The sequence below is a fragment of the Kitasatospora sp. SC0581 genome (assembly GCF_048159585.1).
GTDB lineage: Bacteria > Actinomycetota > Actinomycetes > Streptomycetales > Streptomycetaceae > Kitasatospora.
Map to the genome: position 1 here is coordinate 1 of NZ_JBLRWA010000028.1, position 56,860 is coordinate 56,860.

At 75.2% G+C, this 56,860-nt stretch carries 49 protein-coding genes (1 of these 49 cut by a window edge); 30 read left to right on the top strand and 19 right to left on the bottom strand.

Translation table 11 applies throughout. The features are described 5' to 3' along the window. The first annotated feature begins 199 nt into the window (after positions 1–199). Positions 200–2,311, top strand: a complete 2,112-nt coding sequence (locus ACLWS4_RS29915) for a phosphocholine-specific phospholipase C (RefSeq protein ID WP_416875749.1) — start codon at positions 200–202, stop codon at positions 2,309–2,311. Between the two features lie 80 nt (positions 2,312–2,391). Here ACLWS4_RS29915 and pcp read toward each other — a convergent pair whose 3' ends face one another. From pcp to ACLWS4_RS29935, 4 genes are all read right to left on the bottom strand, one after another. After that, positions 2,392–3,075: a pyroglutamyl-peptidase I gene (gene pcp / locus ACLWS4_RS29920; protein ID WP_079272827.1), complete on the bottom strand. Its 684-nt coding sequence runs from the start codon at positions 3,073–3,075 to the stop codon at positions 2,392–2,394. A gap of 130 nt (positions 3,076–3,205) precedes the next feature. Beyond that, positions 3,206–4,399, bottom strand: coding sequence for an alpha-hydroxy-acid oxidizing protein (locus ACLWS4_RS29925; RefSeq protein ID WP_416875750.1), 1,194 nt, complete (start codon positions 4,397–4,399; stop codon positions 3,206–3,208). 146 nt (positions 4,400–4,545) lie between these two features. Further along, entirely contained in the window at positions 4,546–5,778 is a 1,233-nt protein-coding gene (locus ACLWS4_RS29930; protein WP_380776122.1) for an MFS transporter, read from the bottom strand. A 210-nt stretch (positions 5,779–5,988) separates the two neighbouring features. Beyond that, on the bottom strand, positions 5,989–6,981 hold the full coding sequence (locus tag ACLWS4_RS29935) for a GlxA family transcriptional regulator (protein ID WP_416875751.1): 993 nt from the start codon (positions 6,979–6,981) through the stop codon (positions 5,989–5,991). Between the two features lie 112 nt (positions 6,982–7,093). Between ACLWS4_RS29935 and ACLWS4_RS29940 the strand changes: the two genes are divergently transcribed. The 8 genes from ACLWS4_RS29940 to ACLWS4_RS29975 all read left to right on the top strand — a co-directional run bounded on the left by ACLWS4_RS29940 (position 7,094) and on the right by ACLWS4_RS29975 (position 20,243). Continuing rightward, positions 7,094–7,735, top strand: a complete 642-nt coding sequence (locus ACLWS4_RS29940) for an HD domain-containing protein (protein ID WP_387974137.1) — start codon at positions 7,094–7,096, stop codon at positions 7,733–7,735. Between the two features lie 200 nt (positions 7,736–7,935). Continuing rightward, positions 7,936–9,417: a DUF2079 domain-containing protein gene (locus tag ACLWS4_RS29945; protein ID WP_416875752.1), complete on the top strand. Its 1,482-nt coding sequence runs from the start codon at positions 7,936–7,938 to the stop codon at positions 9,415–9,417. 145 nt (positions 9,418–9,562) lie between these two features. Then, complete coding sequence (locus tag ACLWS4_RS29950; protein WP_049651617.1) at positions 9,563–9,988, top strand: GntR family transcriptional regulator; 426 nt, start codon at positions 9,563–9,565, stop codon at positions 9,986–9,988. A 113-nt stretch (positions 9,989–10,101) separates the two neighbouring features. Further along, positions 10,102–11,034: an ABC transporter ATP-binding protein gene (locus ACLWS4_RS29955; protein ID WP_416875753.1), complete on the top strand. Its 933-nt coding sequence runs from the start codon at positions 10,102–10,104 to the stop codon at positions 11,032–11,034. Further along, positions 11,031–12,029, top strand: coding sequence for a hypothetical protein (locus ACLWS4_RS29960; protein ID WP_416875754.1), 999 nt, complete (start codon positions 11,031–11,033; stop codon positions 12,027–12,029). The genes ACLWS4_RS29955 and ACLWS4_RS29960 overlap by 4 nt, the downstream gene beginning before the upstream one ends. 293 nt (positions 12,030–12,322) lie before the next feature. Next, positions 12,323–16,939, top strand: coding sequence for an AAA domain-containing protein (locus tag ACLWS4_RS29965; protein WP_416875755.1), 4,617 nt, complete (start codon positions 12,323–12,325; stop codon positions 16,937–16,939). Next, positions 16,936–17,787: a hypothetical protein gene (locus ACLWS4_RS29970; protein WP_375875755.1), complete on the top strand. Its 852-nt coding sequence runs from the start codon at positions 16,936–16,938 to the stop codon at positions 17,785–17,787. The genes ACLWS4_RS29965 and ACLWS4_RS29970 overlap by 4 nt, the downstream gene beginning before the upstream one ends. Positions 17,788–18,110: 323 nt before the next feature. Then, on the top strand, positions 18,111–20,243 hold the full coding sequence (locus tag ACLWS4_RS29975) for a DEAD/DEAH box helicase (RefSeq protein WP_416875756.1): 2,133 nt from the start codon (positions 18,111–18,113) through the stop codon (positions 20,241–20,243). A 5-nt stretch (positions 20,244–20,248) separates the two neighbouring features. On the opposite strand, the gene ACLWS4_RS29980 is transcribed toward ACLWS4_RS29975, so the two are convergent. Together ACLWS4_RS29980 and ACLWS4_RS29985 are read right to left on the bottom strand one after the other, a co-directional pair. Then, on the bottom strand, positions 20,249–20,902 hold the full coding sequence (locus ACLWS4_RS29980) for a response regulator (RefSeq protein ID WP_380741524.1): 654 nt from the start codon (positions 20,900–20,902) through the stop codon (positions 20,249–20,251). Then, positions 20,890–22,206 (bottom strand): sensor domain-containing protein, encoded by a 1,317-nt coding sequence (locus ACLWS4_RS29985; RefSeq protein WP_416875757.1) that lies wholly within the window; start codon positions 22,204–22,206, stop codon positions 20,890–20,892. Before ACLWS4_RS29985 ends, ACLWS4_RS29980 begins: the two co-directional genes overlap by 13 nt. 168 nt (positions 22,207–22,374) lie before the next feature. Between ACLWS4_RS29985 and ACLWS4_RS29990 the strand changes: the two genes are divergently transcribed. Then, positions 22,375–23,400, top strand: coding sequence for a hypothetical protein (locus ACLWS4_RS29990; protein WP_416875758.1), 1,026 nt, complete (start codon positions 22,375–22,377; stop codon positions 23,398–23,400). 83 nt (positions 23,401–23,483) lie between these two features. Here the strand turns inward: ACLWS4_RS29990 and ACLWS4_RS29995 are convergent, their stop codons facing one another. From ACLWS4_RS29995 to ACLWS4_RS30005, 3 genes are all read right to left on the bottom strand, one after another. Next, positions 23,484–24,236: an FAD:protein FMN transferase gene (locus ACLWS4_RS29995; protein ID WP_387829685.1), complete on the bottom strand. Its 753-nt coding sequence runs from the start codon at positions 24,234–24,236 to the stop codon at positions 23,484–23,486. Positions 24,237–24,268: 32 nt separating this feature from the next. Then, complete coding sequence (locus tag ACLWS4_RS30000; protein WP_388052154.1) at positions 24,269–24,739, bottom strand: FMN-binding protein; 471 nt, start codon at positions 24,737–24,739, stop codon at positions 24,269–24,271. A 92-nt stretch (positions 24,740–24,831) separates the two neighbouring features. Then, entirely contained in the window at positions 24,832–26,211 is a 1,380-nt protein-coding gene (locus tag ACLWS4_RS30005; RefSeq protein ID WP_416875759.1) for a ferric reductase-like transmembrane domain-containing protein, read from the bottom strand. A 227-nt stretch (positions 26,212–26,438) separates the two neighbouring features. On the opposite strand from ACLWS4_RS30005, the gene ACLWS4_RS30010 reads away from it, so the two are divergent. Both ACLWS4_RS30010 and ACLWS4_RS30015 read left to right on the top strand, forming a co-directional pair. Further along, positions 26,439–27,155, top strand: a complete 717-nt coding sequence (locus tag ACLWS4_RS30010) for a response regulator transcription factor (RefSeq protein ID WP_380741528.1) — start codon at positions 26,439–26,441, stop codon at positions 27,153–27,155. A gap of 53 nt (positions 27,156–27,208) precedes the next feature. Next, positions 27,209–28,663, top strand: a complete 1,455-nt coding sequence (locus tag ACLWS4_RS30015; RefSeq protein ID WP_416875792.1) for a sensor histidine kinase — start codon at positions 27,209–27,211, stop codon at positions 28,661–28,663. Here ACLWS4_RS30015 and ACLWS4_RS30020 read toward each other — a convergent pair. Continuing rightward, a complete protein-coding gene (locus ACLWS4_RS30020) occupies positions 28,644–29,693 on the bottom strand; it encodes a GlxA family transcriptional regulator (RefSeq protein ID WP_380741530.1) in 1,050 nt (349 codons plus the stop codon). The genes ACLWS4_RS30015 and ACLWS4_RS30020 overlap by 20 nt on opposite strands. Positions 29,694–29,858: 165 nt before the next feature. On the opposite strand from ACLWS4_RS30020, the gene ACLWS4_RS30025 reads away from it, so the two are divergent. Continuing rightward, on the top strand, positions 29,859–30,449 hold the full coding sequence (locus ACLWS4_RS30025) for a cysteine hydrolase family protein (protein ID WP_380741531.1): 591 nt from the start codon (positions 29,859–29,861) through the stop codon (positions 30,447–30,449). Positions 30,450–30,620: 171 nt separating this feature from the next. Next, complete coding sequence (uppS, locus tag ACLWS4_RS30030; protein ID WP_416875760.1) at positions 30,621–32,366, top strand: polyprenyl diphosphate synthase; 1,746 nt, start codon at positions 30,621–30,623, stop codon at positions 32,364–32,366. Here the strand turns inward: uppS and ACLWS4_RS30035 are convergent. Continuing rightward, the gene (locus ACLWS4_RS30035) at positions 32,311–32,991 is read right to left on the bottom strand and encodes a hypothetical protein (protein WP_181970893.1); all 681 of its coding nucleotides are present in this window, start codon (positions 32,989–32,991) and stop codon (positions 32,311–32,313) included. The genes uppS and ACLWS4_RS30035 overlap by 56 nt on opposite strands. Positions 32,992–33,342: 351 nt before the next feature. Here ACLWS4_RS30035 and ACLWS4_RS30040 point away from each other — a divergent pair, with 351 nt between their 5' ends. The 5 genes from ACLWS4_RS30040 to ACLWS4_RS30060 all read left to right on the top strand — a co-directional run bounded on the left by ACLWS4_RS30040 (position 33,343) and on the right by ACLWS4_RS30060 (position 37,309). Continuing rightward, complete coding sequence (locus ACLWS4_RS30040; protein WP_387974098.1) at positions 33,343–34,338, top strand: hypothetical protein; 996 nt, start codon at positions 33,343–33,345, stop codon at positions 34,336–34,338. A 348-nt stretch (positions 34,339–34,686) separates the two neighbouring features. Next, positions 34,687–35,466 (top strand): DUF2071 domain-containing protein, encoded by a 780-nt coding sequence (locus ACLWS4_RS30045; RefSeq protein ID WP_416875761.1) that lies wholly within the window; start codon positions 34,687–34,689, stop codon positions 35,464–35,466. After that, positions 35,463–36,272 carry a class I SAM-dependent methyltransferase gene (locus ACLWS4_RS30050; protein ID WP_416875762.1) on the top strand — a complete coding sequence of 270 codons (810 nt, stop codon included), beginning with the start codon at positions 35,463–35,465 and terminating at the stop codon, positions 36,270–36,272. Before ACLWS4_RS30045 ends, ACLWS4_RS30050 begins: the two co-directional genes overlap by 4 nt. After that, on the top strand, positions 36,269–36,754 hold the full coding sequence (locus ACLWS4_RS30055; RefSeq protein WP_416875763.1) for a hypothetical protein: 486 nt from the start codon (positions 36,269–36,271) through the stop codon (positions 36,752–36,754). Before ACLWS4_RS30050 ends, ACLWS4_RS30055 begins: the two co-directional genes overlap by 4 nt. Before the next feature lie 48 nt (positions 36,755–36,802). Continuing rightward, positions 36,803–37,309: a hypothetical protein gene (locus tag ACLWS4_RS30060; protein ID WP_147409341.1), complete on the top strand. Its 507-nt coding sequence runs from the start codon at positions 36,803–36,805 to the stop codon at positions 37,307–37,309. 25 nt (positions 37,310–37,334) lie between these two features. On the opposite strand, the gene ACLWS4_RS30065 is transcribed toward ACLWS4_RS30060, so the two are convergent. Further along, positions 37,335–37,982, bottom strand: coding sequence for a response regulator (locus tag ACLWS4_RS30065; RefSeq protein WP_387829590.1), 648 nt, complete (start codon positions 37,980–37,982; stop codon positions 37,335–37,337). Next, a complete protein-coding gene (locus ACLWS4_RS30070) occupies positions 37,967–39,187 on the bottom strand; it encodes a sensor histidine kinase (protein WP_416875764.1) in 1,221 nt (406 codons plus the stop codon). The genes ACLWS4_RS30065 and ACLWS4_RS30070 overlap by 16 nt, the downstream gene beginning before the upstream one ends. A gap of 109 nt (positions 39,188–39,296) precedes the next feature. On the opposite strand from ACLWS4_RS30070, the gene ACLWS4_RS30075 reads away from it, so the two are divergent. Together ACLWS4_RS30075 and ACLWS4_RS30080 are read left to right on the top strand one after the other, a co-directional pair. Beyond that, positions 39,297–40,094, top strand: a complete 798-nt coding sequence (locus ACLWS4_RS30075; RefSeq protein WP_416875765.1) for an ABC transporter ATP-binding protein — start codon at positions 39,297–39,299, stop codon at positions 40,092–40,094. Continuing rightward, positions 40,094–42,469 (top strand): FtsX-like permease family protein, encoded by a 2,376-nt coding sequence (locus ACLWS4_RS30080; RefSeq protein ID WP_416875766.1) that lies wholly within the window; start codon positions 40,094–40,096, stop codon positions 42,467–42,469. The genes ACLWS4_RS30075 and ACLWS4_RS30080 overlap by 1 nt, the downstream gene beginning before the upstream one ends. A gap of 28 nt (positions 42,470–42,497) precedes the next feature. Here the strand turns inward: ACLWS4_RS30080 and ACLWS4_RS30085 are convergent, their stop codons facing one another. Further along, entirely contained in the window at positions 42,498–43,262 is a 765-nt protein-coding gene (locus ACLWS4_RS30085; protein WP_369808358.1) for an alpha/beta hydrolase, read from the bottom strand. A gap of 201 nt (positions 43,263–43,463) precedes the next feature. Between ACLWS4_RS30085 and ACLWS4_RS30090 the strand changes: the two genes are divergently transcribed. After that, positions 43,464–44,270 (top strand): mechanosensitive ion channel family protein, encoded by an 807-nt coding sequence (locus tag ACLWS4_RS30090; RefSeq protein WP_049659068.1) that lies wholly within the window; start codon positions 43,464–43,466, stop codon positions 44,268–44,270. Between the two features lie 38 nt (positions 44,271–44,308). On the opposite strand, the gene ACLWS4_RS30095 is transcribed toward ACLWS4_RS30090, so the two are convergent. Continuing rightward, positions 44,309–44,662: a DUF6401 family natural product biosynthesis protein gene (locus tag ACLWS4_RS30095; RefSeq protein WP_049659067.1), complete on the bottom strand. Its 354-nt coding sequence runs from the start codon at positions 44,660–44,662 to the stop codon at positions 44,309–44,311. Positions 44,663–44,826: 164 nt separating this feature from the next. On the opposite strand from ACLWS4_RS30095, the gene ACLWS4_RS30100 reads away from it, so the two are divergent. The 3 genes from ACLWS4_RS30100 to ACLWS4_RS30110 all read left to right on the top strand — a co-directional run bounded on the left by ACLWS4_RS30100 (position 44,827) and on the right by ACLWS4_RS30110 (position 47,676). Further along, positions 44,827–45,753, top strand: coding sequence for an LLM class F420-dependent oxidoreductase (locus ACLWS4_RS30100; RefSeq protein ID WP_049659071.1), 927 nt, complete (start codon positions 44,827–44,829; stop codon positions 45,751–45,753). A gap of 135 nt (positions 45,754–45,888) precedes the next feature. After that, positions 45,889–46,584, top strand: a complete 696-nt coding sequence (locus ACLWS4_RS30105; RefSeq protein WP_416875767.1) for an AAA family ATPase — start codon at positions 45,889–45,891, stop codon at positions 46,582–46,584. 93 nt (positions 46,585–46,677) lie between these two features. Next, a complete protein-coding gene (locus ACLWS4_RS30110; RefSeq protein ID WP_117492875.1) occupies positions 46,678–47,676 on the top strand; it encodes a zinc metalloprotease in 999 nt (332 codons plus the stop codon). A gap of 13 nt (positions 47,677–47,689) precedes the next feature. On the opposite strand, the gene ACLWS4_RS30115 is transcribed toward ACLWS4_RS30110, so the two are convergent. Next, on the bottom strand, positions 47,690–48,073 hold the full coding sequence (locus ACLWS4_RS30115) for a hypothetical protein (protein WP_416875768.1): 384 nt from the start codon (positions 48,071–48,073) through the stop codon (positions 47,690–47,692). Positions 48,074–48,221: 148 nt separating this feature from the next. On the opposite strand from ACLWS4_RS30115, the gene ACLWS4_RS30120 reads away from it, so the two are divergent. Then, on the top strand, positions 48,222–48,683 hold the full coding sequence (locus tag ACLWS4_RS30120; RefSeq protein ID WP_049659205.1) for a universal stress protein: 462 nt from the start codon (positions 48,222–48,224) through the stop codon (positions 48,681–48,683). Between the two features lie 52 nt (positions 48,684–48,735). Beyond that, entirely contained in the window at positions 48,736–49,584 is an 849-nt protein-coding gene (locus tag ACLWS4_RS30125; RefSeq protein ID WP_416875769.1) for a DNA-formamidopyrimidine glycosylase family protein, read from the top strand. Here ACLWS4_RS30125 and ACLWS4_RS30130 read toward each other — a convergent pair. From ACLWS4_RS30130 to ACLWS4_RS30140, 3 genes are all read right to left on the bottom strand, one after another. Beyond that, a complete protein-coding gene (locus ACLWS4_RS30130; RefSeq protein ID WP_416875770.1) occupies positions 49,532–50,167 on the bottom strand; it encodes a uridine kinase in 636 nt (211 codons plus the stop codon). The genes ACLWS4_RS30125 and ACLWS4_RS30130 overlap by 53 nt on opposite strands. Positions 50,168–50,197: 30 nt before the next feature. Beyond that, entirely contained in the window at positions 50,198–51,535 is a 1,338-nt protein-coding gene (locus tag ACLWS4_RS30135; protein WP_416875771.1) for a PQQ-binding-like beta-propeller repeat protein, read from the bottom strand. Between the two features lie 104 nt (positions 51,536–51,639). Beyond that, a complete protein-coding gene (locus ACLWS4_RS30140; protein WP_117493083.1) occupies positions 51,640–51,966 on the bottom strand; it encodes a DUF4326 domain-containing protein in 327 nt (108 codons plus the stop codon). Between the two features lie 94 nt (positions 51,967–52,060). Here ACLWS4_RS30140 and ACLWS4_RS30145 point away from each other — a divergent pair, with 94 nt between their 5' ends. The 3 genes from ACLWS4_RS30145 to ACLWS4_RS30155 form a co-directional block, all read left to right on the top strand. Beyond that, on the top strand, positions 52,061–54,592 hold the full coding sequence (locus ACLWS4_RS30145) for a SpoIIE family protein phosphatase (protein WP_416875772.1): 2,532 nt from the start codon (positions 52,061–52,063) through the stop codon (positions 54,590–54,592). A 147-nt stretch (positions 54,593–54,739) separates the two neighbouring features. Then, complete coding sequence (locus tag ACLWS4_RS30150; RefSeq protein ID WP_416875773.1) at positions 54,740–56,440, top strand: sensor histidine kinase; 1,701 nt, start codon at positions 54,740–54,742, stop codon at positions 56,438–56,440. A 150-nt stretch (positions 56,441–56,590) separates the two neighbouring features. Beyond that, on the top strand, positions 56,591–56,860 hold the start of the coding sequence (locus ACLWS4_RS30155; protein WP_049652130.1) for a response regulator transcription factor. Its footprint extends 399 nt past the window's final position; the window shows 270 of its 669 coding nt (coding positions 1–270); its start codon is at positions 56,591–56,593; its stop codon lies off the right edge, out of view.

Sequence of the window (56,860 nt, forward strand, 5' to 3'; positions counted from 1 at the left end):
TGTGGGAGAGTAGGACGCCGCCGAACAATTCTTCAGAAGAACCCCCATCCGGGTCCCGGATGGGGGTTCTTCGCGTTGTCGGGGTGTTGGTCGAATGATCATGCGGCGTTCGCTGGAGGACCGTGTACATGACGGTTCGTGGGCCCCTATGGTCGAGCCTTCTCGTCCGACCATGCACTCACGACGCGAAGGACACCACGTGGCCTCCATCGACCGGCGCCGTTTCCTCCAACTGGGCGGCGCCTCCGCGGCCGCCGCCGGCCTCGCCGCCTTTCCGCCCGCGGTTGCCAAGGCCATGGCGCTGCCCGCGATCGGCAGGACCCGTTCGATCGAGGACGTCGAGCACGTCGTCATCCTGATGCAGGAGAACCGTTCCTTCGACCACTACTTCGGCACCCTGCGCGGCGTCCGCGGGTTCGACGACCCCCGGCCCACGCTGCTGCCGAACGGCCGGCCGAACTGGCACCAGCCCGCCGCCGCCGTGAAGACCGGCCGCTACCACGACCGCGGCCTGCCGGCCTCCGAGCAGGAGGTGCTGCCCTGGTACATCGACCCCCGGAACACCACCGAGTACCAGGCCGGTACCGACCACGGCTGGAGCAGCGGCCACCTCGCCTGGAACGAGGGGCGCCACGACCAGTGGGTGAACCAGAAGCAGGACGTCATGACGATGGGCCACCTCAAGCGCCAGGACCTGCCGTACCACTTCGCGCTGGCCGAGGCCTTCACCGTCTGCGACGCGTACTTCTGCTCCGTCCACGCCGACACCGCCCCCAACCGGATCTACCTCTGGACCGGCACCAGCGACCCGCGCAACGCGTACGGCCGCCGGCCCAACGGGCCCGGCCTGTGGGAGCGCAACGACACCAACGGCTACACCTGGACGACGTACCCCGAGCGCCTGGAGTCGGCCGGGGTCAGCTGGAAGCTCTACCAGGGCGGTTCGGGCGAGCCGGGCACGCCGACGGACAACTACACCGACAACTCGCTGATGTTCTTCGAGCGGTACCAGGTGGCCGAGGGCGCGTCGGGCCCGCTGGTGGAGAAGGGTGCCACCGACCACACGCTCAAGGAGTTCCGGGCCGACGTCGAGCAGGGCCGGCTGCCGCAGGTCTCCTGGATCGTCCCGCCGTACAAGTACAGCGAGCACCCCTCCGCGACGCCCACCGACGGCGCGTACTACATCAACCTCGTGCTGGACGCGCTCACCGCGAACCCCGAGGTCTGGGGGCGGACCGTCTTCCTCATCAACTACGACGAGAACGATGGCCTGTTCGACCACGTCGTCCCGCCGATGCCGCCGGTCGCCAGCCGTCCGGGCGGCCCGGGCATGGTCTCCGCCGACCTGGAGGCGAGCCTCGGCGACGAGCTGCTGGACCTCTCGAAGTACCCGGGCGAGATGAGCCCGCTGGTCCCCGGCGCCGACCCGGGCGGACTCCAGCCGATCGGCCTCGGACCGCGGGTGCCGCTGATGGTCATCTCCCCGTGGTCGCGCGGTGGTTGGGTCTGCTCGGAGACCTTCGACCACACCTCGGTGCTGCGGTTCCTGGAGGCCCGGTTCGGCATCGAGGAGCCCAACATCAGCGCCTGGCGCCGGTCGGTCTGCGGCGACCTCACCTCGGCGCTCGACTTCCGGGGCACCGACGCGCGGCGCGTCCGGATCCCGGTGCCCGCGCCGATCGCCTCGCAGGGCAAGCCCTACCAGGTGCCGCTGCCGCAGCGGATGCCCACCCAGGAGCCGGGCACCCGGCCCGCCCGCGCCCTCCCGTACGACCTGCGGGTCAACGAGGAGGAGACGGACACCGCCGGGCAGTTCCGGCTCGAACTGGAGAACCGGGGCTCGGTCGGCGCGTGGCTCTACGTCTACGACCGGACGGCGCCGACGGCCGCCCCGCGCCGCTACACCGTCTCGGCCGGCGACACCTTCGCCGACTTCTGGCCGCTGACCGGCGCCGGCGACTACCACCTGGCCGCCCACGGCCCGAACGGCTCGGTGCAGGAGTTCGAGGGCACGGCCCGGGCCGGGCTGGTGGCGCGCTTCGACCCGTCGAAGAACCAGGTGCGCGTCACGGTCGCCAACCACGGGCCGGTGGCCCGGACGGTCACCGCCGAGAACGCCTACGCGAAGGGCTCGAAGCAGAGCCGCTCCCTCCGCCCCGGCGCCTCGGCCCGGTTCACCTTCGACCTGCCCGCCGACCGCCGCTGGTACGACGTCACGGTCGCGGCCGTGGACGGTCCGGCCTTCCGCCGCCGCTGGGCCGGACACCTGGAGAACGGCCGCCCCGGCACCAGCGACCCCGGCCCGCGCTGACCGGACGGGCCTCCGTGGACGGAACCGGCCCGCGCTGACGGGCCCTCGTCGACCGGTCCGGTCGACGGGGGCCCGGGCGGTCAGCCGCCCCGGCGGGGCAGCCAGGTCCGTCGGCGCGGGCCGGCCACCGTGCCGACGGGCGGCGAGTGGAGGGCGGCCACGGCGCTGCGGATCAGGATGCGCACCCCCTCGGCCGCCGTCTCCGCCGACATCGACGCGCTCGTGTCCCGGCCGGACACCTGGCTCGGCAGGTACGGCAGACGCGCGAACCCTCCGCGCAGCTCCGGGCGTTCGGTGGCGATCAGGTGCGCCAGCCCGTAGAAGACGTGGTTGCAGAGGTGGGTGCCGGCGGTGTGCGAGACGGTGGCCGGGATCCCGGCCAGCTGGACCGCCGCCACGCAGGCCTTGACCGGCAGCGAGGAGAAGTAGGCGGCCGGGCCCTCCGGCACGACCGGCTGGTCGACCGGCTGGTTGCCCTTCCGGTCGGGAGCGCGGACGGCGTCGTCGAGGTTGACCGCCACCCGCTCGACCGTGAGGTCCGGGCGGTTGCCGCCCTGGCCGGTGGCGATGACCAGGTCCGGCTCGAACCGGGCCACCGCCCGGCGCAGTTCGGCGATCGAGTCGCCGTACACCCAGGGCAGCCCGGCGAACTCCAGGGCCACTCCGGCCGGCGGACCGGCGGCGACCAGCCGGCCCGCCTCCAGGGACGAACTCAGGGGATCGCGGCCGAACGGTTCGAAGGCGGTCAGCAGGACGCGGATGATGGCGGACCTCCCAGCGTACGGGAACGTACGGACCCGATTTGTGCCTTCGAGCGTAGGGCCGTCCCGAATGTCCCGGCAAGCCCCGCAGGTCGCGGTCGGACACCGTTGGACACCGGGACTTCACCCGGCGTCAGGTCCGGCGCAGCGCGCCGTCCGCACGGAGCGAGTCGAGGGTGGGGTAGCCGTCGACGGCCATCAGGAGGTCGGCCTCGGCGAGCAGCGAGCGCAGCACGTGGACGATGCCGTCGGTGCCCTCCAGCGCCAGGCCGTAGGCGTACGGGCGGCCCACGCCGACGGCGGTGGCGCCGAGGGCGAGCGCCTTGACGACGTCGGTGCCCGAGCGGACACCCGAGTCGAAGAGGACGGGCAGTCCGTCGGCGGCCGCGACCACGTCGGGGAGCACGTCGAGGGCGGCCAGGCCGCCGTTGGCCTGGCGGCCGCCGTGGTTGGAGCAGTAGACGCCGTCGACGCCGCCGTCCCTGGCGCGGCGGACGTCCTCGGGGTGGCAGATGCCCTTGAGGAGGATCGGCAGGTCGGTGAGCGAGCGCAGCCAGGGAAGGTCGTCCCAGGTCAGCGGGTTGCCGAAGACGCCGGCCCACTCCAGGACGGCCGCCCGGACGTCCTCCTCCGGCGCCTTGGCGAGGCGGGCGCGGAACACCGGGTCGGAGGTGTAGTTGGCCAGGCAGTGGCCGCGCAGCTGCGGGAAGTTGGCGGTGGCCAGGTCGCGCGGGCGCCAGCCGGTGACCCAGGTGTCCAGGGTGACGACGATGCCCCGGTAGCCCGCGGCCTCCGCCCGGTGGACCAGGCTCTCCGCCAGTGCCCGGTCGGTGGGGGTGTAGAGCTGGAAGAAGCCGGGGGTGTCGCCGAACTCGGCGGCCACCTGCTCCAGCGGATCGACCGTCAGGGTGGAGGCGACCATCGGGACGCCGGTCCGGGCGGCGGCCCGGGCGGTGGCCAGGTCCCCGTGGCCGTCCTGCGCGCACAGGCCGATCACCCCGATCGGCGCCATGAACAGCGGGGTCGGCAGCCGCAGGCCGAACAGCTCCACCGACAGGTCCCGCGTGCTCGCGCCGACCATCATCCGCGGCACCAGGCCCCACCGCCCGAAGGCGGCCACGTTCGCGCGCTGGGTGGACTCGTCGCCCGCGCCGCCCGCGACGTAGGAGAGCACCGAGGGCGGCAGTGCCGCGCCCGCCCGCGCCTCCAGCTCGGCGAAGGCCATCGGCATCGTCGGCAGGACGCCGCCGAGCCCGCGCAGGTAGATCTCGGTCTGGTAGTCGCCGAACCGCCCCTGGAACGCGGGGTCACTCTGCTGGTCGACCATCCGCCGGCCGTCCTTCCGTCCGCACCCGCCCGGGACCGTCCCGGCCGGCGCCGCCCGCCCACCCCGCAGGACGGGCGGGCGGGTCGACGGCACCCCGGCATTCTCGCCACGAACCGTGCCGACGGCCAGGGTCGGGGCGCGGGTGTTCAGGGTGTCGGCTCGGGACGCACCCGGTGGCCGTACCGCCACACGGTGGCCGCGGCGAGCAGGGCGACCGCCCCGCCGAGCAGCATGACCGTGGCGGGGGAGGAGTGGTCCACCACCAGCCCGCCGGTCAGCGCGCCGATCGAGAAGCCGGCCTGGAACGCCGAGGTGAAGACCACCCCGGCACCCTCCGGGGCGTGCGGGGCCGCGGCGAGGAACCAGCTGAGCGAACAGACCGGGACGGCGCCGTACGCCACGCCCCAGAGGGCCAGCAGGACGGCGGCGCCCGGACCGCCGGTGCCCAGCAGCGGCAGCAGCAGGGCCGCGGCGGCGAGCAGGACGGCCGCCGTGCCGAACACCGGACGCAGTGCCCCGGCCGCCCGGCCGCCGGCCAGGACGTTGCCGAGCAGTCCGGCGGCGCCGTAGCCGAGCAGCAGGGCGGTGACCAGGCCGGGGCCGGCGTGGGTGGTGCCGGTGAGGAACGGGGTGACGTAGGTGTAGCTGCCGAAGTGGGCCGGCACGATCAGGAAGGTCACCGCGATCCCGGTCCGGGTGCCCCGGCCGGCCAGCAGTCCGCGCAGCACGCCCAGCCCGGTGGCGGTCAGCGGGGGCAGCGGCGGCAGCGACCGCAGGAGGGCGGCCAGCGCGAGCACGGTCAGCGCCGCCATCGCCAGGAAGGCCGCCCGCCAGCCGGCCACGGAGCCGAGGAACACCCCCGCCGGCACGCCGAGCACCGAGCCGAGCGGGACGGCGGAGAAGATCAGCGTGTTGGCGCGGGCCTGCCGGTGCTCCGGGACGAGGCGAGGGGCGAGCCCGGAACCGATCGACCAGAACGCCCCGATGACCAGACCGAGGGCGACCCGGGCGGCCAGCACCGCCCAGTAGGCGGGGGCCAGGGCGCTGAGCAGGTCCGCCAGGGTCAGGACCAGCAGCAGCGCGCAGAGCATCGTCCGCCGGTCCGCACGCCTGGTCGCGACGGTCACCACGGGGGCGGCCACCGCGGCGACGATGCCCGGCAGGGTCATCATCAGCCCGGCCGTGCCGTCGGAGATCCGGAAGGTGGCGCCGATCGGGGTCAGCAGGCCGATCGGGAGGATCTCGGTGGTGACGATGGAGAAGACGCCGGTCGTCACGGCGAGGACGGCGAGGGTGCCGCCGCCGTTGCGGGGGCGGGACTTCGGGGTGGGCGGCTTCGGGGTGGGCTGGGTCGAGCTGAGGGTGGTGCCGGTCGGCATGCCGGAGGTCCCGTCGGTGGGTGGTGGGTGTGTCACCCGAAGTCCACCAATCCGACCGGGGGTTGGGCTGGCGTGAATCCGACGTCAACGCTTCCGCGCGGGGCCGGCCGTCCGGCGCGTCGCCCTGCGGTTCGGCGCGGCCCGGCGTGGTCCGGCGTCCGGTCGCGGGACTTCCCCGGGAGGGGTCGGGCCGCCGGTGCGGGGGGCCCGTCAGGGGCTCGGGGCGTTCGGGGCGGCCGTGGTGGTGAAGCGGTTGCGGAACTCGGTGGGCGTGGTGCCCAGCCGGCGGGCGAAGGCGCGGCGCAGGGTCTCGTCGCTGCCCAGGCCGCTGAGCCGGGCGGCGGCGGTGATGCCGTGGCCGTCGAGGAGCAGCTGTTGGGCGCGGTCGAGGCGGACGCGCTCGACCCAGCGGGCCGGGGTGGTGTTCAGCTCGGCCTGGAAGAGCCGGGTCAGGTGGCGGGTGCTGACGGCGGCCGCGGCGGCCATCGCGGGCAGGCTGTGGTCGGCGCCCGGGTCGGCGAGGACGGCGTCGGTGAGCGTGCGCAGCAGGCCGCTGCGGGCGGGCGGGGTGGCCAGGGCGGTGGAGAACTGCGACTGGCCGCCCGGGCGCTGCACGAAGACGACCAGCTCGCGGGCGATGGCGCGGGCGGCCTCGGCGCCGTGGTCGTGCTCGACCAGGGCGAGGGCGAGGTCGATGCCCGCGCTGATGCCGGCGCTGGTGTGGTAGCGGCCGTCCCGGACGTGCAGGGCGTCGGGTTCGACCCGCACCCCGGGGTGGCGGAGCGCGAGGGCGGTGGCGTGGCGCCAGTGGGTGGTGGCCCGGCGGCCGTCCAGCAGCCCCAGCGCGGCGAGCACGAAGGCGCCGCTGCACACCGAGGCGACCCGCCGCGCCCGCCCGGCGAGGCCCTCCGCGGCGGCGAGCAGGGGCGCGTCCGGGCCCCGGGCGGCCAGGTGGTCGGCGCCGGCGACGACCAGGGTGTCGAGGGGTTCCCGGGGGCCGAGTGCTCCCTGGACGTCGTCCGGTGCGGCGGTGTCCGCCAGGGCCACGCCGTTGGAGGCGGTGACGGTGCCGCCGCCCGGGGAGACCAGGACGGTCCGGTACGGGTGGCCGAGCCGGCCGGCCTGGTGGAACACCTCCAGCGGACCGCTGACGTCGAGCAGCGTCACCCCGTCGAACACGAGGAAGGCGACCAGGCGCGTCATGTCCGAATCCGAGGTCCGGCTGTCCGTACCGACATGGCGGCAGCGTACGCCACCGGGCGAGGGTGGAGGAGTCGACCGAACAGCCCCCGAAACGAATGAACGCGGAGGAACCATGACGAACGAGACGATCGCAGGCGTGCGCGTCCCGGACAGCGCCCTGGCCCGGGAGGCGACCGAACTGGTGCGGGAGGCGGCCTCGCCCCTGCTGTTCGACCACTCGCGCCGGGTGTTCCTGTTCGGGGCGCTGCGCGGCGCCGAACAGGGGCTGGAGTTCGACCCGGAGCTGCTGTACGTGGGCGCGATGTTCCACGACCTCGGCCTCACCGGCCGCTTCGCCCGGACCGACCAGCGGTTCGAGATCGACGGTGCCGACGAGGCCCGCCGCTTCCTGGCGGCCCACGGCATCACCGGCGAGCCGGCGCAGCGGGTCTGGACCGCCATCGCCCTGCACACCACTCCGGAGATCCCGCTGCACATGGCACCGGAGATCGCCCTGGTCACCCGCGGCGTGGAACTGGACGTGCTGGGGATCGGCTACCACGCGATCTCCGCGGAGCAGCGGGCCGCCGTGGTCGCGGCCCATCCGCGGCCCGACTTCAAGAACCGCATCCTGGCCGCGTTCACCGACGGCATCAAGGGCCGCCCGGACACGACCTTCGGCAACGTCAAGGCGGACGTGCTCGCGCACTTCGTGCCCGGCTTCGAGCGCGGCGACTTCGTGGAGGTGATCAAGGGCTCCGAGTGGGGGGAGTGAGCCGGGGCGGGCCTTCGGCCGAGGGGTTCTGGTCGCGGGCGTTGGACGCGGGCGCTGGTCGGGGGCGTTGGTCGGGGGTGTTGGACGCGGGCTTCTGAGGGCAGCCCGGGGGCCCGGTCGGCGTCGCCCGGCCGGGTTTGACGGGGGCTCGGGGTTCCACCACCCTTCCACTAATCGAATAGTGAAAGGGTACTTTGCCGATGCCCGCTCCCTCCTCCGTGTCCCGGGCCGTTCCGAGCACGGCCGCTCTTCCGTCCGTACCGCCCCGCGCCCGCCGCCCCGCCCCGCTCGCGTGGGGCCTGGCGGCCGGGTTCGCCGCGCTGTACGCCTGCGTCGCCGTCAACCGGCACCGGCGCGGCCTCACCAAGGCCTACGACCTGGGCATCTTCGAGCAGGCCGTCCGGGCGTACGCCCACGGGCAGGCGCCGATCGTGCCGCTCAAGGGCCCCGGCTACCACCTGCTCGGGGACCACTTCCATCCGCTGATCGCGGTCCTCGCCCCCGCCTACCGGGCCTTCCCGAGCCCGCTCACCCTCGTCGTCGCCCAGGCGCTGCTGATGGCGCTGGCCGTCGTCCCGCTGACCCGCTGGGCCCATGAGGTGGCTGGGCCGCGGGTGGCGCTGCTCGTCGGCTGCGCCACCGGGGCCTCCTGGGGGATCGTCCGGGCGGCGGCCGACGACTTCCACGAGATCGCCTTCGCCGTCCCGCTGATCGCCTTCGCCGCCACCGCACTCGGCCGGCGCCGGCCGCTCGCCGCCGCGCTCTGGTCGCTGCCGCTGCTGCTGGTCAAGGAGGACCTCGGGCTGACGGTGGCCGCCGTCGGGGCCCTGATCGCCTGGCAGGCCCGGCGGGAGCGGCACAGCAGCCCACTGCCCGGACTCGCCCTCGCCGCCGTCGGGCTCGCCGCGACCGTGCTCACCGTGCTCGTCGTGCTCCCGGCGTTCAACCCGAGCGGGGGCTTCGACTACTGGCAGCAGCTGGACGGCGGCGGGCAGGGCGGGCAGGCCTCGCTCTGGGAACTGCCACTGCGGCTCGGCTGGCCGCCGGTCAAGTGGCTGCTGCTGTTCCTGCTCGCCGCCACCGCCGGCTTCATCGGTGTGCGCTCACCGCTCCTGCTGCTCTGCGTGCCCACCCTCGCCTGGCGGCTGTTCTCCTCCAACTCGCACTACTGGGGCGTCAGTTACCACTACAGCGCGGTGCTGATGCCGATCGCGTTCGCGGCCCTGGTGGACGTCCTGCGCCGGGTTGACGCGGGTCGCCGGGGTGACGCGCGCCGTCGTGTCGAGGTGCGCCGGGCCAGGCGCGGGCTCGCCGTCAGCGCCCTGGTGGCCGCTGTGACGCTGCCGCTCTACCCGCTGCACGAGGTGGTGATGCCCGAGGCCTGGCGCACCTCGCCCCGGCTCACCGAGACCCGGGCGCTGCTCCACCGGATACCCGACGACGCCACCGTGGCCGCCTCCAACCGGCTGGCGGCCCAGCTCACCCGCCGGACGGAGGTCACCCTGGTGTGCCGGACGCCGGAGGGCCCTGGCCCGCAGTGGGTGGCCGTCGACCTGCGCGACCCGAGCGTGCAGGCCCCGTGCGCCACCGCCGACACCGCCCGGATGCTGGCCGTCTACCGGGAGCGCGGCTACCGGCCGCTGGTCGAGCAGGACGGCCTGCTCCTGCTGCAACGCCCCTGAGCCGCCTCCCGGGTTGGACGACCCCCGAGCACCGGACAACCCCAGACCGGACAGCTCCAGACCGGACACCCCCGGGTCCGGCTTGACCCGCGCGGCGCCGTGCGCCACCATTCCACTATTGAACTAGTGAAAGGCTGAATCGCCGGTGATCGAGTACCGCATCGAGCGGCGCAGCGGCGTCTCCACCTACCAGCAGATCGTGCAGCAGACCAAGCAGGCCCTGCGGCTCGGACTGCTCCAGCCCGGAGACAAGCTGCCGACCGCCCGAGAGGTGGTCGAACTGACCGCGATCAACCCCAACACCGTGCTGAAGGCCTATCGCGAGCTCGAACGCGAAGGCCTGGTCGAACCCCGCCCGGGGCTCGGCACCTTCGTCCGGCGCTCGCTCGCCCGGCCGGAGGCGGCGGCGGACGGGCCGCTGCGGGCGGGCCTGGTCGGGTGGGTGGACCAGGCCCGGGAGGCCGGACTGGAGCGCGAGGACATCACCGCGCTGATGGCCTCCGTCCTGGAGCAGCGTTTCGACACCGGGGTCTCTGCTTCTGGGGCCTCCGACTCCGACGACGGGGTCTGAGGCTCCGACACCGGGGGCCGAAACCGGGGCTCCGACATCGGGGGGCCCGAAACCCCGACGCCGGGGCCTGCGGCGCCCCGGCAACACCGAACCGAGAACAGTGGGGGGACCGGGTGGACGACCCGACGACCACGGCGCCCGTGACGGCGCCGGCCCTGGAGGCCGAAGGCCTCGGCAGGAGGTACCGCGGCGGCTGGGCGCTGCGCGGCTGCGATGTCACCGTCCCGGCCGGGCGGATCTGCGGCGTGGTGGGCCCCAACGGCGCGGGCAAGAGCACCCTGCTCTCCCTCGCCGCCGGTCAACTCGCGCCCACCGAGGGCAGGGTGCGGGTGCTCGGCGCCACCGCCGGTGCGCCCGAGCTGCGCGCCCGGGTCGCCTACGTGCCGCAGGACAAGCCGCTCTACCCGGGCCTCACCGTCGCCGAGACGCTGCGGATGGGCCGCGAGCTCAACCCGGTGTGGGACGAGGCTGTGGCCCAACAGATCGCAGAGCAGGGCGAGTTGAACCCCAAGGCGCGGATCGGCTCGCTCTCCGGTGGCCAGCGCACCCGGGTCTGCCTCGCCCTCGCCCTCGGCAAGCTCCCCGACCTGCTGCTGCTCGACGAACCGATGGCCGACCTCGACCCGCTCGCCCGGCACCAGCTGATGGGCACCCTGATGTCGGTCGCCGCCGAGCGCGGCGCCGGGATCGTACTGTCCTCGCACATCCTCCCCGAGCTGGACGGCGTCATCGACCACCTGCTCCTCGTCCAGCGCGGACGCGTCCGGCTGGCCGGTGACCTGGAGGAGATCCTCGACGGGCACCGACTGCTCACCGGGCCGGCCGCCCAGGGTACCTCCCTGGCCGCCGAGACGGTGGTCGAGCAGCGCGTCAGCGGCCGCCGGGCCGTCGCCCTGGTCCGCACCGACGAGCCGGTGGACGGCGAATGGGAGAGCGAACGTCCGAGCCTGGAGGACCTGCTGCTCGGCTACCTCCGGGCCTCCGCCGACACCTCCGCCGACAACCCGAACCACGTGAAGCCCGACCCGAACGGGGTGGCCGCATGAGCACCGACCTCCTGCCCGACCGGGCCCCCACCTCCGCACCCGCCGACCGGCGGCCCGCCACCCCCGCCCTGCGCGGTCTCATCTGGCTGACGCTCCGTCAGAATCGCTTCCTGTTCTGGACCCTGGGCGTGCTGCTCGTCCTCGCGGTGGCGGACCTCGTCTGGATCCACGTCGCCCTCCGCCACATCATCGGCGTCCTGCGGCGGACCGGCTGCTACTACCCCGACTCCTGGTCCGACTCCGAGTGCTGGGCCCTCCTCGCACCGATCAACCGCCCCAACTTCTGGTACCTGGAGGTCCTCCAGCCCGCCGTCACCGTCCTCCCGCTGCTGATCGGCGTGTTCATCGGCGCCCCGCTGCTGGCCCAGGAGTACGAACGCGGCACCATCCGGCTGATCCGCGCCCAGTCCGTCAGCCCGGCCCGCTGGCTGGCCGTCCGCCTCGCCGTCCCCGGCCTCGCCGTCCTGGCCGTCAGCGGTGTGATCGCCGTCCTGATGACCTGGGTGTGGTGGACGGACATCGCACACGGTCCGGACGCCTTCGACCCGCCGTTCCAGTTCTTCACCTACCCGGCCATCGGCCTCGCCCCGGTCGCCTGGTCCCTGTTCGCCCTGGCCCTCGGCGTCCTGGTCGGCCAACTCGTCCGCCGCACCCTCCCCGCGATGTTCGCCACCGGCGCCCTCGTCGCCACCGCCCACGGCCTCGTCGTCTGGGCCCGCCCGCTCTTCTACCCGGTCGTGGAACAGGTGGCCCCCGTGGGCACCGCCCAGCCCACCAACGCCTGGCTCATCGACCAGGGCGTCATCTTCCCCGACGGCACCCGCGTCACCACCGACTCCTGCGCCCTCAACACCACCTGCAACACGGCCAGCGCCTCCTGGCTCCGCTTCCACCCGGCCGCCCACCTCACTCCCATCCAACTCGTCGAAGCCGGCATCCTCCTGGCCCTTGCCGCGGCCCTCCTGATCGCCGTCTTCCGCCGCATCCGCGCCTGACGCGACGGTTGTCCGCGGCGTCGAAAACCGTCGCCGACAGTTCCTATTCCTCGTCAATCCCCCGGCACCGCCGGGGGATTTTCCATGCCCGAAACCGCCTGGTCGGGCGGCTCTTCAGGTGTTCGATGGCAGGAAATGCGTTCGCTTTCCTGTGCCGTTGAAATGGCCATCCGAATTTCCGCCGAGTGAAAGTCGGCCATCGGTCGGCGGGAATTCGGCCACTCTGGCCCGACCGGCTTCCGGTCCCCGAGGCCGCCCCCATGCTGGAACGTTCGTCACCGACTGAAGGGAGAATGGTGAGCGTTCCACGACGACATGCGGGTGACCCCGATGTCATCGGTCAGACCGCCGCGCTGGTCGGATTCCTGCGCGAGGTCGTGCAGAGCAGCCATCAGCGGCTCCGGGACACGCGTTCCTGGGGGCCGCTCTGGCTGGCCGACCTGCCGGCGAAGGTGCCCCGGCCGTCCGGGGACGACGACCGTCCGTTGTTGATCCTGGACCACGTTCCGCAGGCCGCGGCGCCGGAACTGCCGCCGGTGCTGGAGGGGTGGGTCGACGAGCGGCTGTGCCAGGACGCCGATGCCGAGGACCCGCCGCTCGCGGAGGAGGGTCCGTACCGGACCGGGGAGCCGGCGGCGGGCGGAGCCGACGGGTGGCAGGGCGACGAGGCGGTCGTCGTGCGGAAGGAGGCCGCGGAGGTCCTGCGGGCGTACGGGCCGTGGCTCGCGCGCTGGCGGATCTGGGCCGAGCGGGAGCGGTCCGAGCGGTCGCGGCGTCAGCTCTACGAGAAGGTCTACCACTGGCACCAGCAGTTGGCGCGGCAGGACGACCAGCAGGAACTCGTGCTCGCCGCGGGCCTGTTGAGCTGGCGGGAACCGAACGGCGGGGTGATCCACCGGCACGTGCTCTCGCGGCGGGTGGAGACCCACGTCGATCGGCGGACCGCGCAGGTCACCGTACGCCTCACGGAGAGCGGAGCGGTCCGGCTGGAGGACCGGGACTTCCTGGACGCGGACGACGGCTGGGTGCCGGAGCGTGCGGCGGCGTTCAACGAGGAGCTCTCCGCGCTGCCCTTCCACCTGTTGAGCGAGGAGGCGCTGGAGTGCCTCTCGCAGTGGCTGGACCTGGTCCTGCCCAGGCCGGTGGCGTTCAGCACCAACTGGCGTCCGCCGGCGGGACCGGATGAGGGCGCCAGGCTGACCTTCGCGCCCGCCCTGCTGAAGCGGCCCAGGGACCGCAACGAGGTGTTGAGGTTCTACGACCGCATCGCGGAGAGCGTGGTGTCCGAACGCCGGGCCCCGCTCGGGCTGGCGCAGTTGGTGATGTCGCTGAACCCCGAGGACCGGCAGAACTGGGGCGGGCGGCAGGCGCCGGCGCTCTTCGGCGACGAGCCGCTGTTCCCCGGCAAGACCAACGCCCAGCAGCGCTCCGTACTCCAGCGGCTGCAGCGGGACACCGGCGTGGTTGTGCAGGGCCCGCCCGGCACCGGAAAGACGCACACCATCGCCAACCTGGTGTCCGCGCTCCTGGCCCAGGGCCAGCGGGTGCTCGTGACCAGCGCCAAGGACCAGCCGCTGACCGTGCTCCGGGACAAACTCCCGTCGGCTGTCCGGGACTTGTGCGTGTTGCTGCTCAGCACCACCAGCCAGGACGGTGCCAGCGAACTGGAACGCACCATCAACGCGCTGAGCGATCGGGTGGCGGCGGGCGACACCGACCAGCTGCGGGACGAGATCCAGCGGCTGACCCAGCGCCGGTACGAGGTGCGCAGCCGGATCAAGCTGCTGACCGAGCAGGTGGTCTCGCTGCGGGAGGCGGAGGTCTACCAGCACCCGGAGGTCGCACCGGGCTACTCGGGGACGCTCGCCGCGATCGTGCGGAAGGTGCAGGACGAGGCGGTGCGGCTGGGCTGGATCGGCAGGCTGCCGAACCGGGCGCCGGAGGCACCGCCGCTCTCGCCCGTCCAGGCGGAGGAACTGCTCGCGCTGCTGCGGGACGGCGCCGGGCAGTGGACGGAGTCCGGGGTGTTCCCGGCGGCGGAGACGCTACCGACGTCCGGCCAGGTCGCGGCGGCCCTCGCGGTGAGCCAGTTGAGCGTCAACGGTCTCTCACCGGCGGCGATCGAGGTGCGCAACGTCCTGGCCGCCCTGGAGACCTCCACCACGGACCGGCTGACCGAGCTGCTGGGCTCCGGCCGCAACCGACTGCACCGTCTGGGTGTTCACCGGGAGGCCGCGCGCTGGGGCGACGAGGGCTGGGTGGAGCGCGCGCTGACGGACCGGCTGGCCCGGCGCCACCCCGATCTCTGGCGGCGTGTCGCCGACGTCGCGCGCGTGCTCCCCGAGGTGGCCGAGGGCCTCGACCGGGTCGGTCTGCGCACGGTGCTCCTCCCGGACCTCCTGGTCCCCGAGCGCGCCCGCCGGATGGCGGCCACGATCCCGGCCCTGATGGAGCAGCTGTCGGCGGGCCGCAGGCTGCGGACCCGGTTCGCGTTCAGGGCGCAGCGGGAGGCCGAGGAACTCCTCGGCAGTTGCACGGTGGACGGCAAGGTGCCGGCCTCCGCCGACGATCTCGGCGCCGTGCTGGCCCATCTGCACGCGCACGCGGCCCTCGCCGCGGTGGCGGCCCGCTGGGAGCAGGTGGGTGCGGCAGTGCCGGAAGCGCCGCTGGAGGTGCGACTGGCCTCGCTGTCCGAGCGCTACCGACACCTCGCGGAGGTCGATGAATTCGGCCGGATCCGTGAGCAGGTCGACGAACTCCTGGTCCACCACGGGGTCTACCTCGACCTCACCCGGCCGCAGGCGTGGCAGGACTTCGCCGAGGCCGTCGCGGCCCTGGCCGGCCGGCAGCGCGCGGAGGAGGCCTCGGAGCGGCTCGGCCGATGGGACCGGCTCCTGCGCGGCGGGGAGGACGGCGTGGCCGCGCCGGTCGAGGCGCTCGCCATGGCGCAGGCCCTGCGCGACCGCGACGTCGACCGGTACACCAAGGAGCTCGAAGCGCTCGCGGCAGCGCAGCAACGGGACCAACGGCGGCGCCGCTGCGTGGAGTTGCTCGACGGCCTGCGCAGCGCGTCGCCCGCGCTCGCCGGCAGGCTCGAAGCGGAGGCCGAGGACCCGGCCTGGGACGAGCGGCTCGCCCGGCTCCGGGAGGCCTGGGCCTGGGCGAAGGCGTCCGAGTTCATCGACGACGAACGCGCGCCCGGCCGGGAGCAGCGCCTCGACGGCGAACTCACCGAGCACGAGGCGAAGTTGGAGGAGCTCACGGGAGACCTGGCCGCCGCACACGGCCGGCTGCACTGCCTGGTGCGGATGACCCAGGAGCAGCGCTCGGCACTCCAGGCCTACCGCACGCACATGGCGTCGTACGGCAAGGGCAAGGGCAAGAGCGCCTCCCACTTCAAGGCGGCCGCCCACAGCGCGATGCAGGTCGCCCAGGGAGCGGTGCCGGCCTGGGTGATGCCCATCGCGCGGGTGGCGGAGATGATCAAGCCCAGGCAGGACGCCTTCGACGTGGTGATCGTCGACGAGGCCAGTCAGGCCGGCATGGACGCGCTGTTCCTGCTCTGGCTCGCGCCGAGGATCATCGTGGTCGGCGACGACAAGCAGTGCACGCCACCGGTCACCGGGCTGGGCCGCACCCAGCAGATCCAGGACCGGCTGTCCGCGCACCTGCCGGAAGTCCCCGCCCACCTGCGCCAGTTGTACATGCCGCACTCCAACCTGTACCAGCTGCTGTCGACGTTCTTCCCGTCCACCATCCGCCTGCAGGAGCACTTCCGCTGCATGCCCGAGATCATCGGCTGGTCCTCGGAGACCTTCTACACCCCGCCGGGCCTCATCCCGCTGCGGCAGTACGGCGGTGAACGGCTCGACCCGCTGCTGACGCACTACGTCGAGGGCGGGGTCACCGAGGGACGCGACGGACGGATCCGCAACCCGAAGGAAGCGGAGGCGATCGTGGACTGCCTCGCAGAGCTGGCCGCGGACCCGGCGTACGAGCACAAGACCATGGGCGTGATCGTGCTCCAGGGCTTCGGCCAGGTCAAACTGCTGGAGCAGCTGATCGAACAGCGACTGCCGGCCCCGGTCCGGGAGCGCCACCGCATCCGGGTGGGAACCCCGGCCCAGTTCCAGGGCGACGAGCGGCACGTCATCCTGCTGTCGATGGTGGTCGACCGGGTGCGGAAGATCGCCGGCGGCATGCGCAGCGAGCAGCAGGCCTACAACGTGGCGGCCAGCCGCGCCCAGGACCAGATGCGGCTCTTCTACTCGGTGCCGCCGGACCAGCTCAAACCCGGTGACCTGCGGCTCAACCTCCTGGGCTACATGCAGAATCCGCCGGCCGCACTGGCGGAGGCGGCCGACCTCGGTGCCGTGCTGCCCGACGTCCGGCGCCCGCCCTTCGACTCCCTCTTCGAACAGCAGGTCTACCTGCGGCTCAAGGAGCGCGGCTACCACGTGGTGCCCCAGTACCCGGCGGGCAGCAAGCGCATCGACCTGGTGGTGATCGGCGCGCGCGGCCGCCTGGGCGTGGAGTGCGACGGCGACTACTACCACTCGACCCTCGACCAGATCCGGCACGACCAGCAGCGCGACCGTGAACTCCAGCGGGTCGGCTGGCGGTTCTGGCGCATCCGGGAGAGCGAGTTCAGGTTCGACCCGGACGAGGCCCTGGCGGGCCTGTGGGAGGAACTCGACCGGCAGGGCATCCGCCCGGCGAACTACTCCCGGCCCTCCCCGCCGCCGGGAGACACGCGGCCGTGGACGCCACTGGAACTGCCGGAGGGCGACGAACTGCCCGACGAAGGCGCGGAGAACCACGAGCCGCCGGGGCAACAGGGCCCCGACGACGGGGACGGTGCCGAATCCGCCCCCGCCCCTGACACCGATTCGACCGGAGGAACGGCATGACCCAGACGCACAGCCGGCAGGACGACCGCACGCTGGACGAGAACACCCTGGAGGAACTCGCCCGCGTCGTCGCGGGCGACGACGACCTCCTCTACCGCCGCGGCTTCGAGATCGCGGCCTTCCTCAAGCGGGCCGGCTGGCAGGAGGTGCCCGAGTACGACGGCCAGTACCGCAGGGAGTGGGCCGCCGAACTGCTGATGGCCCGGCGCGACCAGCCCGGGGAGATCGAGAAGGTGCTGCTCAGGCTGGCCGATCCGCGTGAGTACCTCGAGGAGCCCGGCCTGCTCACCGAGGTCGTGGCGGCGGTCAACACCTTCCTCATCCACGAGGGGTGCCGGCTGGAGAACCCCGGCGGCAGCCCCCGGCTGGTGTCGTGCGACCCGGCGCTGGCGCACCCGACGCACTACGGCTCCGCCGAGCTGAAGGTCGTCATGGCGGACCTCATCGCCGACGAGGCCATGGCGGAACTGCTCCAGTGGCGTCTGGACGAGGCCCGCACCTGCTACGCCAACGGCGCCCACGTCGCGGCGATCATCATGCTCGGCTCGTTGATGGAGGGCGTGCTGGTCCAGACCGTCGTGGAACGGGACCCCTCCCTTCTGGGCCGCAAGTCGGAGGACCGCATCAACCTCCACGATCTGATCGTGGCGTGTCACGGGGTCGGGTGGATCGGCGCGGACATCGAGAAGTTCAGCCACGAGCTGCGCGAGTACCGGAACTTCGTCCACCCCAAGGCCGAGGCTCGCGAGAGCCACCGGCCGGACCGCGACACCCTGGCCATCTGCTGGCAGGTGGTCAACGCGGCCCTGAACGACCTCGCCGACACGCACCCCGGCCGTGCCCGGTAGCAGTGCCGGCGCAGGGCACACGCGTCGCGGTCGGAGTGGTCCGAGAAGTCGTGGGACTTCAGGAAGCGGCGGCGGCCGGTCTCGCTGAAGCAGGACGGGGCGGTCACGGCGATTCGGGTTCCGCGGTGACGCCCGAGCCGTAGGTGCGGGGGCCGGCGGCTTCGGTGGAGGGGGTTGGTGTCCACCGGGGCCGCCGGTCGGTCGTGGGCCAGGACGGCGGGGAGTGGTGGGTGGGATCATGGTGCCGTCCTGGGTGTGCGGAGTGAGGCGGGGGTCGGGTGGTGGGGGAGCGGCGGCGGGGTGGGCGGCGGGCCGGGGAGGTCGTGGCCGAGGCGGAGGGGTTGCGGGCGGCGGCCGGGGCGGTGGTGGCGGACCACCGGGAGGCCGTGGAGCAGGTGCGGGTGGCGTACGTCGGGGTCCGGGACCGGCTGGTGCGGGAGGAGTTGGGGGCCATCCCGGTGGCGCGGCTCCGAGACGTGACGGAGGGGCGGCTGCGGGTCGGGGCGCTGGAGGCGGCCGGGCTGGGGACGGTGCGGCAGGTGGTGGAGGCCTCCGGCTACACGCTGCGGCTGATCCCGGGGGTCGGGGCGCAGACGGCGGCGCAGGCGCTGGCCGCGGCCGGGCAGATCGCCCGGGCGGTCGAGCAGACGGTGGCGGTGCGGCTGGACGTCGAGCGGCAGGACGCGATGAGCTCCGCGCTGGTCGTGGCGCTCCAGCGGCTGGTGGCCGCGGGGCCGGAGGCGCGGCGGGCCCGGGAGACCGCGGAGCGGGTCCTGGCCGAGGTCGAGCCGCTGGTGGCGGCCGCGGGGCCGGCCCGGGGGGTGCTGCGCGGGCTGTTCGCCGGGCGGGAGCGGCGGGCGCAGGCGCAGGCGGCGGTCGAGTCCCTGGCGGAGGCGCTGGTCGGGTTCGCGGCGCGGGAGGTCCCGGTGCTGTTCGCCCAGGCCTCGGTCGACCTGCTGCGTCCGCCGCTCGACCCGGTCGAGGCGTGGACGGACTTCGAGCTCCGCTCGGCCGACTACTACGGCGTGCTCGGCGGGATCGTCGAGGAGGCCGGGGTCGAACTCGCCGCCGCCGAGGGGTTCCTGCCGGAGGACCTGTCGGACCGGGTGCGGGCCGAGCCGCTGGACGACGCCCACTGCCGGGTCTCGCTGCGCGGCTACCAGGCGTTCGGGGCGCGGTTCGCGCTCGCCCAGCGGCGGGTGATCATCGGGGACGAGATGGGCCTCGGCAAGACGGTGCAGGCGATCGCCGTGCTGGCGCACCTGCGGGCCCGGGGGAGCACCCACTTCCTGGTGGTCTGCCCGGCCAGCGTCCTGATCAACTGGATCCGGGAGGTCGAGTCGCGCAGCACCCTGCGGGCGTTCCGGGTGCACGGACCGGAGCGGGAGGCGGCGCTCGCCGAGTGGCTCCGGGACGGTGGGGTCGCGGTGGTGACCTTCGACGGGCTGCGCCGCCTGGAGGCGTCGGAGGTGGCGGAGTCGGCCGCGGTCGGGATGGTCGTGGTGGACGAGGCGCACTTCGTCAAGAACCGTGCCGCGCAGCGCTCCCGGGCGGTGGCGGCCTGGGCGGAGCGGGTGGAGCGGGTGCTGTTCCTCACCGGGACGCCGATGGAGAACCGGGTGGAGGAGTTCCGCACCCTGGTGGAGTACCTCCAGCCCGCGCTGGTGCCGCTGGTCCGGCAGGGTTCGGCGGCCGCCGGGCCGGCGGCCTTCCGCAAGGCCGTCGCCCCGGCCTACCTGCGCCGCAACCAGCAGGACGTGCTCACCGAGCTGCCCGAGGTGGTGCACGTGGACGAGTGGGAGGAGTTCTCGCCCGCCGACCTCGCCGCCTACCGGTCGGCCGTCGCGGCGGGCAACTTCCCGGCGATGCGCCGCGCCGGGTACGCGGACCCGGCGGATTCGGCCAAGCTGAGGCGGCTGCTGGAGATCGTCCGGGAGGCGGCGGACGGCGGGCTGAAGGTGGTGGTCTTCTCGTTCTTCCGGGACGTCCTGGCGGCCGTCCAAACGGCCCTGGACCAGCGGGCGTTCGGGCCGATCGACGGTTCGCTGGAGTCGGCGCGGCGGCAGGACGTGGTGGACGGGTTCAGCGCCGCGCCCGGGCACGCGGTGCTGCTCTGCCAGATCCAGGCCGGGGGCGTGGGGCTGAACATCCAGGCGGCCTCGGTGGTGATCCTGTGCGAGCCGCAGGTCAAGCCGACCCTGGAGGAACAGGCGGTGGCCCGCTCGCGCCGGATGGGGCAGGTCCGCCGGGTACGGGTGCACCGGCTGCTCGCCGCGGACAGCGTCGACCAGCGGGTGCTGGACCTGCTGCGGGCGAAGGGCCGGCTGTTCGACGAGTACGCGCGGCGCAGCGAGGTGGCGGAGTCGACGCCGGAGGCGGTGGACGTGTCGGAGCAGTCGCTGGCGGCGCTGATCGTCGAGGAGGAGCAGCTGCGGCTGGCGGCCGCCGAGGGCTGAACGCGTCAATCGGCGAGCGTGCGCAGGTAGGTGAGGACGGCACGGACCCGGCGGTGGCCGGTGTCGGGGGCGGGCATGCCGAGCTTGCCGAAGATGCTGCCGATGTGCTTGTTCACCGAGCTCTCGGCGAGGAAGAGGAGCCGGGCGATGGTCGGGTTGTTGTGGCCCTCGGCCATCAGGGCGAGCACCTCGCGCTCGCGCGGGGTGAGGGCGGCCAGCGGGTCGGGGCCGGTACGGTGGGCCATCAGCTGGGAGATGACCTCCGGGTCCATCGCGGTGCCGCCCTCGGCGACCCGCCGCAGCGCCTGGAGGAACTCCTCGGCGCGGCCGACCCGGTCCTTGAGGAGGTAGCCGACGCCGGTGGCGCTGTCGGCGAGCAGCTCGGCGGCGTAGGCGCGTTCGACGTACTGGGAGAGGATCAGGACGGGCAGCGCGGGCAGTCGGCGGCGGGCCTCGACGGCGGCGCGCAGGCCCTCGTCGCGGAAGTCCGGGGGCAGCCGGACGTCGACCACGGCGACGTCGGGGCGGTGGTCGAGCAGGGCGGGCAGCAGGTCGTCGCCGTGCTCGACGGTCGCGCACACCTCGTGTCCCTCGCTGTGCAGCAGCAGGACCAGGCCCTCGCGGAGCAGGGCGTTGTCCTCGGCGATCAGGATCCGCACGGGATCTCCACTTCCAGGATGGTCGGGCCCCCGGGCGGGCTGGACAGGCGGGTGGTGCCGTCGAACGCGGCGGCCCGGCGGCGCAGTCCGGGCAGCCCGCTTCCGGCGCCCTCGACGGCGCCGCCCCGGCCGTCGTCCTCGATCCGGACGGCGATGGCGGCAGTGGTGATCCGCAGCCGGACCAGGGCGCCGCGGGCGCCGCTGTGCCGGGCGACGTTGGCGAGCGCCTCGGAGACCACGAAGTAGGCCGCGGCCTCGGCGGCGGCCGGTGCGCGCGGCGGCGGCGGGTCGGCGGAATGGCCCACGGGAGCATCGGAGTTGTGCAGCTCGACCCGGGTCGGTACGGCGCAGCGGGCGGCGAGCGACCGTACGGCCTCGGCCAGGCCGCGGTCGGCGAGCAGCGGCGGGTGGATGCCGCGCACCAGGGTGCGCAGCGACTCCAGGGCCTGTTCGGCGACGAGTTGGGTGGAGTCCACCAACGCGGCGGCCTGCTCGGGGCGTTGGTCGAGCGCGCGGCGGATCATGCCGAGCCGGAGCGAGACGGCCACCAGGTTGGCCTGGGCGCCGTCGTGCAAGTCCCGTTCGATCCGGCGCAGTTCGGCGGCGTGGGCGTCCAGCGCCTCGGACCGGCTGGTGGTCAGCTCCCGGACGCGGTGGGCGAGCGAGACGCGGGGCCGGGCGACCAGCAGCCGGCCGGAGGCCCGGGCGTGCAGGTCGGCGAGCGGCGGCAGCGCGACCAGGGCGACGGCGGCGTAGCCGATGCCGCCCAGCGCCGCGGCGGCGGCCATCGGCCAGGAGTCGACGGTCAGCAGGATGATCTTCCCGCGCTCATCCGGCAGCAGCTGCCACCACACCGGCGCCGTCAGCCAGTTGAAGGCGTGGCTGCACAGGGTGAGGGCGCCGGCGCACAGGGCCGTCCCGGCCGTGCCGTGGGCGAGCAGCCAGAGCAGGTCCTTGCCGACGGCCGGGTCGCGTAGGGACAGCCGGTCGCCGTACGGCGTGCGCAGCCGCTCGCCGCCGAGCCGGGCGCCGACCCGGCGTCGGTGGAAGTCGGCGGAGCGGCGCAGCAGTCGCAGGGCCGGCGGGAGGAGCGGCAGGCCCACGCCGACCAGGCAGAGGGCGAGGACGACGAGCAGCAGGCAGAGCCCGACCAGCGCGGCCAGACCGGTGCCGAGGCAGAGCAGGAGGTAGCGGGCGGCGGCGGGGAAGCGGCGTGCCGCGGACCGGGCGAAGGCGCGCGGGCCCGGGCGGCCCGGGTGGACGGTCGGCCGGGCCGTGGACCCGTCAATCCTCGGCGTCCGCACGACTGTTCAGTGCCTCCGAGCCCCGAGCCGACTTTTCGATCACCCTAGCACCGGCCCCGGGACCGCCCTGGAATCGCTCCGCAGGCCGCCCCGAGGGCGAAGGCCCTTCCGCCGCCACGCGGGGCGCCTCCACAATGGGCGGATCGATCGCGGAAGTGGGGGACCGGGATGGAGTGGCTGCTGGGGATCGGTGGAGCCCTGCTGCTCGGCGTGGTGACCAATCTGGTGTACGACTTCGCCAAGTTCGGCGGGTCCCGGCTCGGCTCCCGGGTGCCGGTGCCGCGGGTCCGGCGGGCGAGCCTGACGGCGGCGGCCCGGGCGCACGACGTGCGGGCGGACGGGCTGGCGCCGCTGATCACCTGGTCCGTGGCCCGGCCGCTGGTGCCGGGCACGCTGGTGACGGCGCACCGCGGGCGGGTGGAGCGCCCGCACGCGCTGGACGCGGCCGGGTGGGCCGAGGAGGTGGCGCGCCAGCGGGCGGCCGGTGCGGCGGGCCGGACGGCGTACATCTCGCGGCTGACGGTCGATCACGGCGAGCACGGCGGCGCGCGGGTCTGCGAGGTGGACATCGCCGAGAGCGACTACGCGGAGTGCATGGCCACCACCCGGCTGGGCCGGGAGGACCCGGCGGCGGCCCGGCTGCTGCGCGCGGCCCTGGACGAGGGACTGACGAGCTTCGTGGCCGTCGCCCCGCCCACGATGGTCAGCGCCTGCGTCGCGGTGCGGGACCGGCTGGGCCGGCTGCTGCTGCTCCGCCGCTCGCTGGCGGTCAACACCTTCCCGGCGCAGTGGACGGTCGGGATCAACGAGACGATGAAGTACCGCGACGAGCCCGGCGCCGCCGAGGACTTCTACGGGCTGGTCCGGCGGGCGCTGGAGGAGGAACTGGGGCTGCTGCCGGACGACGTCGGGCCGGCCGTGATCACCTGGCTGGGCTGGAGCGAGCCGGCCTCCTGCTACACGCTGGTGGCCACCGTCCGGTCCCGGCTCGACGCGGCCGGGATCGACCGCCGCCGCGAGGCCTGCCACAGCAGCTTCGAGCACGACATGGCCGTCTGGGTGCCCTTCACCCGCCGTACGGTCTCCGAGCTGGTCGAGGGCGGCACCTGCCCGGACGGCTCGCGGCGCTGGTCGTACCTCGCGCCGCTGGTCGCCTGGGAGGCCTGGCGGGCGGCGCGGCAGGAGCGGGCGTAGGCCGGAACGGGTATTCCCGGGAACGGGTATTCCCGGGAACGGGCGTTCCGTATGCGGAACGAGCGTTCTCGGGGCGGCCGCGGTCAGCCGACGGCGGCCCGCCAGTCCGCCGGACCGCTCGCCGGGAGGTGCCCGGGCAGGCCCGGCGTCCAGCGCTTCGAGCCATCCGGCAGGACGGCCAGGGCCTCGATGCCGGGTCGGCGGGCGGCCCAGGCGAGGGCGCGGTCCGGGCCCATCGCGAACGCGGCGGTGGCCCAGGCGTCGGTGCGGGCGATGCCGGTGCCCGGGGCGCCGACCAGGGTGAGCGAGGCCAGGCCCCGGGCCGGGCGGCCGGTGTGCGGGTCGAGGATGTGCGCGCCGCGCTCGGCGGTGCCGGAAGTGGCCACGGCGAGGTCGTCACCGGCGAGGACGGCGGCCAGCAGCCCCGGCTGCCGGGGGTCGGCGATGCCGATCCGCCACGGGCCGCCGGCGGTCTGCACGTCCCCGCCGCCGCTGACGCAGTACTGCCGGGCGCCGGAGGAGCGCAGCAGGCCGGCTGCCTGCTCGACCGCCCACCCCTTGACCCAGCCGCTCGGGTCCAGCCGCCCGCCCGGCCGCTCGCTGAAGTGGCCGTCCGTCTCGGCGGCCACGTCGCGGCAGGCCGCCAGCACGGCGCGGACCTCCGGATCGCAGTCGTCCAGGGCGAGTTCGCCCCGGTCGAGGCGGCTGATGTCGCTGTCCGGCCGGTAGGTGGAGAACACCGCGTCGATCCGGTGCAGCCGTTCGGCGATCCGCTCCAGCGCGGCGGCGGTGCCGGGGCCGGGGTCGCGGACGGCGATCGAGAAGACGGTGCCCATCACGGGCTCGGCGTGGCGCAGCACGGGGCGCCTCAGCCCTTGGCCCGGTCGAGGGCGCTCTGCAGGGAGCGGACGTAGCCGTCGCTGGTGTACGTCGCGCCGCTGACCACGTCGATGGCGGCGCTCTGCGCGGATATCGCCTCCTGGTTGAGCACGGGCAGCGCGGAGCTGTTGATCTCGCGGTCGCGGCGCTCGGAGTTCGGGTACTTGACCACGTCGACGGCGGTGATCCGGCTGCCGGCCAGGGTGACCTGCACCTGGACCGGCCCGTACCGGGTGTTGACGGTGTCGCCGCTGACCTTCCGGGTGGCGCCCGTGCCCGCGGCGGAGGCGGAAGAGGAGGGTGCTGGGGCCTCCGACGGCTGCGAGACATCGGAACCGGAACCGGTACCCGCGCCCGAGCCGATCACCGGGGCGGGCCCGGCCGCCTCGTGCGGCTTGAGGGACAGCAGCAGCACCACCCCGGCCGCGGTGGCGGCGCTGGTGACGACGGCTCGGCGCATGGAAATCAACGCTCCTCAGGTGCTTGGCGAGCCGAACGGGCTCAGCGGGCGGAAGGACTCGGCGAACGAACGGGCTCAGCGGGCGGACGGGCTCAGAACGAAAAGCTCTCGTGGTGGATGCGCCCCCGTCGCACCCCCGCGGCCCGCAGCGCGCGCACGGCCTCCTCGGCCATCGCCTCCGGGCCGCACAGGTAGACCTCGTGGTCGGCGAGGTCCGGGACCAGCCGGGCCAGCGCGGCCCCGAGGTCGCCGACCTGCTCGCGCGAGCCGAGCAGCTCGTGCACCGCCGCACCGCGCCGCCGGGCGACATCGTCCAGTTCCGCCCGGAACAGCACGTCCTGCGGCCGCCGGGCCCGCTGGACCAGCGTCAGCTCGCCCGGCAGCGTCTCGAACAGGGCGCGCAGCGGGGTGATCCCCACCCCGGCGCCGAGCAGCAGCACCCGGCGCTGCCGCAGCCGCCGCCCGGTGAACGCCCCGTACGGGCCCTCGGCGCGCACCCTGGTCCCCGGGCGCAGGGCGGCCACGGCGGCGCTGTGCCCGCCGAGGTCCTTGACCGTGAAGCGCAGGAAGCGCGGGTGGGGCGGCGCGGACAGCGAGTACGGGTTGGCGGCCCAGCGCAGCCCGGGGGCCTGGAACTGGAGCCGGAAGAACTGGCCCGGCTCGGCGCGGAGTCCGTCCAGCCGCCGACCGGTCAGGAAGAGCGACACCACGCCGGGGCCCTCCGGCCGTACCTCGGCGACGGTCAGGCCGTGCCGCCGGTCGAGCAGCCACGGCCGCAGCAGCCGGAACCAGCCGAGCAGCGCCGCCGTCCCGAAGTAGAGCGCGTACCAGGCGGCCCGGCCGGGGCCGCCGCCCAGGTCGGCGCCGGTGGCGAGCTGGTGGGAGAAGGCCAGCACCACCGCGAGGTAGGTCGCCAGGTGCAGGTAGTACCAGGTCTCGTACGGGAGGCGGCGTCGCGCGATCCGGGCGGAGACGGCGCCGGTGCCGAGCAGCAGCAGGGTGCCCAGGGCGGCCTTGACCATCTCGGGGTAGTGGAAGACGATCTCCACGCCCTCGCCGACCACCCCGCGCCCGTCGGTCAGCGCGTAGCCCCAGACGACCGCCAGCACGTGCACCGAGACCAGGGCCACCATCCACCGCCCGCCGAACGCGTGCCAGCGCGCCAGCCGGTCCGCCCCGACCCCGCGCTCCACCGGCGGCAGCCGGGCCATCAGCAGGAGCAGCACCGGCGCGGCGTAGCCGGCCAGCAGCCCGGTGATCCGGCCGGCGCCGGTCAGCCAGTCGGCCGCGCCGACCACCGCCGGGGTGCCCGTCCACCACAGCGCGAGCACGCCGAGCGCGCCCACGGAGACCAGGCCGAGCGCCGCGCGCGGGTCGAGGGCGAACGGCGGTCGCGGCGCCGCCCGGTGCCTCGGGCGGTCGGGTGCCGGCCGGGGCCCGGGCCGCGACGTCGGTGCGGCGGCAGTGCTCATCGGGAACCTCCTCAGCGCCCGGCGGCGAGGACCGCCGGGCCGCCCACGATCGCAGCGCAAGCTCTGAGCCGGCTCTGAGTCGGCCGGCCGACGGGACCCGCCGTGAAGGCGTTCATGCAGGTCAGTGGCAGTGTGATGGTCTACGAACCACTTTCCGGGGTCTCAGCGCTTTCTCATCGGGGCGGGTCAGGATGAGCACCGCGCAGCACGAGACCGAGGGAGCCCCCATGGACGAGACCGCCGGCCGCCCGGACTGGCGGGTCCTGGTCGTCGACGACGAACCGGACCTGGTCGAGGTGGTGTGCGGGGCCGTCCGCTACGAGGGCTGGCAGGCGCGCGGCGCGACCACCGGCCTGGCCGCCGTCGAGGCCGCCGCGGCCTGGCGGCCGCACGCCGTGGTGCTGGACGTGATGCTGCCCGACCTCGACGGCCTGGAGGTGCTGCGCCGCATCCACGCCGGGCAGCCCGAGGCGCGGGTGCTCTTCCTCACCGCCCGGGACGCCGTCGAGGAGCGGATCGCCGGCATCGCGGCCGGCGGCGACGACTACGTGACCAAGCCGTTCAGTCTGGCCGAGGTGGTGGTCCGACTGCGCGGCCTGCTGCGCCGGGCCGCCCCGCCCGCCGTGCCCGGGCAGCCGCCCCCGCACGCCCTGGTGCTCGGCGACCTGGTGCTGGACGACCGGGCCCGCGAGGTCACCCGGGGCGGGGAGGCGGTCGAGCTCAGCCCCACCGAGTACGCGCTGCTCGCCCACCTGATGCGCCACCCCCGGCAGGTGCTCAGCAAGGCGCAGATCCTGGACGCCGTCTGGTCGTACGACTTCGGCGGGCAGGCGCACATCGTGGAGCTGTACATCAGCTACCTGCGCAAGAAGGTGGACGCCGGGCGCAGTCCGATGATCCACACGGTGCGCGGCGCGGGCTACCTGATCAAGGCCGCGACGTGAGCGACGCGCAGGCCGGCGACGCGAAGCGCCAAAAGTCCGGCGACCCGAAGCGCCTGGGGTCCCGCGTCGCCCGGCTGGTGCCCCGCACCCTGCGGGCCCGGCTGATCGCCGGACTGCTGGTGCTGCTCGTCGTCACCTGCGCCGCCGTCGGCCTCGCCACCACCGCCGCGCTGCGCCACTTCCTGGTCGACCGGCTGGACCAGCAGCTCACCGAGTCCGGCGGACGCTACGCCGCGAGCCTGGAGCACACCGCCCAGGGCGCCGGCCCCGACACCCGGGCCCAGACCCCCGGCACCCTCGGCGTACGGCTGCTCGGCGGACGGGTCACCGCCGCGGGCGTGGTCGACGGGGACGCCGACGACGTGGACAGCCCCGGCGACGAGGACGACCGGGTCGCCTTCACCCCCGACCAGCAGCACGCGCTGGCCGCCCTGCCCGTCGACGGCCCGGCCCGCACCCTCGACCTCGGCCGGGCCCTGGGCCGCTACCGGGTCCGCGCGGTCACCGGGCGGGACGGCGACGTGCTGGTCAGCGGTCTGCCGCTGCGCCCGGCCGAGGACACCGTCGAGCGGCTGGCGACCCTGGAGCTCACCGTGTTCGCGATCTCCGTCGCCGCGGCCGGTGCTGCCGGGGCCGCCTGGGTCGGCGTCTCGCTGCGCCCGCTGCGGCGGGTGGTGGGCATGGCCGAGCGGGTCAGCGCGCTGCCGCTCGCCAGCGGCGAGGTGATGCTCGCCGAGCGCGTGCCCGACGACGACCCGCGCACCGAGGTCGGCCGGGTCGGCGCCGCGCTCAACCGGATGCTCGGGCACGTCGGCGGCGCACTCGCCCGCCGCCACGCGGTGGAGGAGCGGCTGCGCGGCTTCGCCGCCGACGCCAGCCACGAGCTGCGCACCCCGGTCGCGGCGGTCCGCGGCCACGCCGAGCTGGCGCTGCGCCACCCCGGGCCGGTGCCGCCCGAGGTGCGGCACTCGCTGGAGCGGATCGACGCCGAGGCGCTGCGGATGGGGGCGATCGTCGAGGACCTGCTGCTGCTCGCCCGGCTGGACGCCGGCCGCCCGCTGGCCGAGGAGGAGGTGGACCTGACCCGGACCGCCCTCGACGCGGTGGCCGACGCCCGTGCCGCCGGACCGGAGCACCGCTGGCGGCTCGTCCTGCCCGAGGAACCGGTGCTGGTGCGCGGGGACGGGCACCGGCTGAGCCAGGTGGTGGCCAACCTGCTGGCCAACGCCCGGAGCCACACCCCGCCCGGCACCGAGGTCGAGCTGCGGCTCGAACGGGCGGACGGCCAGGTCGAGTTGAGCGTCACGGACGACGGCCCGGGGATCGCGCCGGAGCTGGCCGACCGGGTCTTCGAGCGCTTCGTCCGGGGCGACCGGGCCCGCTCCCGGGCCACCGGCTCGACCGGGCTCGGCCTGGCGATCGTCCGGGCCGTGGTCGGGGCGCACGGCGGCACGGTGACGGTGGCGAGCCGGCCCGGCCGTACTGAGTTCACCGTCCGGCTGCCGTGACGGTCGCCCTGGCAGCGGTGGGGATCGCGGCGGGTGCGGCAGCCGTCCGGAAGCGCTGCCGGTAGTCGGTCGGCGTCGTCCCGAGGCGGCGGCGGAAGGCGCGCACCAGGGTGTCGACGGTGCCGAACCCGCAGGCGGTGGCGATGCGTTCGAGCGTCGCGTCGGTGGACTCCAGCCGGTGGCGGGCCAGTTCGACCCGGGCCGATTCGACGTAGGCGCTCGGGGTGGTGCCCAGCTCCGTCTTGAAGATCCGGGTCAACTGCCGTTCGCTGACGTGGGCGTGGGCCGCGAGGTCCGGGACGGTGAGCCGCCCGGAGAGGTTGCGCAGGATGTGGTGGCGCAGCTCCTCGATCCGCCGGGTGGTCGACACGGGCTCCAGCGGGACGCTGAACTGGCTCTGGCCGCTGGGGCGTTTGAGGTACATGACGAGCTGGCGGGCGACCCGCAGGGCCAGCTCCTCGCCGAAGTCCTCGGCGACCAGGGCGAGCGAAAGGTCCAGGCAGGCGCTGATGCCCGCGCCCGTCCAGACCTCGCCCTCGCGAATGAAGATCGGGTCCGGGTCGACCTCGATCTCCGGGTGCTCCTCGGCGAGTTGGCCGGCCGTGGACCAGTGGGTGGTGGCGCGCCGCCCGTCCAGCAGCCCGGCGGCGGCGAGCAGGTGCGCGCCGACGCAGACGCTCGCCACCCGGCGCGAGCGGGCGGCCAGGGTGCGGACCCGGTCGACCACCGCCGGGTCGGTGAGCGCGCGGACCCGGCGGCGCTCGTCCACCTCGACCGAGCCGGGCACCAGCAGGGTGTCGATCCGGCTCCGGGCGGCCTCGTCGAAGGTGAGGTCGGGCAGGATGCGCACGCCCGCCGAGGTGGTGACCGGCGCCGCCGTCTCGGCGGCGAGGACGACCCGGTAGCCGGTCGCGTCGTCGGTCTCCCGGCGGACCAGGGAGAACACCTCGGGCGGGCCGGTCACGTCGAGAAGGTCGACGCCCTCGAACAGCACGATGACGATCAGCCGTTGCGCAGCCGGTGCGGGCACTGCCTGCTCCCCTCGTTCCCCGGGGCGCTCTTCCCCGTCGATGTCGGAATCTGCATGTTAGGCGACATTGCCGACACCCGAGCGCCGCCCGTAGCGTTCTCGAAGCCGGCCGCACCAGGTGTGACCTGCGAGATCCCCGACTCCCGACCGTGAAGGCGGCACCCCATGCCCACGACGACCCTGCGCACCCTCAACGGCCTCGACGAGCAGCCCGCCGCGCTCGGCGACGCGACCCTGATCATGATCGACTACCAGAACACCTACGTGCGCGGCGTGATGGAACTGGAGGGCTGGCAGGAGGCGCTCGACGCCGGTGCCGACCTGCTCGCCCGGGCCCGGGACGCCGGCGCCCCCGTGATCCACGTGATCAACGACGGCGGCGAGGGCACCCCGTACGACATCCGGGCCGAGATCGGGCGGATCCACCCGAGCGTGGCCCCGGCCGAGGGCGAGCGGGTGGTGGTCAAGCAGGCCCCGGACGCCTTCGTCGGCACCGAGCTGGGCGAACTGCTCGACGCCGCCGGCCGCCGGGACGTCGTCGTCGCCGGGTTCATGACCCACATGTGCGTGGCCTTCACCACGGCCGGCGCCTTCCTGCGCGGCAACCGCCCGACCGTCGTGGCCGCCGCCTGCGCCACCCGCCCGCTGGAGTCGGCGGGCACCGGGCTGACGGCCGCCCAGGTCCACCGCGCGGCGCTGGCGACGATCGGCGACCTGTACGGCGTGGTGGTGGAGTCCCCGGCCGACCTCGGCTGAGGCCAGGCCAGGCCAGGCCGGACCGGACCGGACCGGACCGCGCGCGGAGCCGGGGCCGACGGCCGGGGTCCGCCCGGATCGCCACCGATCCGCCGCCGCCTCGTTGACCAGACGGTGCACGGCGAACAGCGGTGCACGGTGCGCGGTGGCGGAGAGGGGCGGGGAACGGGCATGGCGGCGAACGGGGCGGCAGCGGTGGGCGGTCCGCCGGAGCTGGCGGAGTCGTACCGGCTCTGCGAGCGGGAGGTGGCCGCCCACCAGGCCCCGCTGCGGGCGATCAGTGACACGCTGCCGCCCGAGGTGCGGCCGTACTTCCACGCCGTCAACGGCTTCGCCTCCCGGTCCGACCGGATCGCCGACGACGCCGCTGCCGACTCCGACTCCTACGGTGACGAGGACGCCCAGGGCGCCGCCGACCCCGCCGAGCGCGAGCGCCGGTTCGCCCGCTGGCGGGCCGACACCCTGGCCGACCTCGCGGCCGGCCGCAGCGACCACCCGCTGCGCCGGGCCTTCGTCGACACCGTGCGGCGCTGGGAGCTGGACCGGGCGCTGGTCGAGGAGTTCCTGGACGCCACCCGGGCCGACGGCGCCCGCCCGCCCGCCTTCGAGACCCACGCGGACCAGCGCCGCCACCTGCGGGGCGTCGCGGGGACGGTCGCCGAGCTGTGGGCCCCGCTGCTGGGCGCGCGGGGCCCGCGGGCGGCGGGCGCGCTGTCCGCGCTGGGGGAGGCCTGCCAGCTGGCGGACATCCTGGAGGACCTCCCGCTCGACCTCGCGGCCGGCCGCTGCTACCTGCCGCGGGACGACCTGCGCCGACTCGGCCTGAACGTCGCCGACTTCGGCCGGGACAAGAGTCAGGACGACCGCCGACCCGACCGCCGCACCGCCCTGGACGAGCTGGTCGAGAGCCAGCAGAGGCACCTGCACCGCCTGCTGGAGCAGGCCCTGCCCGCCACCTGGCTCGCCGCCCCCGGCTGCCGTCCGTTCCTGCACACCTTGCTGCTCGGCGCCCAGCTCCAGTACGACGAAGTGACCCTGCTGCGCTCACGCGTCCTGACCGAGGGCCTCACCCCGCTGAGCTCCGACGGCACCACGCCCCACCGCCGCGCCCGGCCCGCGCCTCTCGAGGGCGCGCCCGCCCACGTCGCCGTGATCATGGACGGTAACCGCCGCTGGGCCGAGGCCCGTCGGCTGCCCGCCCAGCACGGCCACCGGGCCGGGCAGCGGGCCGCGCTGCGCCTGGTCAACGCGGCGCTGCGGCTGGGCATCCGCCACCTGAGCCTGTACGCCTTCTCCACCGAGAACTGGGACCGCCCGCCCGAGGAACTGACCGCGCTGTTCGACTCGCTGGCCGACGGCCTCACCCGCAGCGCGGAGGGCCTGCACGCGCTCGGCGTACGGATCCGCTGGTGCGGCCGGCGGGACCGGGTGGAGGAGTCGCTCGCGTCCTCCATCGCGCTGGTGGAGAGCCTGACGTCGAACAACGGCACGCTGACCCTGACGGTCTGCGTGGACTACGGCGGACGGGAGGAACTGGCCGCCGCGGCACGGGGCCTGGCCGCCGAGGCGGTGGCGGGCCGGATCAGCCCGGAGGCGATCGGCCCGGCCGACCTCGCCCGGCACCTGTACGCCCCCGACCTCCCGGACGTGGACCTGCTGATCCGCACCTCCGGGGAGCAGCGGATCAGCAACTTCCTGCCCTGGCAGCTCGCCTACGCCGAGTTGCTGTTCGATCCCACGCCGTGGCCGGACTACGACCTGGCCCGGCTGCGCGGGGCGGTCCGGGCGTACGCGGTGCGCGAGCGGCGCTTCGGCGGCGGCGTGCCCGCCCAGTCCCGGACGCCCCGCCGCGACCGGCCCGCTACGGCTTCTGCTCCTGGGCGGCCGGAGGAGGGGTGTACGTCCCCTGGGCCGTGACGTAGGCCAGCACCGTGTCCACGGTGACCGGGTGCGCACCGAAGTTGGCGGTGTACGCGTCCACCGCCTCCTGGGTGGGGCGCAGCGGCACCCCGCTGAGCCGGACCTTCATCGGCTTCCCGGCCGGCACCGGATCGGCCGTCAGCTTGCCCTCGGTGAGGCCGCAGCGGAAGGCCGAGCGGTGCCCCATCTCCGCCCCGCTGACCTCGCACCGGCCCGAGCCCAGGCCGTCCTTGATCGCACCGGACAGGTTGACCACCCGGTAGTCGCCCTTGGAGGTGCGGACGGAGACCCCGCCGTCCAGCGCCCCGTCGCCGTGCGCCTTCGGCGGGTTGGCGAGGGACGGGTCGCCCACGGCGGAGCGGATCGGCAGGTGGACCGCCGGGCCCCGTTGGTCCAGCACCATGCGCGCCGGGGCGACGACGTCCACCATCGCGTGGAAGCGGTCCAGCTGGGCCTGTGCCTCCGGGGTCCAGCGCACCTCCACCCAGCCGTCGGAGAGCGTGCCCAGACTCCCGGTGCGGTCGGTGCCGCCGTCAACGGCACCGGCCGCCGTCCCGGTGAGCCACCCCAGTAGCGGGGCGCCCAGCGCCGCGCCCAGCAGCGAACGCCGCGTCGTGCCCATCGTCCCGAACCGTCCTTCCCTGGCCGCCCGGTACGGCCCCGGAAGCGATCATCCGTCCACCGACCGTCTCCGGGGCCGAGGCGGGGGACGAAACCACTCGTGCGGGGGGAGCGGGGAGCGGGCCGGGGTGGTTCGTCCGGGCACGGAAGCCCCCCCGGGACGGCCGCCCGCCGGGTGCCCGCCGGGTGTCCGCCGGGTGTCCGGTCCGGCTCTCGGGCCTCCCGCCCGAGAGCCCTGAATCCGGGCCGGCCGACAGCCCGATGCTCGCCGGACGGCGGCCCGCCCGGCAATGGATTCGGTTCTCGCCGAACGGTCTTGCGGCGGTGCCGTATCCGGGCGACGATCGCGACCGTGCTGCGAATCTTCTTCGGTACGGACGACCTGGAGCGGCTCCGGGTGGCGGAGCGCCCCGACATGTCGATGGAGCTCTCCCTGAGCGTGCACGCCCTGGTCAGCGGGGTGCGCGACCCGCGCTTCCAGGCCTGGCGCGAGCAGCTGCGGGCCTCCTGGAACCCGCGCACCGCGCTGCTCTTCGACCTCTACACCCCCACGGCGATCCCGGAGTTCCTCGCGGTGCGGCGCGACCCGGGCGCCACCGAGAGCGCCACCGCCCAGGCGCCCGAGGCGCCGCTGCGCGACCACCTGCGCTCGGTCGGCGGGGAGCGGCAGTTGAGCGCCTTCGCCCGGGGCGTCGCGGCCGGCGACCGCCGGGCCCGCAGGCTACTGGGCAACGTCACCGCCGACTACCAGACCCGGGCGATCGACCCGTACCGGCGGCAGATCGAGACCATCGTCACCACCGAGCACGGGCGCCGGCGCCGGATCGCCGAGCCGGACCGGGTGCTCGGCTCGCTGCACCCGACGGTGTCCTGGCGCCGCCCGGTGCTGAGCTTCCCGCTGGCCGGCGGATGCCGGCACGACGTGCGCCTGGACGGCCGGGGGCTGCTGCTCCAGCCGTGCGTGTTCGGCCCCCGCCGACCCGTCATCGCCCGGTTCGAGGATCCGGCCCAGCAGCCGGTGCTCCTCTACCCCGCCCGGATCGGTGGTCCCTTGCGCGCCGAGCCCGAGCCGACCCCCAGTCGCACCCTCACCGCGCTGCTCGGGCAGACCAGGGCCGCCGCCCTGGAGGCCATCGCGGCCCACGGGCCCTGCTCCACCAAGGACCTGGCGGGTCATCTCAACATCTCCACCGCCTCCGCGAGCGAGCACGCGACCGTCCTGGCCGACTCCGGGCTGACCACCAAGGACCGCACCGGTCGCTCCGTTACCCACCGCCCCACCGCGCTCGGCCACGCCCTGCTGGCCGGCCGCGTCCCGGCCCCGGACCCCGAGGACGACCCGGCCTGACCCCGTCTCCGCCACGCCCTGACCCCGCCTCCGCCACACCCTGACCCCGCCTCCGCCACACCCTGACCCCGCCTCCGCCACGCCCGGGGCCCTTCCCCGCCACACCCTGACCCCGCCTCCGCCACACCCTGACCCCGCCTCCGCCACGCCCGGGGCCCGCGCTCGCGCAGCGCGGGCCCCGGGCGTTCGCGTACCCCGCCCACCCCTCCAAGCCCCGAGTTGAACACGTTCAAAGTCGTGCGCCATGATGAGGATGCGCGAGAACACCCCGCCGCGGCCTGCGGCGAAGGGCGGTCCCGCGCTGCCCCGTCACGCTCCGAACCCCCCTACCCGACCACGGAGTCGACCGTGCGACACCTGCTGCAACGCCACCCCTTCGCGATGCGCACCCGCTTCGCGCACTCGCTCGTCCTCACCTACGCCCTGCCGCCCCGCCTGCTCGCCCCGCTGGTGCCGCCCGGCCTCGCCCTCGACACCTACACCGACCCCGACGGCACCGAGCACGGCTTCGTGGCCGCCGCCGTCGTGGACACCCGGGCACTGCGCCCGGCCGCCCTGCCCGCCCGCCTCGGCCGGGACTTCATCCTGACCGGCTACCGGGTCTTCACCCGCTTCCCGACCCCCGGCGGCCGCACCATGCGCGGCCTGCGCATCCTGCGCTCCGACACCGACAGCCGGATGATGGCGCTCGGCGGCAACGCCTTCTCCCGCTACCACTACCGGCACGCCCGGATCGGCACCCGGGTGGTCGACGGGACCCTGGAGTTCAAGGTGGTCAGCGGCGACGGCCGCGCCGACCTGCACGTGCGCGCCGACCTTGGCAGCGCCCCCGCCGCCCTCCCGCCGGGCAGCCCGTTCGCGGACGCCCGCGCCGCGCGCCGCTTCGCCGGCCCGCTGCCCTACACCTTCGAGTACGAGCCGCAGACCCGGTCGATGATCGTGGTCAAGGCCACCCGCGCCCACTGGGAACCCGCCCCGGTGGCCGTCGAGGTGCCCCGGCTCACCTTCTTCGACCACGGCCCGCTGGCCGGCAGCCGGCCGGTGCTCGCCAACGCCTTCCACGTCGCCGGCCTCGACTACGGCTGGCACGCCGGGGAGCGCCGCACCCTCACCGGAGCCGCCCGATGACCGCACCCGCCGCCTCCGCCGCCCCCGTCGCCGCTCCCGTCCCCGGTCCCGTCCCGGACGGCCCCCGCCCGTCGGGTGTGCGCGAGGTCGTCCGCTACAACTGGCCGATGTACGCCGCCGGCGCGTTCACCGTCGTCGCCGGCGGGGTGCTGGCCCGCCGGTTGCCGGGCCCCGCCGCCGCGCTCGCCCGGGCGGCCGCCGCCACCGCCGCCGGGTACCTCGCCCTCGGCACCCTCGCCACCTGGTGCGTCTACGACCGCTCCGGGCTCCACAGCTACGACTGGCTGCCCGCCCTGCTGCCCGACGGCCCCGGCGACCACCTGGTGATCAGCACCGGCCTGGACGAGGCCGGCCGCCCGCTCGCCGCCCGCCACCCCGGGGCCCGCGGACGGCTCGCCGACCTGTACGACCCGGCGCTGACCTCCAGCGGCTCGATCCGCCGCGCCCGCCGCCACGCCCCGCCCGCCCCCGGCGGCATCCCGTCCCGGCCGGACGCCCTGCCCGCCGCGACGGGCACCCTGGACACCGTGTTCGCCGTCTTCGCCGCCCACGAACTACGCCGCCCCGCCGACCGCACCGCCCTGTTCGCCGAAGCCGCCCGCACCCTGCGCCCCGGCGGCACCCTGCTGCTGGTCGAGCACCTGCGGGACGCCGCCAACACCGCCGTCTACGGCCCCGGCGCCTGGCACTTCCTGCCCCGGGCCACCTGGCTCCGGCACGCCGCCGAGGCGGGCCTGCGCCCGGCCGCCGAACGCCGGATCGCCGGCCTGGTCACCGCCTTCGCCCTCCGGAAGCCCGCCTCATGACCGGGCCGACCGGACCGACCGGACTGGCCGAGCTGACCGTACTGGCCGAACTGACCGGTACGCCCGGACTCCTCACCCTCGAAGCCCAGTTGCGCCTGGTCGGCGCCGCCCTCGTGACCGCCGGCCTGGTCCACGCCGTCCTGCCCCGCGCCATCGGCTGGCCCGCCGACCTCGCCGGCACCACCCTGCTGACCCGCCAGGTCTCCTACGCCCACCTCTTCTTCATCGGCCTCGCCTGCGCGCTGCTCGGCCTGCTCCCGCTCTGCCTGGCCCCCGACCTGCTCGCCGGCGGCCGGCTCGGCACCGCCCTGCTGGCCGGCCAGACCCTCTTCTGGGGCCTGCGCTGGCTCTTCGAGTTCGCCTACTTCTCGCCCCGCCTGTGGCGCGGCGACCGCCTGCGCACGGTCGCGCACCTCGGCCTCTCCGTCCTGTGGACCTGGGTGACGGCGGTCTTCGCGGCCGCCCTCTGGCACACGGTCTAGGATCAGTCCCGACCCCGGCAGCCCACACAACCCCTCAAGGATCATGCGGTGACCGTTGCTTTCCCCCGTGCTCGCGCCGTGCGGTCGGCCCTGTCGGCCGGCGTCGTCCTGCTGGCGGCCACCTCCTGCTCCGGTTCGGCCGACGCCCCGCTGACCAGCGCCCAGGCCAAGCAGAAGACCGACACGTACTTCACCGAGATCTTCCTCGCCTTCCCGAAGCCGATCTCGCCGGTCGTCGACCGGGACGCCGAGGAGAAGTGCTTCAAGAAGGACGCCCCCTCGGAACCGGACGGCCGGGTCAAGGCCGTGACGTACCGCTTCCTGCGGGACATCCCGGCCGACCACCACGACACGATCTTCGACACCTTCCGCGGCCACCTCGTCGTGGCCGGGTTCAAGGTCACCGACAGCAGGCCCGGCGTGATCGTCCTCACCAACCCGGACAACGGCTTCAAGGCCTCCATCTCGGACGGCGACAACTGGCCCACCACGCTGGTCGTCGGCTTCGAGTCCCCCTGCGTCTGGCCCAACGGCACCAAGCCGCCCACCGGCTGAGCCGGCCGCACCGCCCCCGCGGCCCTCACGCCCCCAGGTAGCGCAGCACCGCCAGGACCCGCCGGTGGCCGTCCACGTCCACCGGCAGGTCCAGCTTGGCGAAGATGTTGCCGATGTGCTTGTTCACCGCCGCGTCGCTGATGAAGAGTTCCGCCGCGAGCGTGGCGTTGGAGCGGCCCTGGGCCATCAGCGCCAGCACCTCGCGCTCGCGGGCGCTGAGGCGCTCCAGCGGGTCGTGCCGCAGCCGGACCAGCTGCTGGACCACCTCCCGGTCCACCACCGTCCCGCCGCCGGCCACCCGTTCCAGGCCGGCCATGAAGTCGGCCACCGCGCCCACCCGCTCCTTCAGGAGGTAGCCGACGGCCCGTCCGCCGTCCGAGTCCAACAGTCGTGTCGCGTAGGACTGTTCGACGTACTGGCTGAGCACCACCACCGGCAGCCCGGGGTACTCCCGGCGCAGCCGGACGGCGGCGCGCAGGCCGTCGTCGCGGTGGTCCGGGGGCATCCGGACGTCCGTGACCACGAGGTCGGGCCGCTGCGTGCGCACGGCGGCGGCCAGGGCGTCCGCGTCGCCGACGGCGGCGAGGACGTGGTGCCCGAAGCGGTGCAGCAGGCCGACCAGTCCCTCGCGGAGCAGGACGGCGTCCTCGGCGACGATCACCCGAAGCGGCACGGTATCTCCACGTGGAGCAGGGTCGGGCCGCCGGCCGGGCTGGACACCCGCATCCGGCCGTCGACGGCGGTGAGGCGGTCGGCGAGCCCGGTCAGCCCGCTGCCGAGCGCCGGGTCCGCGCCGCCGCGGCCGTCGTCGGCGATCTCCAGGACGAGCAGGTCCGCGTGGTAGCGGCCGGAGACCCGGGCGCGGCCGGCGCCGCTGTGGCGGGCGATGTTGGTCATCGCCTCGCTGATCAGGTAGTAGACGCCGGTCTCCAGCTGCCGGGGCAGCCGGACGGGCAGGTCCAGGTCGACGGTGACCGGGATCGGGAACCGTCCGGCCTGCTCCCGGACGGCGGCGGCCAGCCCGTGGTCGGCCAGCACCGGAGGGTTGAGGCCGCGTACGATCCGGCGCAACTCCTCGTGCGCGGTGCCGAGTTGCTCCTGCGCCCGGGCCAGCTGCGGGCCGAGCGGCGAGCCCGGCGGGACGTCCAGGTGCATCAGCCCGAGGGTCATCCCCAGCGAGACCAGCTGCTGCTGCGCGCCGTCGTGCAGGTCCCGCTCGATCCGCTGCCGCTCGGCGTCGAAGGCGTCCACCAGCCGCGCCCGGGAGGCCTTCACCTCCCGCAGCCGCGCGCCCAACTCCGCGTCGCGCGGGGCGAGCAGGGTGCGGGCGAGGGCCGCGCGGGCGCCCGCCCAGGAGGTCACCGTGTACGGCGAGGCGAGCAGCACGAGGGCCCCGAAGGCCGACCACGGCCAGGTGGCGCCGTCGAGCGACGAGAAACAGAGCGCAGGCACCCCGAAGGAGAAGAACAGCACCAGCAGGTCCAGCCACCACAGCGCGGCGGCCGAGAGCAGGGTGAAGCCCAGTTCGCGCCAAGTCACCGGTTCGGTCAGCCGGGTGGCCGCCCAGGCGCGCGGCCCCGGGGCGTCCGGCGCCCGGTGCGGGTCCTCGGCCGGGTCCAGGTCCACCAGCCGCAGCCGCCACCGCTCGACGGCGGCGACCGCCACCGCCGACAGCACCACCCCGACCAGCGGCGCCACCCCGACCAGCACCACCAGCAGCACCGCCCCCGCCACCAGGCCGGCGGCCAGCACGACCAGCGCCGCGGCCCCCACCAGCACCCCGCTGGCCAGGTACGCCAGCGAACGCCACGGCCACGCGGAGCCGAGGAAGCTCAACGGCCGTTGGGCCATCGCCTGCCATGCCGTTCTCGGACGCATGCGAAGAACGATAGTGGGGTGGTCCGTCGGGCGGGGTAGTGCAGGCACTACCTTCCCGGTGGTGCCCGGATCAGTGCCCCCGGTCCGCGGGTCCGCTGGAATCCTCGGCATGACGAACCATCGGGAACCCAGGGCGGAGCGGGGCGCCGCCGAACCGCACGGCGTGGTGGAGCTGCACGACGTCCGCAAGGTGCACGGCAGCGGCGAAGGGGCGGTGACCGCGCTCGACCGGGTCACGCTCGGCTTTCCGCGCGGCACCCTGACCGCGATCATGGGGCCCTCCGGCTCCGGGAAGTCCACGCTGCTCCAGTGCGCCGCCGGACTGGACCGGCCCACCGGCGGCCGGGTGCTGCTGGCCGGCCTCGACCTCGGCGCCCAGAGCGAGCGCCGCCGCACCGAACTGCGGCGCGGGCGGATCGGCTTCGTGTTCCAGGCGTACAACCTGGTCGAGTCGCTGACCGCCGCCCAGAACGTCGAACTGCCCTCGCGCTTCGCGGGCCGCCGGAAGGGCGGGACCGTCGGCCGCGAGGAGGTGGCCGCCGCGCTGCGCGCCGTCGGGCTGGCCGAGCGCGCCGGGCACCGGCCGAGCCGGCTCTCCGGAGGCCAGCAGCAGCGCGTCGCCCTGGCCCGCGCCCTGGTCACCCGCCCCGACGTGCTCTTCGCCGACGAGCCCACCGGCGCCCTGGACACCCGGACCTCCGGCGAAGTCCTGCGCCTGCTGCGGCGGTTGGTGGACGAGCGGGCACAGACCACGGTCATGGTCACCCACGACCCGGCAGCCGCCGCCGTCGCCGACACCGTGGTCTTCCTCCAGGACGGCCGGATCGCCGACCGGCTGGACCTCGACGGCGACCACGCCCGCGCCGCCGCCGCCGTCGCGGCCCGCATGGCCCGGCTGGAGGCGTGATGCTGATCGTCGCCAACGTCCGTGAGCGCTGGTCGAGCCACCTCGCGTGCTGGCTCGCCGTGCTGGTCGGCGTCGGGCTGATCACCGCCACGCTGACCGTCCACGAGTCCGCCCGGCCCGCCGTCCAGCCCCGCCTCTCCGCCGCCACCGCCCTGGTGCTCCCGCCGCAGGCCACCGGCCGCGGCGGCAGTGCCGAGGACCGCGTCCCGTGGAACGCCGCCGAGGCGGGGGCCCTGACCGACCGGCTGCGCGCGGCGCCCGGCGTGGCGGCCGTCGTGGTGGACCGCGCCTTCTACGCCCAGGCCGTCCGGGACGACAGGCCGGTCCCCGACGAGGGCGCGGCCGAGGCGGGCCACGGCTGGTCCTCGGCGCGGCTGGCCCCCTACCGGCTGCTCACCGGCCGGGGGCCGGAGGCCGCCGACGAGGTGGTGGTCGACCGGTCCCTCGGCGTCCCGGCCGGCGCCCGGCTGACCGTCAACCTCACCGCCGGGCGTACCGAGTTCACCGTCGTCGGCACGGTGGACGGCCCCGGGTACTACCTCAGCGACGCCGCCGCCGCGCAGCGCGACCCGGGCGTCCGGACGATCGCCCTGCTCCCCGCCCCCGGCACCCCGCCCGCCCGCCTGGCCGCGGCCGCCCGTACGGCCGTCGGCGACCGGGCGGGCGTGGTCACCGGCGAGGGCCGCGCCGCGCTCCAGCCCCGCCACGTCGAGCACCGGCGCTTCCTCGGCACCCAGGTGATCGCCGCGCTGGCCACCCTCGGCCTGTTCACCACCGGCTTCGTGGTCGCCTCGATGCTCGTCCTCGCCACCGGCCTGCGGCGGCGCGAACTCGGCCTGCTGCGCGTCCTCGGCGCCACCCCGGGCCAACTGCGCCGGATGGTGCTCGGCGAGGCCGCGCTGGTCGGCCTGCTCGGCTCGGCGGCGGGCTGCCTCGCCGGGCTCGCGGCCGCCCCGCTGCTGCGGGACGCCCTGCTGCGCCTGGACGTCGCCCCGCCGGGGCTCACCGTGCGGGTGACGGCCTGGCCGCTGCTCACCGCCGCCGCGACCGGCATCGGCGTCAGCGTGCTCGGCGCCTGGGCGGCGAGCCGCCCCGCCGCCCGGGTGGCGCCACTGCAGGCACTGCACGAAAGCCGTACGGGGGAAGGGCAGTTGGGCCGCACCCGGCTGATCGGCGGACTGGCGGTGCTCGGCCTCGGTACCGGCTGCGCGGTGCTCACCGCGACCGCCGCCGCGGACCGCCGGATCAGCCTGGCGATCACCGCCACCATGCTGCTGATCGCGGCGGCCGCCCTGCTCGCCCCGGTCCTGGTCGGCCCGGTGGGCCGGGTGGTGACCGCACCACTGCGACGGCTCGGTACGGCCGGCCCGCTGCTGCTGCGGGCCGGGCTGACGGCGGGCGCGTCCCGCGCCGCCGCGGCGGCGGCACCGGTGATCGCGGCGGTCGGCTTCGCCGTGCTGCTCAGCGGCGCGGTGGACACGATGCGGGCGGCCTACCCGGCCGGCCAGGCGCTGCGGCTCTCCGGCCAGGCGATCGTCACCAACGACGGCACCCCGGGCCTCACCGACGAGGCGGCCGACGCCCACCCGGTCGGCAAGGCCGCCCTGCCGACCCGCGCCTTCGTCCACCGCGCCGACGGGACGACCGTCGTGATCGACGCCCTCGGCTCCCGCGACCCGGCCTGGAGCCGGCCCGGCGAGGCGGTGCTGGGAACGTCCATGGCGAGTTGGCTGGGCGTGACGGCCGGGCAGCGGTACCCGGTCCGCTTCGCCGACGGGGCGACCGTCCCGCTGCTCATCGCCGGGATCCTGCCGGACGACCCGGCCCGCGGCGACTTCGTCCTCGCCCGGAGCCTGGTCCGCGGCCACGACCCGGCCGCGCTGGGCGACGACCTGTTCGTCCCGGCGGAGGCGGATCCGGTGGCGGTCGTCCCGGGCACGGCCGTCCACGACGCCGTCCGCTACGCCCTGGACGACTACGACACCGACGCCCGGCTGACCGACAGCCTGGCCGCCATGCTGATCGCCGTGGCCGTCGGCTACAGCGCGATCGCCACCGCGAACAGCACCGCCCTGTCCGCCCACGGCCGGCGCCGTGACCTCGCCGTGCTGCGCTCGACCGGCGGCACCGTCCGCCAACTGGTCCTGCTGGCCGCGGGCGAGGCGGCCGTGGTGACCGCGATCGGCACCCTGCTGGGACTGCTGGCCACCCTCCCGCCGCTGGCCGGTCTCGCCTCCGGCCTCGCCCAGAGCACCGGAGCCCCGGTCACGCTCCACCTGGACCCGGCGGCGCTGGCCTCCGTGGTGCTCGCCTGCCTGCTGCTGTCGGGCACGACCGCCGGCCTGGTGACCTGGCGGGTGCTGCGCCGGGCCTGAGGAACCGGCCCCGCGGGGCCCCGGTGCCTCAGGGGTTGGCCGGGAGGGCCGGGGCGCGGCGGGGCTGGGGTGGGAGGGGGAGGGTGAGGGCTTCGCGGGAGGCGGGTGGGAGGGCGAGGGCGGAGGCGGTTTCGGCGGGGAAGGGGTGGAGGCCGAGGAGGGCGGTGGTGAGGCGGGTGGTGGCGCGGTGCCAGTCGGGGAGGCGCTGGAGCATGGCGTGGCCGCTGCCGGTGACGGTGTAGCCGCAGACCCGGGCGCCCGCGGCGCGGCTGCGGGCGGCGAAGGCGCGGGTTTCGGCGGGCGGGGTGACGGTGTCGCGGTCGCCGTGCAGCAGGAGGACGTCCCGCCCGGCGAGTTGGTCGCACGGGTCCTCGGGCGGGCACCACGGTGCGAGGGCGACCAGGCCGGTGACGGAGGGGTGTCCGCCGGCCTGGAGGGCGGCGCGCCCGCCCATCGAGTGGCCGACCAGGACGGTCGGCACCGGTCCGAGCAGCGCGGTGAGTTCGTCGAGCGCGGCGGTCGCGTCCCGTGCGGCGTCGGCCCGTTCGCCGTTCCAGCCGCGGTGGCGGTAGCGGACGGTGCCGATGGCGACCCCGTCCCGCGCGGTCGCCCTGGTGAGCGCGCGCAGGAAGCCGTGCATCCGCAGCAGCGGGAGGTTGAGGCGCCCGGGCCGGGCGACGTTGTGCTCCTCGCCGCCGTGCAGGACCAGGACGGCGGCCCGGGCCGCTTCCGGTCGGACCCGCCAGTGCAGCGCCCGGTGGTCCACCGCGTGCTCCGCCGCCGTACCGCCCACTTGCCGCACCGTCCCGTCCGTCCCGCCCCGTGGCCCGTCCCCCCGGACCGCCACTGTACGCGTGCGGACGGCCGGAGCATTCACCCGAGGGGACCATCCCGGACACCGGGCGCGCGCGGCCGGGGCGGGCGCCTGCTATCCACGAAGGGTGGGGGGCCGAAGCGCCCGCTCGTGGCGCCGTGTCACCGAGTGGAGGACTCCGTGGCTCAGCAGCTCGCACTGTCCGTCGATTTCGGGTCGGGCTTCACCGAGGCCTGGTCGAAGATCGCCAAGGTCATTCCGCAGTTCATCGCCTTCCTGGCGATCCTGGTCGTCGGCTGGTTCGTGGCCAAGGCGATCGCCAAGATCCTCGACCGGGTGCTGCGCAGGGTCGGCTCGGAACGGGTCGCGGAGCGGTCCGGAGTGGCCGCCCACCTGCAGGGTTCCAAGTACGACATGACCGGCATCATCTGCAAGGTCGTCTACTACATCGTCCTGCTGATGGCCCTGCAGTTGGCGTTCGGCGTCTTCGGCTCGAACCCGATCAGCACGATGATCCACAGCATCGTCGCCTGGCTGCCGCGCGGCATCGTCGCCGTGGTGATCGTGGTGGTCGCGATGGCCATCGCCAACGCGGTGCGCGACATCGTGGGCAGCACGCTCTCCGGCGCCTCGTACGGCCGGACGGTCTCCACCCTGGTCTGGGCGTTCATCGTCGGCCTCGGCGTGATCGCCGCGCTGGGCCAGGCCGGGATCGCCACCTCGATCACCGGGCCGGTCCTGATCGCCGCGCTCGCCACCATCGCCGGTGTGCTGGTGGTCGGTGTCGGCGGCGGCCTGATCATCCCGATGCGCCAGCGCTGGGAGCGGTGGCTGGACGGCGCCGAGCGGGAGACCGCCCGGCTGCGCGGCACCGCCTACCAGGCCGGCCGCTCCGACGCGCTGTCCAACCAGCCGGTCCGGCCGACCACCCAGACCGGTCCGGGCACCCCGCCCGCGCCGGGCATCGAGGGCGACCAGAACCGGTAGCCCGCCGCACCGGGCGGTCCGGGAGGGCCTGCCGGGGCTCAGACCCCGAGCAGGCCCTGCTCGCGGACCAGCCAGCAGATCGCGGTGAGCCGGATCACGGCGTAGTCGTGGCCGACCGGCTCCCGCCAGCCGATCTCGGCGAGCGCGTCCAGGAAACCCAGCGCGTAGTCCGACAACTCCTCACGGTCCAGGGGCCGGGGCGCGAGCTCCGGCCCCTGCGCGTACAGCAGCTCCCGCAGCATCGCCGCGTGCTGGTCGACCGCCGCGACGAAACCGGGCTCGAAGGCGAACTCGGCCAGCCGGGGCGTGAAGGCCGTCACGATGCCGGGCAGCGGACAGCCGGCCGGCTCGTCGGGGGAGCGTCGGAAGGACTCGTCGGGGGTCGCGAACATCCGTCCACGGTAGGCGACCCTCCGAGCGGGAACGGGCGCCCGTGACGGTTCCGTACTGAGACCTTGGCCACCCCTGCCGCCCCACCCGGCCGGATCGGAAACGGTCCGTGGCGCGGCGGACGCGCTGTGCCGATCACCGGTCGGTCCGTACCAGAATGGCCGGCATGGATCTCCGCGTCTTCACCGAACCCCAGCAGGGTGCGAGTTACGACACCCTCCTCAAGGTCGCCCGCACCGCCGAGGAGCTCGGGGCCTTCAGCGCCTTCTTCCGCTCCGACCACTACCTGAAGATGGGCGACGTCGACGGCCTGCCCGGGCCCACCGACGCCTGGATCACCCTGGCCGGCCTCGCCCGCGACACCAGCACCATCCGCCTGGGCACCCTGATGACCGCCGCCACCTTCCGGCTGCCGGGCGTCACCGCGATCCAGGTCGCCCAGGTGGACGCGATGAGCGGCGGCCGGGTCGAGTTCGGCCTCGGTGCCGGCTGGTACGAGGCCGAGCACACCGCGTACGGCATCCCCTTCCCGAAGGAGAAGTTCGGGCGGCTGGAGGAGCAGCTGGCGATCATCACCGGGCTGTGGAACACCAAGCTCGGCGACACCTTCGACTTCGCCGGCGAGTACTACACGCTGACCGACTCGCCGGCCCTGCCCAAGCCCGCCCAGGAGCACGTCCCGGTGCTGGTCGGCGGCCTCGGCCCCAAGCGCACCCCGGCCCTGGCCGCCCGCTTCGCCGACGAGTTCAACCTGCCGTTCGCCTCGGTGGACGACACCGCCGCCCAGTTCGGCCGGGTCCGCGCCGCCGTCGAGGCGGCCGGGCGCTCCGCCGACGACCTGGTCTACTCCAACGCCATGGTGGCCTGCGTCGGCCGCGACGACGCCGAGGTCGCCCGCCGGGCCGCCGCGATCGGCCGCGAGGTCGACGAGCTGAAGGAGAACGGCCTGGCCGGAACCCCGGACGAGGTGGTCGAGAAGATCGGCCGGTACGCGGCGGTCGGCAGCGAGCGGTTCTACCTCCAGATCCTCGACCTGGACGACCTCGACCACCTGGAGCTGATCGCCTCCCGGATCGCCCCGCAGCTGGGCTGACACCCGCCGCCGGGCCTCGACGCCGCCACGCTCCGGGCCCGGCCGTGGTCGTCCGTACCCGCTCCGACCTCCGCCCTTTACTCGTTCTTGGGAATGAGCGATGCTCCTCGAAGGGGAACGGCGGGGGGAGACCGGGTGAGTGGGACGAGAACGGTGTGGACGGCGGCGGCGCCGAGGGTGCCGCCGCCGCGCATCGCCGGGGAACGGGTCGTCCTGCCCGCGCCGGACGACCCGTCCGCATCGCACGCGCCGCACGACCCGAGCGCCCGGCACGAGCTGCGCGGGCCCGGGCCGGCGGTCCTGCGCTACCCGGCCGGGGACCTGCTGGTCGTCACCGGCCTGCCCGGCAGCGGCAAGAGCACCCTGATGCGCCGCTGCGTCCGCGCCCCGCTGATCGACTCCCAGCTGGTCCGCGAGGAGTACGCGGCCCGGCTGCCCGGCCGCCTGCCGTACGCGCTCTACCGCCCGCTGGCCCGGCTCGCCCACTACCTGCGGTTGCGCCGGGCCGTGCTGGACGGCGGGCCGCTCGCGGTGCACGACTGCGGCACCCAGCCCTGGGTGCGGGCCTGGCTGGTGCGGGCCGCCGCCCGGCAGGGCCGCCGGGTGCACCTGCTGCTGCTCGACGCCGACCCGGCCGAGGCGCTGGACGGGCAGCGGCGGCGCCGGCGCGGCGTCTCGCGCTACGCCTTCGCCCGGCACCAGGCCGCCGTCGCCCGGCTGCGCCGCCGGATCCTGGAGGCCGGACGGCTGCCCGCCGGCTGTGCGTCGGCCGTGGTACTCGACCGGGCCGCCGCGCGCGCCCTGCGGGGGATCGACTTCACGGCGTCGTAGTCTCGGCGGGTCCGCGCCGGGCGCCGGCGGGTCCGGCCGGAGCAGGCCACGGGCGCGGCCGACACCCCGTCAACTCCCCTGTCAGGAGCGCTGATGCGCCGTACTGCCCGGGTGCGCTCGCGTGCCCCACGCCTGTTCCCCTGCGCCGCCGCGCTGGTCGCCGCGGCCGGTCTGAGCCAGTTCGCCGCACCGGCCGCGCACCGCGCCGCCGTCGCTCCGGCGGTGGAGCGGTGCGCGGACGACGGCGTCGGTCCGGACGACGTCGTCGGTGCGGGCGGTGTCGCGGCGCGGCTGCCGGCCGGCAGCCGGCCGGACCGGGACCCGAACGCGGTCAGCCCCCGGCAGGCCCGGGCGATGCAGGCGGACCTCGCCCAGCGGCTCGCCGAACTGGGCGTCGGCCGGGTCCGGTCCGCCGCCCCGACCACGATCCCGGTCTACTTCCACGTGATCCACGACGGCGACGAGGGGCGGCTGGACGCGGCCGCCGTCGCGGGCCAGATCGACCACCTCAACGAGAGCTACGGCGGCCAGGGCGAGGGCAACGTCCCGAGCCCGTTCCACTTCGAACTGGTCGGCACCGACTGGAGCGACAACGCCTCCTGGTACACCGGCATGACCCCGGGCTCCTCGGCCGAGCAGGCGATGAAGACCGCCCTGCGCAAGGGCGACCAGGGCACCCTCAACCTCTACACCGCTCGGCTCGGCGACTCCCTGCTCGGCTGGTCGACCTTCCCGAACGCCTACCGGACGCACCCGACCGACGACGGCGTGGTGGTGCTCGACGCCTCGCTGCCGGGCGGCTCCGCCGTCCACTACGACGAGGGCGACACCGCGACCCACGAGATCGGCCACTGGCTCGGCCTCTTCCACACCTTCCAGAACGGCTGCCGGGCCCCGGGCGACTACGTGGAGGACACCCCGGCCGAACGCACCGCCGCCTCCGGCTGCCCCGAGGGCCGGGACACCTGCCCCGGCCCCGGGCTCGACCCGATCCACAACTTCATGGACTACAGCTACGACTCCTGCATGACCAGGTTCACCCCGGGACAGGTCCAGCGGATGGCCAACATCTGGGCGGCCTACCGGAGTTGACGGTGACAGCGGATCAGCAGCGCACCACGAGGTAGAGCAGCGTCCGGTCGCCGGAGGCCCGGAACTCGTACGCCAGGTACTCCAGGGCGGAGGCGTCCAGCCAGGCGGCCGGCCGCTCCTCGGGGGTGAGCAGGGCGGGCACGAAGACGCCCGGGGAGGCCTCGTGCAGTCGGCCCCACAGGCCCAGCGTCATCTCGTCCGCGTCGACCGCCAGCCGCTTCGCCAGTCGCCGGTCCACCGGGCCGCGGGCCAGCCGCCAGTAGCGCCCCCCGGCGTCCACGAAGCCGCCCGACGCGAGCGGGTCGTCGAGGTTCCAGTACTCGTGCTCCTCCTTCGGCGGCAGGGCGGCCAGGACCTCGGCGAAGCCGCCGGTGCGGCGGCGGGGCTTGTGCGGCATCCGGGGATCCTCGCAGGCGTCGCGGGCCGCGCGCACTGGAATTGAATGCGGCGGGCCGCTTCCGGCGTGGCAGATACCGACCGTTTGTCCGATTTGATCTATGTTCGGAGGGTCGGGACCGATCAGGAGCAACCGAAGGAGCAAGGGCATGAGTGCCAATCCCCGGATCGTCGTCGGCGTGGACGGCTCGCCCGCCTCGGAGCAGGCGCTGCGCTGGGCGATCGACTACGCGCGGGCCGTCGGCGGGACGGTCCACGCGATCGCCGCCTGGGAGTACCCGGCCTTCTACGGCTGGGCCGGCGCGGGCGTGCCGACCGTCGAGGCCTTCAACCCCGAGGAGCTCGCCGGGAAGACCCTCAGCGAGACCGTCGCCAAGGTGGCCGGCGACGACGCCGGCGTGCGGATCACCGAGAGCGTGATGCCCGGCAACGCCGCCCAGGCGCTGCTGGAGGCCGCCAAGGGCGCAGCGCTGCTCGTCGTCGGCAGCCGCGGCCTGGGCGGCTTCTCCGGCGTGCTGCTCGGTTCGGTCAGCCGCCACCTCACCGAGCACGCGCCCTGCCCGGTGGTCGTGGTGCGCGAGGCCCACGGCGCCGCCGAGCAGTCGGAGTAGCGCACCCGGGGGCGGTGCCCCGGCGGGCCGCCGCGCGGACCAGAATGGAGGCATGCCAGAAGGTGACTCCGTCTACCGCGTGGCGGCCCACTTGCACGAGGCCCTCGCCGGACAGCCGCTGACCAGCGCCGACCTGCGGGTGCCCGCGCACGCCACCGCCGACCTCACCGGCCGCCGGGTGCTGGAGGTCGCCCCGCGCGGCAAGCACCTGCTCGCCCGCTTCGAAGGCGGCCTCACCCTGCACACCCACTTGAGGATGGACGGCCGCTGGGTGGTCTACCGGCCCGGCGAGCGGTGGACCGGCGGCCCGGAGTGGCAGATCCGCGCCGTCCTCGGCACCGACCGGGGCACCGCCGTCGGCTACCGGCTGCCCGTCGTGGAACTGCTGCGCACCGCCGACGAACGGCGGATCGTCGGCCATCTCGGCCCCGACCTGCTCGGCTCCGACTGGGACCCGGTCGAGGCCGTCTGCCGGCTCCTCGCCCGCCCGGGCCGCCCGGTCGTCGAGGCCCTGCTCGACCAGCGCAACCTCGCCGGGATCGGCAACGTCTACGCGAACGAGCTGTGCTTCGTCGCGGGCGTGACGCCGTGGACCGAGGTCGGCGAACTCCCGCACCCCGACCGGCTGGTGGAGCGCGCCCGGCAGATGCTGGAGGCCAACAAGCTGCGCCCCGGCCACATCACCACCGGCGACACCCGGCCCGGCTACCAGCACTGGGTCTACGGCCGGGCCGGACGGCCCTGCCCGCGCTGCGTCACCCCCGTCGTCACCGGGCGCCAGGGCTCGCCGCCGCGCGACCGGACGGTGTTCTGGTGCCCGTACTGCCAGCGCGGCCCGGCCCCGGAGGTCACGGCCGCTCGACCAGCGCGGGGTGGCGCGGGTCGTCCACCCGGACGGTGACGTCGGCCGTCGCGGCGGGCCCGGTCTCCGCCTCGTAGCGGGCGAAGGCGGGCAGCGTCCACTGCTGGTCGGCCGGGGTGCGGCGGGCCAGCGCGGCCGGGCCGAGCGCCAGGTGGACGGTCAGCTCCAGCGGCAGCCAGCGGCCGAGCAGCAGCGCGCCGTCCAGCAACAGCACGCCGCCGGGCGGGAGTTCGGTGTACGGGGCGCGGGTCGACCGGTCGGTGGCCGGGTCGCGCAGGGAGGGCAGGACGCGGCCGCTGCCGCCCGGCTCCAGCGGGTCGAGCACCTCGCGGGCCAGGGCGCCGTCGTCCAGCCAGAGGTCGTGGAAGGCGTCCGCGTCCTGGTGGCCGTACTCCAGCCGGATCGAGGCCGGGCGCAGGAAGCCGTCGGCCGAGACCCGCAGCGTCGGGTGGCCGCGCAGCCGCAGCGGCTCCACCAGCGCGTCGGCGAGCGCCCCGGGGCGGGCGGCCGCAGCGCCGTCCACGGCCACCCGCAGGCGCCGGCCGCGGGCGTCGGGCAGGGCGGCGATGCGGTCGGCGAGCAGCTCGGCCAGGTTGTCGGGGGAGATCGGGCGTACCTGCATCGGGCCGTCCTGCCGTGTCGTAGGGGGCGCTCAGTTCAGGGGGAGGGCGTGCAGGACGTCGTCGTGGCCCGCGTAGAGGCGGGTGCCGTCGAACTGGTGGGCCGCGTCGGTGGCGAGGGTCCAGACGTCCTTCCCCGGACCGGAGTCGTGGAAGGTCCACCCCAGCTCGCCGGTCGCGGGGTGGATCGCGCTGACCCCGCCGGCCGCCGTACCCGGGACGAACAGCGTGTCCCTGGCGACCAGCGGACGGCTGCGGCGGTCCAGCGGGAACGGCAGCCGGCAGGACCAGAGCTCCGCGCCGGAGGACAGGTCGAGGCAGCTGACGACACCCTGGTCCCACGGGACGTACACCCGGCCGCCGTGTTCGAGGGGCGGCAGCGCCCGCCAGGACTCGCCCCGGTGGGGCGCGTAGGTCCAGCCCGGCTCGCCGGCGGGAAGCAGCCTGCGCACGCCGCCGTTGCCGTCCGGGACGAAGAAGCCCCCCGAGCCGGCGACGCACCAGCGCAGGTCCTCCTCACCGGGGGCGGTCCACAGCTCGCGGCCGGTGGCGGCGTCCCGGGCCACCACCTCGGCGCGGCCGCCGAGGAAGCGGAGGCAGGCGAGGAGGCCGCCTCCGATGTGGGTGGCGGGCGTGACCGGCTGCTCCGTCTGCTCGGTGCGGACGGACCAGAGCAGGGAGCGGTCGGTGACCCGCAGCGCGAAGAGGCGGTTCTCCGTGCGGGTGCCGTCGGACCGCGGGCGGCCCCAGGCGTAGCCGTAGAGGATGCCGGGGGCCTGGCGGTCGTAGCCGGCGAGGCGGACCTGCCCCTGGAGGTCGTCGGGCAGCGGCAGGCTCCAGTCGCCGACCGGGTCGGTGAAGTGCCGGGCGTCGAGGTGGCCCTCGTAGATCGTGAAGAGGTGGTCGGGCCCGACCACCACCTTGCCGAGCACGTCGCCGTCGATGGGCCAGCTGCGGGCGGCCGGCGGGTCGAAGACCAGCAGCCGGGCGGCGGTGCCCTTCTCGTGGTCGAGGACCTGCAGGCCGTTCCTGGAGAGGTAGACCGGGTGGCTCGGCGGGTCGGTGAGGCGCTCCGGGGTCATCGCCTCCGGGCCGCGGTACGTCCAGAGCGGCGTCGGCCCGGACAGCGCGGTCGGGACCGGCCCGGTCGGCCCGGGCGAGGGGAAGGCCCCGCCGACACCCGAACGGCCGAACGCCCAGGCGGCCCCGCCCGCCGCGAGCACCCCGGCCCCGAGCAGCAGCCGGCGCCGGCTCGGCCGCGCGCGCTCCCCGCCGCCCGCGATCACGTCCTCGGGGGCCCCGCCGCCGTCCGTCTCCTCGTCCCACTGCCACGCCGTCCCGCTCGCGGGACCCCCGGACGACGACTGCATACGGCTCTCGCTTCCCCACCGGCGGCCCCACGCCGCCACCCGCCCGGAGAATATCGAACAGTCAGCTATGCATACGAAATGGTGGAAGAGGTGGGGAAAGCGGATCACGCAGGCGGGTGGTCGGCGAGGTCGGCGAGGACGTCGGCGTGGCAGGGGAGCGGGGCGCACCAGCAGCCGAGGCGGTGGCCGCGCAGGGGCGGGACGAGGGCGAGCAGGTCGGGGTGGGCGAGCAGGTGGGCGCGGTACCTGGCGACCATCTCCTCGCGGGTGAGGTCCGGGCCGGGGCGGTACGGGCAGTGCAGCGGGGACTCGGCGAGGTGCCAGCCGCCGCGGTGCATGGCGCGGCCGACGTAGACGACGTCGCGGTACCCGGGGTCGTCGCGGTGGCCCTTGAGGTTGACCACGGTGGTGCGGCGGGGTTCGCTCGGCATGCCGTCCATGCTGGCGCACGGCGGGCCCCGGGGCAGCCCGGGGCCGGTGCGGGCTCGCCTTGACACCGGTGCGGGCCGGGCGTAGCAAAAGAGCATGCGCCATCCGCACGCGACCGGCGGGGCCCCTGGGGCGCGGCCGGGCCCGGACCGGCCGCCGGAGCCCGGGGCCGGCGCGGAGACCGGCCGGGCGGCCCCGCCGTCCGTCCGGGAGACGGCCCGGCGGGCGGACCACCGGCGCGACGAGCTGCTCGCCCTGGCCGCGCGCCGGGTGCTGGAGTCGACCGGGGCGTACGGCTCGCTGGTGTACCTGCGCTCGCGGGACCGGCGCTCGCTGGTGCTGCGCACCATCGCGGGCGTGCCGCTGTCGGTGATGGGCCCGTTCCGGCGGGTGGCCGCCGCGGGGCCGCTGCCGGTCGCGGTCGCCTTCCGGACCGGGCGAGCCGTCGTCCTCACCGACGCCGAGGACACCATGCGGCGCTTCCCGCAGCTCGCGGTCGGCCTGCCGTACGACTTCGTCTCCGCCTGCGAGCCGGTGGGGCGCGGCGGGGAGACGTTCGGGGTGCTGACCGCGCTGTGGCCGGCCTCGGACGACGGGGTGGCGGCGCCGGCGGCCCGGCGGCTGGCCGAGGCGGCCGCCCAACTGGCCGACGGCCTGGCCGGGTTGGCGGAGTCCGGGCAGTCGGTGGAGCCGGGCTGCGAGGCGGCCGTGGTGGAGCTGCCGCCGCCGTCGGTGCCGACCACCCGGGTCGGGATGTTCGACTGGGACGTGGCCACCGGGTCGCTCGCCGCCGACACCCAGTTCCTGGAGATCTTCGGTTTCGGACCCGGGGAGTTCGACGGCACGGTGGCCGCCCTGGGCCGTCGCGTCGCCCCCGGAGACCTGCCCGGGTTCCGAGCCGCCGCCCGGATCGCGCTGGAGCGCGGCGAGGTGCTGGCCGCCCGGGTCCGGGTGCTCGGCCCGGACGGCCTGCCGTACCCGGTGGAGCTGTGGGCCCGGGTGCCCAGGGCGATCTCCGACGGCCGGACCCACCTGGTCGGCGCGGTGCTGGACCTCCGGAGCCTGACCGCCGCCGCGGCCGCCGTCGACCGGCTGCCCGAGGGCGTGTTCGCGCTCGACCAGGACGGCCGGATCGGCTACGCCAACCGCGCCGTCGAGCCGCTGCTCCGGGCCCGCCGCGAGGACCTGGTCCACCGCCCCCCGTGGGAGGCGCTGCCCTGGCTCGCCGACCCCTTCTACGAGAACCGCTACCGCGCCGCCCAGCTCTCCCAGCGGCCCACCGCCTTCCTGGCCGCCCGACCGCCGGACGGCTGGCTCGCCTTCTCGCTCTACCCGGACCCGCACGGCGTCACCGCCCGGGTGGTCGCGGCCGAGGCCCCGCCCGGCGCCGCCGAGCCGGCCGCCGTCCCGCCGCCGCCCGCCGCCCGCACGGGGATGGGCGGCACCCACCACCTGCTCCAACTGGCCAGCGCGCTCACCGAGGCGGTCACCGTCCGGGACGTCTGCCGGGCGGTGGCCGAGGAACTCCTGCCGGCCTTCGGCGGCCAGGAGCTCGCCATCTACGCGGTGCGCGAGCAGCGCCTGCACCTGCTCTCGCAGACCGGCTACCCGGACGGCTTCCTGGACGCCTTCGAGGGCATCCCGATGGACACCCGGGTGCCCGGCGCGGAGACGCTCCGCACCGGCACCCCGGTCTTCTTCGAGTCGGTGCGCGAACTCGCCGCCACCTACCCCGGCCTGGCCCTGGACGAGATGGGCGCCTGGGCCTTCCTGCCGCTGATCGCCTCCGGCCGTCCGGTCGGCACCTGCATCGTCGGCTTCGACCTGCCGCGCCCGTTCACCGTGGAGGAGCGCGGCCTGCTCACCGCGCTCGGCGGCTTCATCGCCCAGGCCCTGGAGCGCGCCCGGCTGTACGACGCCGAGTTCGCCCTGGCCCGCGGCCTGCAGCAGGCGCTGCTGCCGCACCGGCTGCCCGAGGTGCCCGGCATCCGGATCACCGCCCGCTACCTGCCCGGCACCCAGGGCATGGAGATCGGCGGCGACTGGTACGACGCGATCGTCACCGGCGGGGACGTCACCCTGGTGATCGGCGACGTCGAGGGCCACAGCGTCGGCGCGGCCGCCACGATGGGACAGCTGCGCAGCGCCGTGCGCGCCTTCGCCACCGGTGGCGACCCGCCCGACGAGGTGCTCGCCCGCACCAACCGGCTGCTGCTCGACCTCGACCCCGGGCTGCTCGCCAGCTGCTGCCTGGTCCGGCTCACCCCGGCCGTCGGGCTCGGCCGGATCGCCCGGGCCGGGCACCTCCCGCCGGTGCTGCGCCACCCCGGCGGGCGGGCCGAGGCGCTGTACGTCCCGGGCGGGCCGCTGCTCGGGGTGGACGAGCGGGCCGACTACCCGGTCAGCGACCTGCGGCTGGGCAGTGGGGCGGTGCTCGCCCTGTACACCGACGGGCTGGTGGAGGACCCGGCGGTGGCGATCGACCAGGGCGTGGACCGGCTGCGGGCCGCGCTGGCCCGGGCGGTGGCGGGGGAGGGACTGGAGCAGGCGGCCGAGCGGCTGCTGCGCGAGGTCGGCTCCGCCCGCCGGGTGGACGACGTGGCGCTGCTGCTCACGGCCTTCGGCTGAGCGGCCGCGCCGTTCGGACCCGGCGGCCGTGCCGTGCGGACCGGGCGGGCAGGTCACCGGGACGGGGCCGACCAGGCGACTTTCGTCGGCGGGGGCGGCGACGAAGGAGGACGGCGGATGACCCGGCCGGACCGATAGCCTCGACGGGTGGAAGCGATCGCGCGGGCCTGGAACACGGCGGTACGGACGGCGCTGCCGGGGCCCTGGCGGCCCCGGCGGGTCGTGGGCGAGGCACTGCTCGCCCTGATGATGGGCGGTTTCGCCGCGCTGATGGAGCTGCTCTCCAACACCGGCCAGGCGGTGCTCGTCGGCGTCGGGGTCGCGGTGGCGTGGGTGCTGCGCAAGGGCCTGCCGGCCACCGTGCTGGTCGTCGTCGCGGCCGCCGCCGGCTGGGCGGTCGGCTCGATCCCGATGCTGGTCTGCGCGGGCTGGACGGCCGGGGCGCGGATCCGCCGGGTCTGGTCGCTGGTCGGCACCTTCGTGGTGGGCTGGGCGCTGTTCACCATGACGGGCGTGCTGAAGGAGGGCGCCTCGTTCTCGCCGAAGCTGCTGCTGCCGCTGTCGTTCGGGGCCTTCCTGGTGGTGGCCGTGCTGCCCGCGCTCTACGGCCGCTACCGGGCGCAGCGCCGCGCCCTGCTGGACGCGCTGCGCGAGCGCAACGAGCAGCTGCTGCGCGAGCGGGTCATGGTGGTGCACCAGGCGCGGCTGCGCGAGCGGCACCGGATCGCCCAGGACATGCACGACAGCCTGGGCCACCAACTGGCACTGATCTCGGTGCACTCGGGCGCGCTGGAGGTGGACCGGACGCTCACCGACCGGCAGCGCGAGGCGGTCGGGGTGCTGCGGCAGGCGGCGGTCGCGGCGATGCGCGAGCTGCGCGAGGTGGTCGGGGTGCTGCACGACGAGTCGACGGCGGTGCCGGCCACCGCCCCGGCGGCCGGCGGGGTGCCCACCGCCGGGTCGGCCGCCGCCGGGGCGGGTGCCGGGGCGCCGGCCCGGGGCGGGGTGGACGGGATCGAGGGGCTGGTGGATTCCTCCCGGGCGGCCGGGGCCGGGATCGACCTCACCGTGGAGGGGGAGCGGCGTCCGCTGGCGGCCGCCGTCGACCACGCGGCGTACCGGATCGTGCAGGAGGCGCTCACCAACGCGCACAAGCACGCCCCCGGCGCGCCGATTGGCGTCGCGCTGCGGTACGAGCCGGACGCGCTGGTGGTGGAGGTCACCAACGCCCGCGCGCCGGAGCTCGTGGGGGCACGCGTCGGGGTGGGCGCGGCCGTCAGCGGCGGTCAGGGGCTGACCGGCCTGCGGGAGCGCGCCCGGTTGGTCGGCGGCATGGTGCACGCCGGGCCCACGCCGGAGCAGGGCTTCCGGCTGGCGGCGGTGCTCCCCTATGAAGGGGAGGAGCAGGACGCGGCGGCGGACGGGGCCGAGGCCTGGATGCTGGACGGCCTGCCGCCCGTCGAGGAGCCGGAGCGCAAGCGGCGCAGTCCGGCGATGGGCTGCGCCCTCGGGGTGGTCGCGATCGCGGTGACCGTGCTCGGCCTGGCGGTCTGGGGCGTGGTCGCCTTCGTCAAGGGCACCAACGACGCGACCGTGCAGCAGCCGATGTACGACCAGATCAGGGTGGGCACCGCCGAGTCCGAGGTGCTGCAGACGCTGCCGCGCGGCAACGACTTCATCACCGACACGTATAAGGGGACAGGGCCCGAGATCCCGGAGGGCGCGCACTGCCGCTGGTTCGCCCTGAACGGGGCGCCCGGCGCCGGCTGGAACGAGGAGCACGTGGCGCGATTCTGCTTCCGGGACGGGGCACTGGTGGAGAAACAGGAGTACGTGATCAGCGGTTGAGTGCCCCCGTGCGCGGGCGGGTGCCCCGGCCGGGCGGGCCGGGCCGGTTTCGGATCACGCTGGTCCGGATCGGGGTGGTTCGGAACGGTCCTGCCGGGATGTGAGGATGGGTGCCGCAGCCCACAGCACCGTTCGAGGGGAATGACCAGCGTGATCCGAGTCCTCGTCGCCGACGACGAGCCGCTGATCCGGGCCGGAATCAGGATGATCCTCGGTTCCGCCGAGGACATCGAGGTGGTCGCGGAGGCCGCCGACGGGCGGGAGGCGCTGGAGCTCGCGCGGGCGCACCGGGTGGACGTGGTGCTGCTGGACATCCAGATGCCGGTGATGGACGGGCTGACGGCGCTCGGGGAACTGGCGAAGGTCGCCCCCGGCGCGCGGGCGCTGATCCTCACCACCTTCGGGGAGCGCGAGAACGTC

Bases quoted from the DNA above. Each gene is read 5' to 3' on its own strand.
- ACLWS4_RS29965 (WP_416875755.1), top strand. From the start codon at position 12,323: ATGGTGAGCGTTCCACGACGACATGCGGGTGACCCCGATGTCATCGGT.
- ACLWS4_RS30115 (WP_416875768.1), bottom strand. From the start codon at position 48,073: ATGCCGCACAAGCCCCGCCGCCGCACCGGCGGCTTCGCCGAGGTCCTG.
- ACLWS4_RS29945 (WP_416875752.1), top strand. From the start codon at position 7,936: ATGCCCGCTCCCTCCTCCGTGTCCCGGGCCGTTCCGAGCACGGCCGCT.
- ACLWS4_RS30025 (WP_380741531.1), top strand. From the start codon at position 29,859: ATGCCCACGACGACCCTGCGCACCCTCAACGGCCTCGACGAGCAGCCC.
- ACLWS4_RS30095 (WP_049659067.1), bottom strand. From the start codon at position 44,662: ATGTTCGCGACCCCCGACGAGTCCTTCCGACGCTCCCCCGACGAGCCG.
- ACLWS4_RS30010 (WP_380741528.1), top strand. From the start codon at position 26,439: ATGGACGAGACCGCCGGCCGCCCGGACTGGCGGGTCCTGGTCGTCGAC.
- ACLWS4_RS29930 (WP_380776122.1), bottom strand. From the start codon at position 5,778: ATGCCGACCGGCACCACCCTCAGCTCGACCCAGCCCACCCCGAAGCCG.
- ACLWS4_RS30100 (WP_049659071.1), top strand. From the start codon at position 44,827: ATGGATCTCCGCGTCTTCACCGAACCCCAGCAGGGTGCGAGTTACGAC.
- ACLWS4_RS30130 (WP_416875770.1), bottom strand. From the start codon at position 50,167: ATGCAGGTACGCCCGATCTCCCCCGACAACCTGGCCGAGCTGCTCGCC.
- uppS (WP_416875760.1), top strand. From the start codon at position 30,621: ATGGCGGCGAACGGGGCGGCAGCGGTGGGCGGTCCGCCGGAGCTGGCG.
- ACLWS4_RS29960 (WP_416875754.1), top strand. From the start codon at position 11,031: ATGAGCACCGACCTCCTGCCCGACCGGGCCCCCACCTCCGCACCCGCC.
- ACLWS4_RS30125 (WP_416875769.1), top strand. From the start codon at position 48,736: ATGCCAGAAGGTGACTCCGTCTACCGCGTGGCGGCCCACTTGCACGAG.
- ACLWS4_RS30145 (WP_416875772.1), top strand. From the start codon at position 52,061: ATGCGCCATCCGCACGCGACCGGCGGGGCCCCTGGGGCGCGGCCGGGC.
- ACLWS4_RS30075 (WP_416875765.1), top strand. From the start codon at position 39,297: ATGACGAACCATCGGGAACCCAGGGCGGAGCGGGGCGCCGCCGAACCG.
- ACLWS4_RS29925 (WP_416875750.1), bottom strand. From the start codon at position 4,399: ATGGTCGACCAGCAGAGTGACCCCGCGTTCCAGGGGCGGTTCGGCGAC.
- ACLWS4_RS29995 (WP_387829685.1), bottom strand. From the start codon at position 24,236: ATGGGCACCGTCTTCTCGATCGCCGTCCGCGACCCCGGCCCCGGCACC.
- ACLWS4_RS30000 (WP_388052154.1), bottom strand. From the start codon at position 24,739: ATGCGCCGAGCCGTCGTCACCAGCGCCGCCACCGCGGCCGGGGTGGTG.
- ACLWS4_RS30035 (WP_181970893.1), bottom strand. From the start codon at position 32,991: ATGGGCACGACGCGGCGTTCGCTGCTGGGCGCGGCGCTGGGCGCCCCG.
- ACLWS4_RS30055 (WP_416875763.1), top strand. From the start codon at position 36,269: ATGACCGGGCCGACCGGACCGACCGGACTGGCCGAGCTGACCGTACTG.
- ACLWS4_RS30120 (WP_049659205.1), top strand. From the start codon at position 48,222: ATGAGTGCCAATCCCCGGATCGTCGTCGGCGTGGACGGCTCGCCCGCC.
- ACLWS4_RS30070 (WP_416875764.1), bottom strand. From the start codon at position 39,187: ATGCGTCCGAGAACGGCATGGCAGGCGATGGCCCAACGGCCGTTGAGC.
- ACLWS4_RS29940 (WP_387974137.1), top strand. From the start codon at position 7,094: ATGACGAACGAGACGATCGCAGGCGTGCGCGTCCCGGACAGCGCCCTG.
- ACLWS4_RS29990 (WP_416875758.1), top strand. From the start codon at position 22,375: ATGGAGTGGCTGCTGGGGATCGGTGGAGCCCTGCTGCTCGGCGTGGTG.
- ACLWS4_RS30005 (WP_416875759.1), bottom strand. From the start codon at position 26,211: ATGAGCACTGCCGCCGCACCGACGTCGCGGCCCGGGCCCCGGCCGGCA.
- ACLWS4_RS29935 (WP_416875751.1), bottom strand. From the start codon at position 6,981: ATGACGCGCCTGGTCGCCTTCCTCGTGTTCGACGGGGTGACGCTGCTC.
- ACLWS4_RS30050 (WP_416875762.1), top strand. From the start codon at position 35,463: ATGACCGCACCCGCCGCCTCCGCCGCCCCCGTCGCCGCTCCCGTCCCC.
- ACLWS4_RS30110 (WP_117492875.1), top strand. From the start codon at position 46,678: ATGCGCCGTACTGCCCGGGTGCGCTCGCGTGCCCCACGCCTGTTCCCC.
- ACLWS4_RS30080 (WP_416875766.1), top strand. From the start codon at position 40,094: ATGCTGATCGTCGCCAACGTCCGTGAGCGCTGGTCGAGCCACCTCGCG.
- ACLWS4_RS30140 (WP_117493083.1), bottom strand. From the start codon at position 51,966: ATGCCGAGCGAACCCCGCCGCACCACCGTGGTCAACCTCAAGGGCCAC.
- ACLWS4_RS29970 (WP_375875755.1), top strand. From the start codon at position 16,936: ATGACCCAGACGCACAGCCGGCAGGACGACCGCACGCTGGACGAGAAC.
- ACLWS4_RS30135 (WP_416875771.1), bottom strand. From the start codon at position 51,535: ATGCAGTCGTCGTCCGGGGGTCCCGCGAGCGGGACGGCGTGGCAGTGG.